Here is a 57,671-nt window from a genome sequence, read left to right on the forward strand (position 1 = left end):
AACAGGTATAAGCTATTAATTATAGATGAACTAGGTTATTTGCCAATCGACAAAGAAGATTCAAATCTATTTTTTCAACTGATAGATATGAGGTATGAAAAGAAAAGCACTATTTTGACAACAAATATAAATTTTAATGACTGGGATAACATTTTTTATGATGCTGTTGTAGCAAACGCGATATTAGACAGAATACTGCATCATTCTAAAGTAATTACAATAAATGGTAGATCATATAGAGTCAAAGATTATATTAAACCATCAGAGTAATTGTACATAATAATATAAAACTTTTTGTACATAAATACTTGACACTTTATACAAGCTTCAGGGCGAATTACGTATGGCTTTTCCCCAGTATCTTGGCATTTTTTCCAAGGTTACAATCAATACATCTCTTGCATTATTGGAAACCTATACGTCTCCATCCGCTTTTCTTGAGGCAGACAAACAAGAGATTATTGACACCATTAAATCAACTGCACGTTTTGGACTTACATATGCTCAGAATAAGTATAATGCCATTATTCAGGCTGCGCATGAAGCAAATGAATTCGGTTACATCATAGACAGCAACATCAAACGTATTCGCCTTTATATCAGTTTTATCCATAAATACGATGAAGAAATCAATAGTATTCTTGATGCCATGCATGAGCTTGTTGATGCCAATGAAGATACCGACTTTGTAAAACAGATTCACTTAATTGAAACATTCAAAGGGGCCGGTTTCTTATCAGCTGTATCTCTCATGGGAGAGATTGGTGACTTTTCTGCATTTTCAAAGCCAAAGCAACTTTTTGCTTACTTCGGTCTTGATCCTGCGGTAAAGCAATCCGGTAAATTTGACGGCACCAAAATTCAAATGTCTAAGCGTGGCTCTGCTATAGCCAGACGTGTGATTCACACATTAACCTTACAAAGTATCAGTACCTCCAGTAAAGGTGAAGCCAAAAATCCGGTTCTTCGTGATTATTATCTCAAGAAATGTGAATCAAAACCAAAACTCGTGGCAATGGGTGCAGTTTCACACAAGGTATGCAATATGATATTTGCAATACTCAGAGATAAAGAACCTTTTAAAATCATTACTCCACAAGAGCATATCAAACAATATAACGCTACTAAATGCGACATAGCCGCGTAAAATACTGTAGTTCCAACAAATCAATAGCTTATGAAAAAAAATATTTTCACCAAGGGGTAAGTGCGCCCTTTTTTAGGAGAAAAATATTTTTTATTTAGTTATTGACATTTATTAGCTGGACTCTCTCAATAATGAAAGTTTATTACAACAGTTACAAAGCTGTCAACAAAAAACTTTCCGGTTCCGTAAAAAATTCTAATCCCCACTCCTTTGCTACATCCATATACAAAATTTGGTCAGCTATCTCAAAATCCTATCTATAGCACCCACGATACATTTAGCTATAATTCAATGTTTTTTAACCAATCCATCCCGACTAATTTTTCACGCATGAATGAAATACAATCCTCTAAATCAAGTTTAGAATTTCCTATGCCATTCACGATAGTGTAAATGAAAAGGATTATCAAAGAGGATATAAAATCAAATGATTTCAAATAGGGGATTAACAATTGCATAATTGCAATTTATAATAATGTTGTGAGTTTGCAAACATCACATGTTCAGAAAGGAAGGAGCAAGCATGAATTGGAATAAAATGGTGTCTAATCTTATGAATCAGGTTTACTCATTTCAGAATGACGCATGAGAAAGGAACGGTGTGATATGGGAGATTTTTTTCAGGGAAAAGACGAACGTATTGTAGATGGCACTCGATATACAAGATATCTCGATTTGGACAAATGGTATGGCATTGTGGTTCCTAAGGATGAAAACGCATATAATGAGATGTGTGACTATAAAGTATGGGATGACAATGAATGGGATATAAGAGATATTTACTGGTTTATGAAATTTCACGAAGACAAGTTTTATCTTATGGAGAAATACTTATTTAATTTCATAGACGCAGAATGTAATCTGTTGATCAATATGTATGAAGAGGAGTGGATAGAAGGAGATAATTTGAAAAAAACTCTTGAGATAACTGATCGCATGATTAACAATTCAGATAATGAGGAATTTCTTGAACTGGCAAAGGAGTTTCGCAACCTTGTTCTGAAGGCAATTGAAGTCAATACATGTGTGGGGTGCTTTTTCTAAATGAGTGAAGAAAAGATATTCTTTCAGGACTTCCTGTTCAAAAATATGCCAGTTGATGAGCAGGACTATCCAACTATAGAACTCCAGTGTCTTCCAGAAGGTACAGATATTAGCAATTATATGGTCGTATCATTTGATGCTATGCTTAAAATGAATAAGCCGGTGGAATGGGAAATGCTATTTAAGCAAACTGGGAATAAGGATGTATGTATCAAGGATGATGTGGTGATAAATAATTCCGAAATGGAACCATACAAATTGTTTTATTTCAAGACATATTATTACAATATCTTGAAGCATAGCCGGAATCTATATGTTTTCTAACGGAATACTCAACCGTGTAATTCAAATCCGGGCTTGCAATCGAAATCGAAACATAAAAAGGCTCTCTTACTACCGATAATGGCAGTATGGGAGCCTCTGTTATTTGCAATTTTTTCAACATCTATTTAATATGTTCTTTATTATCTCTGATAGCGACTTTATAGAGATGATGCCATATCTTTTATTCTGCTCATCACGTTCTTGTCATGATTTGTAAAGATGCCCATTCCCTCCAAGCCCAGATAGCCGAGGAAATCGCCATCGTATGAGAACTTTGCTCCATCGTACATATTGTCATCTCCGGAGCTGAGGAACATAGCAACCTTCTTCAATGTGGCAGGTGCGGCCTGATGAAATGTCTTTACCATTCTAGCTGTATTACCGTTCGGTCTGGGACTGCCATTCAACACAAGAATTTTCATAATGTCATCAACAATCCTCCTCTTTTAAACATTATATTCCGAACCTCGTATCAAGTTGATTGGATTCTGTTTTACCATTAAAATACAAAATGTACTGATTATCATTTTGCTCTTCACCGCTAATTACTGCTTCCACTTGAGTAGCTTTCCATGTAACTTGACACAAATCAGAACTGGCATTTGCCCCATCAGCTGCTATATCAAAAGAATACTTTGCAATCGTTCCTGCTTTATCTTGAAGAACTAATCTGGCATGTGTATGTCCAAATGGCCAATCCGGATCTCCTACCTGTTGGAATAATAATTCATATTTTCCATCCGGTGATGTATATGAAGCTACATCATGTATTTTGTACTTTGTTGTATATATAAAACTTCCAGCTAAAATCATAATTAGAATATTGAAGAATGCCACCATCCCCAGAATAACTCTAACCGCTGGTTTCTTTATGGCTTTACAGCATAACATAGAAATAAATGTTGCTATGAATGCTATAACAAAAATCATTTTATTCGCCTCTATCTTTGTCTTTTTCACTCTAAGAAATTCTCTCTGTAAGTAGCCTTGGCCTCAGCGCTGGTCAGATCCAACTCGTCCATATCCACTTTAACCTAGATATGATGCTTCGCTTCAGATAGTTTGGACAAAAGACATACCGTCTTCACATATGAAATGTAGGCTATTTTATAAAAAGAGGTATATTATGTCCAACAAAAACATTACCACAATCCCCGTAAAAAAGAAATACGAAGGAGCAAAAATGGTAGGTATTTATTGCCGTGTTAGTTCAACAAAGAAGGATCAAATCAAAAGCTTAGCTGCTCAGATTTCAGCATTAACTAATTATGTTGCTCTTCTATCAGGACATGTTTTATATGATACATATTTTGATATTGCATCAGGCTCGACACTTGAAGGTCGCCCTGGTTTCAAACGCTTATTAGCAGACTGCGAATCTGGCCAAATTCTATTTGTTCTCACCAAAAGTGCTAGTCGTTTCAGCAGAGATATCGTTATCGCTTTACAAGCAATTCAAAAACTTGCCACCACAGGTGTTACAGTTCATTTCGAAGCAGAAGGAATAGATTCTAATACTCCTGATTTATATACTCATCTTACTGCACATCTAGCTGTTGCCGAAATGGAACATCAAAGTAGAAGCGAAAACATTACTTGGGGAATTCGCTCTTCTGCCGAACAAGGTACTTCTAAAATTTATAACCAAAAATGCTTAGTAATGTAAAATATATTGGTGACTCATATGTAAACACAACTGAAGGCGAATATCATTATTCAAACCATCATCCTGCTATTATTTTACCTAAAATATTTGACACCGTTCAATCCATAAAAGTATCTCGAAGCAATATCATCGAAAATCCAGATGGTACTACTTCGAAAAAGCATACTAAATACAGCGGGAAACGTGTTGTTCACGAAACTGTTGACATTGAACAGTTGAAATATGATTTAGGATTTGAAGAAATAATACCGCCTCAAGATTAATCTGTAATATCTTTCGTAATATAGTCTTCAATCACAAAATCATTATTATTAATTGACTGCAATTTCTGAACTATTTGCTTAATTATGCCATTCATCTCTTCATACGCTGCCTTATATCCATCCTCATCAAAAACACATGCGCTATCGTCTTCATTAAATGAATAAAAAGAATCATATAGATTTCTTGCTTGTTCATTCAGTTTTTTTAAATCTTCATTGCTATCGATTAATGGATATTTCCTTCTTATAAATCCCTCTTCATCGTATACCCATATAGGGCCATGAAGATACTCATTCATCAATTTGATTGTATACATTATAACTTATCCTTATTTTCCGTATTTTTCTTTTAATCTAATTTCTTCAAACTCAATCATTTCTTAGTTGCTCTTTTTCTCTTCTTCACTTCTTTTTCCAGACCTTTGACACTTTTAAGATACTCTTCTTCCACCGGAGATAATGTAATCTCCTGATACTTTCGATATTCCGCCTTTGCCTTCTTTATTGCCTCATCATGACTTACTTTACCAGAATCTTCAAGGAGCTTTCTGTTCCCAGATGTAAGAATAGAATCCAATTGTTCAACATAATCAATCATATACATCGGCTTATGCTCAATAGCATTAATCTCAGCCAAATCAAAATAACCGGATACAAGGTTATTCAGGATCTTTAACTCATCCTCTTTCAGATAATTCTTCGCCACCCCAATATCCTTCAATGCGGGCAGTTCTCCTGAAAATGAAGTTAATCCCATAAAAGGCTTATTAGCATCTGCTCTTTCATAAATTACTTCTGCCGCAGTATGACCGTGTGCCGCGTAATGAAGCTTATTCTGAACAATCTTAAAAAACTGTATAGACTCATCACTCTTTGGATTGTAATCAACACTGGTTGCATACAAATCCAGAACCTGACGATAAAGAACTTTTTCTGATGAACGGATATCTCGAATCCTATCAAGAAGTTCTTTCCAGTAATTACCACCGCCATTTCCCTTTAGGCGCTCGTCATCAATTGTGAATCCCTTGATTATATATTCTTTCAAACGTTGAGTAGCCCACTTGCGAAAATGCGTCGCTGTTGAAGATTTAACTCGATAACCCAAAGAAATTATCATATCAAGGTTATAAAATGGTAGTTCTCTTGTGACCTGTCTATTTCCTTCCATCCGAACCTGTCGGAATTTCCGACAGGTTGAACTTTCATCTAATTCATCTTCTTTGTAAATATTCTTAATATGATCAACTACGTTTGTTCTTGATGTTTGAAACAACTCTGCCATCTGTTGCTGTGTCAGCCATACAGTTTCATCCTCCATTTTAACATCCAGCTTAGTCAATCCGTCCTCTGTCTGATAAATAATGATTTCTCCATAATTATCCATATTTTTCTGCTCCTTAGTTTTCATTCAAAAAATTCTACATTTCTTCAAGGCTCTCTATCTTCTTCAGTGCCTCCATATAATCCATAAGACGCTTCTGCTGTTCTTCCTTAAGGTTATGATAATCTTCAATCATCTTAACATCCCCAGGAGTAAATTTGCTTTCAGGACTTGCAGCTGCAATTTCCTCTTCATCCTCAATTCCTTTACCCGTAAGCAATTGTTCTGGTGTAATCTGTAATACGTTGCAAATGTCCATTATCTTTTCTACAGTAGGATTGGTCTTTCTCTTTTTCCATTCACTTATGGTACTAGTAGAAATTCCCACCTGTTTTGCAAACTCCGCTTGAGTCATATTGCGTTCTTTCAAAACCTTTATAATTCTTTCACTGATAATCATGAGTGATACCTCGCTTGTCATTCACTTATATAACATTCATATTAGTGAATTCATTATATCACACCTCATGCTATCCTTCAATGCTCTGGCTTCATTTTCTTATCACGAACTTTCCAGGTGCCTGAACGCAATCTTTTTTCCGCATAGCAAAAGCGCACTTATGCCTACTATTAAGTAAAGCACAAGCGCGCCCTTAGTTTCTAACGATTATTATACATTCATAACAAGTTCAATTTCATCTTCATCCTCAACTCCCGTAACCGAAAAACCAATGTTTTCATATAGCGCTTTGGCTACATAATTATTTTTATTACAGGTTAGTGCAATTCTGCTAGAATCACCGAATGGTTTTGCTTTTATATATTCAATAACTTGGTTAAGCGCAGCTCTACCATAACCTTTACCTTGCAAAGATTCATCAATCATCATATGCCAAATATCATACTCAGGTACATCATAATCATATATCACCATAACATACCCAACCATCTTTTCATCAACATATATCCCAAAGGGCTGGCATTGATTCCTATATACATAAGCCTGCGCTAGACTTCGTACCGGATGAGAAACATACTCCTCTTGTCCTTTAGCTAACTTAAGATTAAATGCATCTACAAAATTGTCCTCGTTAATTCCCTTCAAACTAATCATAGTTTTCCTCCATAAATATTCTAGTTAACTGATTCCTTTGATCTTGTATGAATATCTACGAAAGCCATGACTCTTTTTCAATAAAAAAAGCCGTGGCAAAAGTCCACGGCATCTAATCATAATAAATTAAACAAAAATCACCGCGGTCTTCATGAGATATTCAGGTATAGTATTTATTCCACTTGTTATCATAATGAAGCACCTCCTCTCTTAATAATAATAGCTTATCACAATAGTTACAAAGCTGTCAACAAAATACTTTCAAATTATACTCCATTTGAATATATCGTAAAAAATTCAAACAATCTTTCCTTACATAACGGAATAAATTTTTTCTATAACAGACGCCTTGTGTTCAATATATTTGTCAATATCCTCCGGATAAAGTTTTGCAGCCTCCACCTTAATTTTACTGTATTCATCTACAGCCTCTGGATGCACTCTGAGATAATCCCTAAATGCCAGATGCCTTTTCAATTCCAAAGAATCCTCGGGGCACACATATAAATGATGTTGCTGTAAATATTCCTTGCCTTCATATGCGAAAGCTTCTCTCCCAGGTATTCCAAGATTCCCTTCATGAATGTAGCCAATACTTTTCAAAGCTAAAATCACATTATTAATTCTTTCTTTTTTCACAACAACATCAATGTCTATAATTGGCTTTGCTGCCAATCCTTTAACTGACGTACTGCCGACATGCTCAATAGAAATAGCAAGCCCTCCGAGAGCCTGACTAAGCTCTTTTTTTATGTCAATAAAGTCCTGCTTCCACTTTTCATCATATGGAAGTACAACCACATGTTTTGTTCTCATTAAGCTATTTCTCCATCATTTCAATTGCTTCATTCAAAGAAATGCAGTCGGCAAATCTCTTTGGCCACATCATTTCATTGTAATATTTATTTGGTGGTAAGGATCCGCAAGTACAATGTGCTGGTATGATCACATTCAAAAATGGTAAAATATATTCATATGATAATAGTAGCGGTCATTTTAGGCCTAACTCAAAATCATTACCTAAGGTAAAAGCAGCACTTGATAAGTTATATAAAGAAAATCCGAATCTTTTTGATAAAGGTTCCGAATGGAGGAAGAAGTAATGGATAACAAAGAACATATTCAGGCAGAAACCAATTATATCTTCAACTATAATTTTAGCAATAATGATATTCCAGAAAAAGTTGAAGAAGAATACTACGATAGAGCTTCTGCTTTATTAGATGAGTATTCATGGAATGATATATTTAACTGCTGGTTCGATTATTTAAAAGCAAACTGCAACACCCCTGAAGAAGTCATTAACTGGGCCAACCTCTTCTATTGGTATGGCGGCTTCGAAAAACCAATCCCTGACCCATATGAATTCTTGGGATATTTATACTTCAAAGTGGATGTTGCTAAATATGTCGATGCGGCACAAACAGTATTTGATGGTATTGCAATAGGTATACTTGAAAAAATTGGAAAAGTAAGTCTCATTGATAACCCCAATTACGCACCTGAAAATGACCCTGAAATGATAGCAGCAGTTGAACGATGGAAAAACCGTTAATGTTAACTTAAGCGCCAGAATGATTACATATCATACTGGCGCTTTCTTTTACTCTGTCTCACACTCAAACTCCATTCCATCAAAAAACCTAATTCTAAGATTTCCAAAAGCGTTGTATGAAAATCGACCGAAATATATAAATAACAAGTGGGCATTGGATATTCTCCTTTGCCCATTTTTCATTATTGCTTTATTAAATACTTAACTGGAACTTCCTTAGTAAGCCATACACCATTCTTAGATAAGAAAAACTTATATCCTTCTCTATGCATCTCTCCTGCCTTAACAATATACAATACCGGCTTGCCATGGCGTTGACCTACTTTTACAGCAGTGTCAGCATCTTTTGACAAGTGTACATATAATCTGCTTTTAGGAATTAGTCCTTGCGCATCAATAGAATTAACATACTTCTCACCAGTACCATGCCATAATTCTTCCGGCGGTTCAGTTTCTTCAAGCTCTACATCAACAGGGATTGAATGTCCCTGGTTAGCTCTTATTAGTGTCTTATCATCATTGAATGAATATCTCTGTTTATTATCAGTCCTGACAATCTCTTCCAAGATATCCATACTAAATTCATGAGTCTTTGCTATTCCTACAATTAATTCATCGACATTGGCCCAGCCATGTTCATCTAAGCTGATGCCTATTGTCTCTGGTTTATGCCTAAGAATAAGACTCATGAATTTGCTTGTATCATTTAAACTCATATATTATCACTTCCTTATTTTCCGTATTTTTCTTTTAACCTAATTTCTTCAAGCTCAATCAAAAGCTCCACATATGCCTCACGAAGTTCCCTCTGCGACATTCACTTTGCATATGACATGTATTTGTAGTATTTCTTGGCTCTACGCTCCTCTTCCTCGAATGCATAGATGCTCTTCTCTGAGGTTATGATAATCTTCAATCATCTGAACATCTCCTGGAATAAACTTACTCTCAGGACTTGCAGGTTTTCCCACAAATGCTTGTGCAATTAAAAAATTTTATGCTATACTATTACATAATATGATGAAAAGGATGTGATTATTATGAAAAAATTGAAATTACTTTCTAATCTACTTTGGTTAATTGGAATCACCATTATCGCAATGGTAATTCTAGGAAAATATTATTTCATCAGTTTTCTCCCCACATCCATAGACCCTTATGCATATAATTCTCAAGAGCAAATACAATTAGCTAGTAATTATACTATTGCATTTAATTTTACAGGGTATGCTTTTTTTATTATTTCTATTGTCCTTAAAATTTACATCATGGAACATAAAGAAAATAATAGTTCCAAAACGTATTCTTTACGAATTACAAAGAATAAGCCAAATTATCTTTTAATACTGTGTAAAATACTGTGTAAAATTGTAATCATAATTTTTTCACTAATTTGCCTACTTATATCTTCTCTAATTACACTTTTCTCCTTTATAAATTTTGATGATATTCCCTTATGAAAAGAGGAATTATTTTATAATGCTACCCTTTTTTATATACTAACAATTTTCCATAAAATCTGCGTAAACAGATGCTAAAGTTTTTGCTTCTTCTTTTGTTGGTAGTGTATCTGAGTTTGCTGCCTTTAATAACATTTCTTTATCTATATTCTCCTTAGTACCAATATCAATACCATCAGCTAATTTCTGAAAAGATGAAATAACATTATTCTTTGAAGAATTAAATCTTTCTTTATAAAACATTTTAATACGTTTATTTTTTTCCAATGCATAAATTTTTGACACAGACTCAGAAAATCTTGTTTCACTTTTCCTACTATTCATTTCTTTCACTAACAAAAATCCTTCAGCATCCGCAAGTACATCTGTATAACCAAAACCTTTTCCATCTACATTATTGCCTAGGTTGTTTTTTAACCAACTTCCTAAATCTTGATTTTTCGCTTCCCTTGTATAAGAACCGAAAATCTGTAAAAGATCTAGTGTCCAACCACCTAAATCACCTAAGCTATAATCGCCTTTATTATCGGATATCCCCCAATGAATATATCCTAAAGCTGTTGCAGACATATGCTCAATTTCAAAACTTTTTACACTTTCCTTGATTTGTGGTTGTTTCTCACATGTAGTTTGACAAATTCCTCTTGCTGCTACTTCTTTCTCATCAATTCCTGTTTCGGGTGTATAAATTTTCCATAATCCGATATAGCTATCTTCCCAATAAGTAGGTTTTCTTAAATATTCTAAAATAGCACGCCCTGTGACAAAACTATATCCGTACCAAGGTTGCATAACATTATTAAAATTCTTTAAACAGTCTTTTTCTGTCACTTTCACCCAATTAATAAACGTAGCTTCTTCTGCACGATATTCTTCTTTTGGAAGAACCTTATTACATGGTTCGACTCTACCGCTATAGGCAACCTTATCTAAATCCCATGAGCCACCATATCCTTGAATTTCATGGAATTGATCATAATTCCAATTTTTAGGGATTGGAAAACCTAAATTACCACTAAAACCTGTAGACATATCAGATACAAAACTTGAAACAGAATATCCGATTTCGGCAATTCGTGTACAAACATTTCTAGATGAATAAATCCCAACGCTATATCGAGGATCAATAGTTTCGTTAATACCTTTAAAATAAGGAATAATATGAGTATCTACTTGATAATCATACACATCCATGTCTACAGCAAAATAAATCACTGTTGTTGGAACACCTTTTGCCAATGCTGCCTCACTCGCTTTTTTACCATGCTCCAATCCATTTAAGTAAGTATACTCACTGATGTCTCTTCCATTTTCTTGAAATATAGGAAAATATTTTAATCCACCACTAACGATTCTATTTAATTCTCCTTCTCTAATTTCTTTAAAAGAACCTCCAGTTAAATATCTGCCTACAATTTCATATCCGTCTGTTTTCAACTTATTTAATAATTGTGCTGTAACTTCAAATCTTGTATCACATGCTTGAGCTTTTCTATTAGGATTACCTTTACTAGTTAACAACTCCATCCATGTGTCAGTATCTAGGATTTTGGTATTCGAAATCTTATATTCTTTTTGAAAACTTGATAATTGTGTTTCAAATTTTTCATCCCATAAATAGTTTTGAACACAGTTATATCCTATACAATTTAAAGCTGCTTTCGCTAACCATACCCACTCCTCGTATGATGTAACATTTGAGCTATTGATTTTTTTCAGACGACTTTTAGTACCATTTCCAAAATATCCTGTAGCTTCTTCAACGGAAAAACCTTCTAAAGACTGTAAGATTTTAATCAATGCAGTATTCATTTCTCTACCATATAATCCATCACACGGAATGATTCCTGTGTAATTTCTATGCTTTTGATTTATTGTTTGCTGAATACTTCTTACAATTTCTTTTCCGCCATAATTTTTTAACAAAACAAACTGCTGCATGGAAAGTAAAGCTTTCATAACATCTACTGTTACAGTAGAATCTCCACCAATACCCATATCTTTTTTTATTCCTTTTATAGCTTTACCTGTTCCATCATAAAAATTTTGAGTAATATGATTGCCAGTAGAATACCCTTTACACCATAGCGACCCTTGAATGATGGAGTAAACATTGCTTGTTTTTTTATCTCCATCTGACTGTTGTTTAACACCATTAGGATATCGTTCATTAAATTTTCTTGTTGTACCTGCTCCAAAATTAGGTGCTGTTTCCTGAATTCCTAATTCAATCTGTAATGCAATAATTAGTCCGTTAATGGTATTCCTACCAGTGTGTCCGTTTTCTTCAACTCTAGTATAACGACTATCTTTACCATACGTATTATTGAGCCATTTTTGAGTTTCTAGTACCATTTTATCCATATAATATTCCCTCCCTTTGGGCATAAGAAAAGTCATTGCAGGTTTTCTCTATAAAGACTTGTGCTTAATCTATTTTTACTATTATAACTATATCACACTTAAGCAGTGAATTACAGCAATCAGTATCTCGCCATTATTTCAATCCCTGATATCCTTTGAAGTCTTGATTTCACGAACCTTGAATCTTTCCCTGATTCGCTCCAGATCGTGGTTATACCAGTAAGCCACAAAGAGCAGCTGCATTTGCAGCATCAATCTCTTCATCTTCCAAAAACACCACCACTTCCTGTCTTAATTCGTCATATACAGACCATTTCTTTGGAATAAAACAAAAAGACGCCTAACCCACAGGAAATGCTGTAAGTTAAGCGTCTTCCGACGATTCTTATTTTGTTTATATCAGACATATTCAAGTAGTGCACTACTGTCACGACGTAGGCTCTATTTTTGCACCTACTGTCACGAGTTCAACAGCTACAACTACCCTAATATACTTTTTCATGTGCTTTCCACGCTCAGAATAATCTGTCTTATCAAACGTGCAATGCTCGAAAAAGTGCGTAAATTCAAGGATTTCTAATAGTTCACTCTTTGTAGTCCCACAACAGTCTCCACATGCACTGTCTGGGCAAATTGATCAACCGGGCAAACCTTCTTTAACTGGTACCCACCATCACATAAGTAACGCAAATCACGGGCCAATGTTGCCGAATCACAACTTACATATACTATCTTTGATGGCGACATTTTAAGCATTGTATCCAAACATAGATTATCGCATCCTTTTCTAGGAGGATCTACGACTATAACATCTGGTGTCATCATTTGTGAATCAACTAAATTATCAGTTTCGCCAGCCTTGATAGTGTTTGATTTTTCTTTACTATTAGACTGATAAAACTCACTAATTATTTCTTCTGCTTTTCCCACAAAAAAATTAGCATTTTCAATATGGTTTAATTTAGCGTTTCTTTTGGCATCATCTATCGCCTGTTCAACTATTTCCACACCATATACATTTTGTGCTTTATTAGCCAAAAACAATGAAATCGTACCTATTCCGCAATACAAATCCCAAACACTCTCTTTACCATGTAAGTCTGCATAATCTAATGCTAAACTATATAATTTTTCTGTTTGTTGTGGATTGACCTGGAAAAATGATTGAGCTGAAATCTGATATCCAACTTTCGTATCTGTTTTTTCAAAGGAAATCTTTCCCTGCTCATCTCTTTTTACATCATTTAATGTAATATAATCCTTTATATAAGGTTCTCCCCAAAGGATTACAGTTTCTTTTCCAAGAATAACATTTGTGTTTTCTTTATTTTTATTAAGTGAAATTGAAGTCATACCTTCAACTTTTTTTAGCTTTTCAATTAATTTTTCTTCTTTTGGCAACTTATCGCCATTAATTATTAAGCAAACCATTATCTGGTTCGTTTCAAAACCTTTTCTGATTAACACATGTCTGACAAGACCTTTCTTCTTAGACTCATCATATGGTTTTACAGAATTTTCCTGCATATATTCTTTTATCAAATCAAGAATCTGCGCATTTTCCTTGGTTCCTAACTTGCAATCATTATTATTAATCGGAATGATGCTATGAGTTCTTTGTGCATAAAAACCAATTACAATATTTCCGTCTTTCTCTGTACCAACCGGATACTGGGCTTTATTTCTATATCTAAATGGATTTTCCATCCCAACAATTGGTTCAAAAACTTTATCAATTTCTTCCTCGCTAAAATTTCCGATTCTTAGCAGGTTGTTGCGAACTTTATCCTCTTTAAATTTAAGCTGTCTTTCGTATGAAATTTGTTGAATTTGGCATCCTCCACATTGTTTTGCGATATCACATTTTAACTCAACACGATCTTTTGATGGCTTAATTACCTTCTCAACTCTAGCATACCCATAATTCTTTTTTAGTTTAACAACTTTAGCTTCTATAAAATCACCTACAACAGCGTCTTTTATAAAAAAAGTCATTTCTTCATACTTGCCAATGCCTTCTCCATTTACGCCTATATCCTTTATTTCTACTTGGAAAATATCGTTTTTTTGCATAAAACTCTCCTACTTGCTTGTTCTTCTAAAATTGCTATCTAATAATCGGTTATATCCTTGCCACTCAAGGTCATCCTCTTGAGTTTTCTCAAGAATTTCTTTTACAGTTTCCATTTTAGCATCAATATTATCGGCAAATGATAACGCAACTGCTTCGATTAATGCTGGTTTTTTAGGCGAACCAAATTCTAATTCCCCATGATGAGCCAAAATACAGTGTTTTAATTCATTTTCAAGAATAACAGGGAAACCTTCTATCTGTCGAATGTGCTCACCAACCCACTCAGCTCCTATCATTATATGACCTAATAATTGTCCTACATCTGTATAGTCATTTTCAGGAAATCTAGAAATTTCTTTTAATTTACCAATATCGTGAAAAATAGCCGCTGTAATTAATAAATCTCTATTTAATATTGGATAATGTTGTGCAAAAAATTCGCAATTCTTAGCAACTCCTAATGTGTGTTCTAATAAACCACCTACAAAGCCATGATGCACACTTTTAGCTGCCGAATGAAATTTGAATTTTTTTACAAATTCCTTGTCATCAAAAAAACTATGTAACAACATATTTAAGTATTGATTGCGAATTGAATTCATTAATTCAGAAAGCTCACTATACATTTCATCCACATTTCTTTGAGAAACTGGTAAATAATCACTTGGATCATATTCACCTTCATCAACTTTTCTTGTTGAACGAATTGATAATTGAATTTTTCCCATAAAAAGAGTAACATTGCCTGTTACCTCAACATAATCTAAATTATCAAATTCTCTGATTCCACTATCATTTGGATTCCAGATTTTTGCATCAAGGATTCCTGTTTTATCTTGTAAAACAACATTTTCATAAGGTTTTCCACCTTTTGTTAATGCCGTTTGTCTACTCTTGCATAAATATATCTCCTGAATTTGCTCTCCATCACGGAGTGTGTCTATATATCTCATTTTTTCCTCCACTATAATCAACTTATTGTACTAATTAATTATATTAGCAACCATATTTTCATGCAACCTTTTTAGAAAAATATAATTTTTTTCACATATATAAATCTTTTCGATTCCAGCATAATAATATATAATAATAATGTAGCTTTTAATTTAATAACAAATTTAAAAATTTTTTATATATAAAAATAAATATTTATACAGCAAAAAGGAAAATTATATGAATAAAAAAGTTTATAAAACACTCGAATATAATAAAATATTAGATACTCTTGCAAATCATGCTGCAAGTTCTGAGGCTAAAAAGAGATGTCTTTCTATTAAACCTCTTACAGATATTGATAAAATTAATTATCTTTTGGAAACAACGAACGATGCTCTAAATCGCATTTTTAGGGATTCTAGAATCTCTTTTGTTGGTGTATCTAACATTCACGGTTCTCTTAAAAGAATCGAAATCGGCGGTTCTTTAAATACTACTGAGCTTTTAAAAATAAGCTCTTTACTTGAAGTCGCCAAAAGAGCTAAATCGTATTCAAGAAACGAGGCTAATTCAGACGAAGATTCTTTAACACCTTTGTTTGACAGCCTAGAGCCTCTTACTAATTTATCTGATGAAATAAAACGATGCATTATCGGTGAAAACGAAATAGCTGATGAAGCAAGTTCCACCTTATCTTCTATCAGAAAAAAAATACGTGGAATGAATGATAAAATTCATGCCCAGCTTATGACAATCATGAATAATTCCACTACACGTTCTTATTTGCAGGATGCAGTTGTTACTATGCGTGATGGCAGATATTGCCTCCCTGTCAAAGCAGAACACAAGGCACATGTTCCTGGAATGGTTCACGATCAGTCTTCTACAGGTTCTACTTTATTTATCGAACCAATGGCTGTTGTAAACCTTAATAATGATTTAAAAAAACTATTTATCGCTGAGGAAGATGAAATTAACGTAATTTTACAAAAGCTTAGTGAAGAAGTCCTTTCTTATTCTGTTGCAATTTCCACAGATTATAAAGTTTTAGTAGAACTGGATTTTATTTTTGCAAAAGCTCATCTTGCAAAGGATTACAATGGTACTAAGCCAATTCTAAATACAAATGGATACATAAATATTTTAAAAGGTCGACATCCTCTTTTAGATCAAAAGAAGGTTGTTCCAATCAATATACATATTGGTTCCGATTACAAGCAGTTAATTGTCACTGGTCCTAATACAGGTGGTAAAACCGTTTCCTTAAAAACAGTTGGTCTTTTAACTTTAATGGGACAAGCTGGTTTATTAATCCCTGCTTCTGATCGTTCAGAACTAGCTATCTTTAAAGAGATTTATGCAGATATCGGCGACGAACAAAGTATTGAACAAAGCTTAAGTACTTTTTCATCTCATATGACAAATATTGTTGAGATTTTAAAACACGCTGATAGTGAAAGTCTCGTTTTATTTGATGAGTTATGTGCTGGAACTGATCCTACTGAAGGTGCTGCTTTAGCTATCGCTATTTTGCACAAACTTCTCCAATACGGTTCAACAGCCATGGCGACAACTCACTATAGCGAATTAAAAGTATATGCTTTAACATCAGATAACGTTGAAAATGCTTGTTGTGAGTTTGATGTAGAAACGCTAAGTCCAACTTACAGATTACTTATCGGTATTCCTGGAAAAAGTAATGCTTTTGCGATTTCTTCAAAACTTGGCCTAAGCAATAATATTATCGATGACGCTCGCTCAAGAATTGGACAACAAGATGAAGCATTTGAAGATTTACTCGCTGATTTAGAAAACAGTCGTAAAACAATTGAAAAAGAACGTATTGAAATTGCCAACTACAAGCGCGAAATTAAAACGCTTAAAGATCAGCTTGAAACCAAAAAAGAAAGCATCGATGCTAAAAAACAAAAAATAATTCGCGATGCAAATGAAGAAGCACTTAGAATCCTTCAGGAAGCTAAGAGTCTTGCAGACACAACCATACGAAACTTCCACAAATATGGAAAAGGTGTTGCACCTATGTCTCAAATGGAACGTGAACGAACAGCTCTACGCCAAAAAATGAATGATAGTGAAAAGAAACTTTCAAACGTTAAGAAGAAAAAAGCTGTCAACAATAATATTCCTAAAAATCTTCATATTGGTGACAAGGTTAAAGTTCTTAGCATGAATATTATTGGTACCGTTCATACTCTGCCTAATTCTCGAGGAGATTTACAGGTACAAATGGGAATTTTGCGTTCTAATGTCAACGTTAGTGATTTAGTTTTGGTAAAAGAAGACAGCACTACTTTTGCTTCTAAACCCATCTCTAACAGCAAAAAACATTCAAGCGGTGCTGGCAAAATTAAAATGTCAAAATCAGCTAATGTTTCATCAGAAATCAATCTAATTGGAATGACAACAGATGAAGCTATCGCTATACTTGATAAATATTTAGATGATGCTTATATTGCACATCTTTCTTCTGTAAGAATTGTACATGGAAAAGGTACAGGTGCACTCAGAAAAGCTGTACAGGCTTACTTAAAGCGCCAAAAATATATCAAATCATATCACCTTGGAGAATTCGGCGAAGGTGATGCTGGTGTTACAATTGCCGAATTCGATTAAAATGCATTAAAAAAAGTAACTCTATAACACAAAAGTCTTACAAATCAGCTCTAGGCTTTAAGACAACACAAAACAGTACCAAACTATCAAACACAGTAAAGGAGAATTGTGATATGGTTTCAAAACAAAAAATACTAATTGTTGACGATGACAATAATATCGCTCAACTTATTTCTCTATATTTAACAAAAGAATGTTATGACACAAAAATTGTAAATGACGGCGAATCAGCTTTATCTGAATTTGCATCATATAAACCAAATTTAATACTTCTCGATATAATGTTACCTGGTGTCGATGGATATCAGGTATGTCGTGAAATCCGTTCAAAACATGACACACCTATTATTATGTTATCTGCTAAAGGCGATATTTTTGATAAAGTTCTTGGATTAGAACTAGGAGCAGATGATTACATTATGAAACCGTTTGATTCTAAGGAATTGCTTGCACGAGTAAAGGCTGTACTACGCCGTTATACTCCTACTCCATCAACTCCACAACCTGATAATTCCAAAGTTGTTGAATATCCACTTTTAAGTATCAATCTTTCGAATTATTCTGTTGTTTATGATGGACATTCTCTCGAAATGCCCCCTAAAGAATTGGAGCTTTTATATTTTCTTGCATCAGCTCCTAATCAGGTTTTTACGAGAGAACAGTTACTTGACAACATATGGGGGTATGACTACGTTGGAGATACACGAACTGTCGATGTTCATGTCAAACGTCTACGTGAAAAAATAGGCGATACATCATATTGGAAAATATCAACTGTTTGGGGAATTGGATACAAATTTGAATTACTAGACAATAACTAATTTGTTTACGAATATATTTATACTATACTTGCAACTACATTTATATTTTTTCAGGAGCTAAGAAATGAAATTTACTATTTATAAAAAAATCACATTGATTAACATTGTTTTTACACTTATAGCTGTCATTTTTTTATGCACATTTACACAAATGCACACAACTATAATCGGCAAAAACCAGGCAACCAGTCGACTTGCAGATCTCTCAAATTTAATATATAAGGATTATGCAAAGGATTTTTTTGAAAATAAAATTTCCAAAAAAGAGGCTGAATTACACACTAAAAATTACAGTCAATCTTTGAATGTTGAAATATGGCTACTTGATAAAAATGGGAAAAAAATAACACATTTACCTACTGACACCACAAAAGATTGCAAATTAAACACAAATATTTTTTATGATGAAAAAAATAAAATAAATTCTGAATATCCTGCAATCTATGGTGACTGTGATGGAAAAATGCCAGACAACACTTTAAGTTTCTGCAAAATGGTTACGAAATCCAAAAAGACTCAGGGATATATAATTATTAGTTTGAATGAATCATTTATAGCCGATAGCGTAGACAGCTACATGCTTACAATTTTTCAGTCAACTCTTATTTTAATTATTATTCTTTGGATGATTTTACTTTTTGTGAAACTCACATTGTACCGTCGTTTCTGCGAAATAATGAAAACGGTTTACTCATATTCACAAGGTGATTTTTCCAAAAAAATCAACCACCAATACAACGATGAGCTAGGATATTTATCTAACACTCTTGATTATATGGCCAATGAATTAGATACTCTTGAAGATGAGGAAAGAATTTTTGTATCGAATGTATCACATGATTTTAGATCGCCTCTAACCTCTATCAAGGGCTATGTTGAAGCAATTATGGATGGTACTATTCCTGTAGAAATCCAGGATCAATACCTACAGATAATACTAGATGAAACTAATCGTCTTTCTAAATTAACGGAATCATTACTTGATTTAAATCAATTTGGAAAAAATGGAGCTAAACTTAATATTTCAACTTTTGATATAAACGAAGTTATACTAGCCACAACGCGAGTTTTTGGTGTATCTCTAAAAAAGAAAAACCTATCTATAAAAACAAAACTCGAGCCTGGAGCACTATTCGTTGAAGCAGACATCGATAAAATCCAACAAGTTATTTACAACCTTGTAGATAATGCGATTAAGTTTAGTTTCGAAAACAATTCTATTGATTTTGAAACTTATGTAAAACACGGTAAAGTGTTTGTCAGCATAAAAGATCATGGGATTGGAATTTCATCAGAAAATCAGAAAAAAATATGGGATCGCTTCTATAAAATTGATGCCTCTCGTGGAAAAAACAAAATGGGGGCTGGTCTTGGGCTATCAATTGTCAAGGCAATTATTAGCGCACATTCAGAAAACATCAATGTTATAAGCACTCCCGGTGCAGGAACTGAATTCATATTTACTCTAACCAAAAGTGAATAGTATGAACATAATACAAAAACGATGACCGTACGTTTTTTCTAGTACGTGTCATCGTTTTTATAATTTATATATAAGATTCTATCTTAAATGCATTTATCAAAATTAATATTCACTCTATACTACTATACTAAATACTACTTTAATCTCAGTGGATAACCATTTAAATCTCTTACTTCATAATTCACTCTATATGGAGCAATTCCTGCTCTCCATCCATCCTCAGATGTATTATCCACAACTCCATTAAATAAATCGTATGTAAAAGTATACCCTTCAGATGTTACAGCTTTAAGATATATTCTAACTCTATTTCCATTCTCAACTGGTAAACTATCTTTAATGTATTTCGATAAGTCAACTTTACCTGAAATATTCGTAATGCTCGTCTTAGATAAATCCTTAGAACCAACTTCAGGATTATCCGTTTTATTTTCAACACCATTTTCATTTCCTGTACTATTGTTTGAATTATCTTCTATTGCGTCTGACAATTTATTTGAATTAGATTTCTTTTCAGAGTTTTCCACTTTTTTCTTCTCATCTTCATGAGTTTTCAACATGTTAATGTTGAATTTATTGACATTATCCACATCAACAAGCAATTCAAATGTGGAAAAAGTGTATTTTTTCTGTCCATCTAGTGCATAACTGCACTCACTATCAAAATTTAGTGTTCCATTTGAATACTTTGGACTCTTTTTAAGCTTGCCACTTAATGCACTTTTAAAAATATTCAAAAAACATGAGTACTCGTTTAAAACTTCAGTACTTTTTTTCGATCCGCTCTGAAATAAAAACGTTACCTGACCATCATAATATTCATTCAATGGCAAAGTTATATTTTTTTCATAGCTATTCTTTGTATATTCAAGCTTGTATTCCTGTGTTCCGAAAAAAATCATTGCATCAGTATATTCTGTATACTCCTTTGGAGTCACCTTTACTTGAAGTGTATATACACCTTTTTCAAAATCCATAGAAACAGGCTCTATGCTATATTTAGCAATCAAACTAGCCTCTCCCTCTAACGTTTTCTTAACATTTCTATGCATATTTTCAATTTGGGCTTGCATCGTATTATCAGTATCTTGCATATAACTCAACTGATTATTAAGCAATCTAAGTTGATAATTATTTGAAATTATTTGCATAACTAATGCAATAATAATTATAAAATTAGACAACATCAATAAATAAGATACATTTATTCTAACCTTCTTTATTTTGATAATTTTAAATTTCTTACCCGTCTTTTTCATCAAAGACTTAACTTCTTTTAATTTGTCTTTTAATTTATCTTTCAATCTCCTCACCCTTTTTGAAAATATACTTTTAAAATGCTTCTAAAATACTTCTGCAAGCAATGAAAACACTGCTTGCAGATAAAATGTATATTATGAGCAGAGAATGATAATTCTATCATCTTTCTGCCATATTTTCAAGTATTTTTTTATTAAACATTATAATATAAACACTCACAAATATACGCCGTGCTTATATATTATTCTATTTATTGTTCTTCTTTTTCTTCTGGAAGATCAACTTTAATATGTAATTCTTCTAACTGGTGCTCTGATACTTCACTTGGCGCTCCAGTCATGATATCCTGTGCATTCTTATTCATTGGGAATGGAATAATCTCACGGATTGAATCTTCACCTGCAAGAAGCATTACCATTCTATCTACACCAGGAGCGATACCTGCATGTGGTGGTGCTCCATAACAAAATGCATTATACATAGCTGGGAATTTTGCTTTAACATCATCTTCGCATAATCTTACTAATTCAAAAGCTTTAACCATGATTTCAGGATCGTGGTTACGAACTGCACCTGATGATAATTCAACACCATTACATACTAAATCGTATTGATCTGCTGTAATTGTAAGTGGATCGATTTCTCCTCTCTCTGCTTTCAATAATGTTTCTAAACCACCTGAAGGCATTGAGAATGGGTTGTGACAGAACTCAAGCTCGCCTGATTCTTCACCTATTTCATACATTGGGAAATCAACAATCCAACAGAATGAATACTGTTCTTTATCCATATGTCCAGGAACTTTTGCACCGAATGTTTTAATTATAACCCCCGATGTTTTTTGTGCTAATGTCTTTTTACCAGCACAAACTAATACTAAGTCACCAGCTTTTAATCCTAATTTTTCAATAACTTCATCTTTTTTAGGTTTAACAAATTTAGAAATGCCACCAACGATTTCTAAATTGTCATCAACTCTAAACCAATAAACCTTGTTTCCTGCTTGAACTTCAACTTCTTCACAAGTTTTATCGATGAATTTTCTACTTTCTTTAAAATCAGATACAACAACGGCTTTAATTACGTTGTCATTAAATGGTTCAAATCCAACGTCGCTTAATAACTCTGTTGCATCATCAGCTGTTAAATCAATTCTTAAATCTGGCTTATCTGAACCATATTTTTCCATTGATTCTAAGTATGGAATTCTTTTGAATGGAGCTTCTGAAGCTCTGTTATATGTACCATATTTTGCAAATACAGGTGGTAAAACATCCTCAAGAATAGCAAATACATCTTCTTGTGATGCGAATGCCATTTCCATATCTAACTGATAGAATTCTCCTGGACTTCTGTCTCCTCTTGCATCTTCATCTCTAAAACAAGGAGCAATCTGGAAATATCTATCAATACCAGATACCATTAACAACTGTTTAAACTGCTGTGGTGCCTGTGGTAAAGCATAGAATTTACCAGGATGTTTTCTAGCTGGTACCAAATAATCACGAGCACCTTCTGGAGAAGAAGCTGTAAGAATTGGTGTTGTGATTTCCATAAAACCATGTTCTGTCATTGCCTTACGTAAAGCAGCAATTACGTTTGAACGTAAAACAATATTCTTTTTAACTTCTGGATTTCTAAGATCAAGATAACGATATCTTAATCTAGCTGTTTCATCAGCATTACGGCTGTGATTAATTTCAAATGGTAACTCATTGTATCTACATTTTCCTAATACTTTAATTTCGCTAGGAACAACTTCGATATCACCTGTATCTTGTTTTGGATTCTTTGAACTACGTTCTCTTACTACACCAACTACTGAAATTGTTGATTCTTTTGTAATTGGTTTAACAACTTTCATCATTTCTTCTGTTTCAACTACAATTTGTGTAGTACCATAGAAATCTCTAAGAACTATAAATCCTAAATTAGATCCTACTTCTCTGAAATTTTCTAGCCATCCAACTAATTTTACTTCTTTATTAACATCTGAAGCTCTTAGTTGTCCACATGTATGTGTACGCGACTGCATCATAATAATTCTCCTTTAACATATTAACATTTATAATTTTGTTAATGTTTATATTAACTTATTAACTATTGATTTTAATTTATTTTACGTGTTTTATTAATTATCTTGCAAAAAATTCTACGAATTCTTCATAACCTTGCTGCATTAATTGCTCTTTTTGGAATTTTTTATTTTTATTCATACGAACAACTAACACCTGCTGGCCTTCTTCTCTAGCTTCTTTAGCTTGTTTCATTACTTCAACAACTTTTTCTGCTGAACATTTCTTTTCAACTAAATAAGCAACCTTTTTACCTGTTGTAGGTACTTTAAATCCTTGCTCCATTAACAAAAGAACAATTCTTTCAAATCCGATTGAAAAACCACAAGCTGGAACATCATGTCCTGTGAATTTACCAATCATCTTGTCGTAACGTCCACCGCCACCACAAGCTGCACCTAATGAAGGCATAGCAATTTCAAAAATAGTTCCTGTATAATAACTCATACCTCTAACTAATGTTGGATCAAATACAAGTTTAAATTTAGCTGTTTTAGCTGCTTCAACTGCTGTTGCAATTTCTGTCATGCTTGTAGCTACTTCATCTTCTAAGTAATCAGCTAATTTTTCTTTAAGTAATTTAACACCTTCAACTACATCTTTTTTATCTTCTAAAAGTGTAAATAACTGTAGATATTTTTCTACTGATTCTTGATTATAACCGCATTCGATTAATTCTTTTTGAACTCCATCTAATCCGATTTTATCCATTTTATCTAATATAATGAATATTTCATCATAATCTTTTTCTTCAAAACCAGAATATGCTGCCATAGCTTTTAAAATTCTTCTTTCATTAATTCTGATTTCGAAATCTTCAAAACCTAATCTTCCAATTGTTGTTGTTGTTGCTGTAATTAATTCAATTTCAGCTAAGTTAGATGGTTCTCCTAAAATATCAATATCACATTGTGTGAACTGACGATATCTACCTCTTTGAGGTCTATCAGCTCTCCAAACACTTCCGATTTGAAGTGCTTTAAAAGGTGTTGGAAGCTCATTGGCATGATTGCTATAATAACGTGAAAGAGGTACTGTTAAATCATAACGCATTCCAAAATCAACAACATCTGATTCTTCTTTTGCTTCAGCTACGTTTAATTTTTCTCCTCTTTTTAAAACTTTAAAAATAAGTTTTTCATTTTCTCCACCTTGTTTGCTACTTAAATTAGAAATATTCTCCATGCAAGGTGTTTCAATTGGTGTAAAACCAAATTTACGATATGTATCTTTGATTACACTTGTCACATAATCTCTAATTTCCATTTCGTCTGGTAAAATATCTTTCATACCAGTAACCGGTTTTTTACTTAATGCCATTTTACTTCCTCCATTTTGGTTCTTTTTCTTTCTATCATTTCATCAATTCTTTCAAGATAATTCTTGACATCTTTGACATTTTCAACTCTAGCAATCTTACGATTTCCATCCTGATTATATTCGTTTAAAACTAGCTTTGTCGATGCACCTGCACCAAGTGCCATTATAGTCTGTTTTTCTTCCATAATCAAGATATTATACACTCCAGACTTGCCCTTTTGACAATATCCAACATTTTCCATATTGCCAGCCATTCCTTTTTGGCGATACAGATAATATGGAACAAGTCCCATTTCTCTGCAATACTTTTCACACATTTTCATATGTTCTGAAGTATTTATCATTTTCATTTTTTCATAATGTTCTTTAAAAACAGTAAGTCTTGCAGCTCTTTTTATTGCAAGAGAATGAACTGTAACATTATCTGGTTTTAATTCTTTTATAACTTCCATTGTATGTCTAACATCATCTATCGTTTCTCCTGGAAGTCCTACAATTAAATCCATATTTATATGTGAAAAACCAAGTTCTCGCGCTAATTTAAAGCTTTCTATAGTTTGTTCTACTGTATGATGACGACCTATCAGCTTTAAAGTTTCCTGATTCATAGTCTGTGGATTAATTGAAATCCTATCAATTCCATTTTTTCTTAAAACTTCAAGCTTTTCTCTTGTAATTGAATCGGGTCTACCTGCCTCTACAGTAAATTCAACACAATGTGACATATCAAAACTTGATTTAACTTTCTTAATCAATCTTTCCATTTGGTGTGGTAACAACGTAGTAGGTGTGCCTCCACCAAAATATACTGAATTAAGCTTTTTGTGTTTGCATTTTTCTGCTGTAAAATCAATTTCTTTTTCTAATGCATCTAAATATTCATCTACTCTGTTTTTCCAAATTCCTAGCGGATAGGAAGTAAACGAACAATACAAACATGTGCTTGGGCAAAAAGGAATACCAATATACAAACTATATCCGTTTTCATAATCAACATCTTTTAAAATATCAATCTCTTCCTTTGCGACTTCAATACTAAGATTAATTTTTTCATCCGAGCATAAATATTTAGACTTCATCTCATCAAAAACCTCTTTGTCGCTTTTGCCTGCTTGAAGGAGCTTCATTGGAATCTTAGTTGGTCTGATTCCTGTAAGTGTTCCCCAAGGTAATTCCTTTTTAGAAGCTTCAGACATCAATTTATAAACATTCTTCTTTAAATTATCTTTTGTTTTTTTTCTATCATCAGAAAAAGTTTCAAATTCACATTTATTTATTTCTTTTTTGGCTCCATCGGAAAGCACTTCAAAAAATTTCATTCTGATTTTGTTTTCTTCATCTAAGAATTTAACATCTAACCAGAATTTTGCATTTTTATCTGCTTTATCTATCGAATGATCTGTACTTGCAACGTTTTTTGAAGTCATATCTACATCATTTGTATAATAACATTCTACTTCTTCCTTTGAATAAAACGCCTTTACAATTCCATAAATGTCATATTCAAATTCTGCTTTATTTAAAATTACATTTATCATATATATGGGTTATACATCCTCTCAGTTTCGATAGTAGTTTCCTCATTATGACCTGGATAAACTCTAGTATCATCTGGCAATGGCATAAGTTTCTCTCTTATTCCTCTAACGAGATCACTTTGACTTCCTTTAGGAAAATCTGTTCTACCTACTGAACCGCAAAACAGAGTATCTCCAACAAAAACTACTGATTCATAAGGGAAATAATAACAACATCCTCCTATCGTATGTCCTGGTGTAAAAAGCACCCTGATTTTAAATCCTGCTATATCTAATTCTTGTTCATCTTTTACAAAAATATCCGCAGAATATTTTTTTGCTTCTCCTAACCATGTTGAAAGATTCATGGATGGATCATTTAAAGTTTCCTTTTCTTTCTCGTAAATATAAACAGGCACATCAAATTCTTCTTTTACTTGTGCACAGCCATTAACATGATCAAAATGACCATGCGTCAAAAGAATAGCCTTAACTATGTATTTGTTCTCTATTATTTTTGAAATAAGTTGCTTGGCATTATCTCCTGGATCTACAACTATCGCCTCATTAGTCTCTGTATTAATAACAAAATAGCAATTAGTCATAACGGGTCCTACAACATAATGTTCAATTTTTAATTTGCTCATACAGTCCCTTTCTTATTTCTATCGTGGAAAAACCACCGTTCTAGCCGGTGGTTCTTCTAATGTCAATAATACTATCTACTTGCTTTAATCTTTCGATCAAGCTATTCATCTCTCGTTTTCCTTTTGTATAGAAGGAAACATTTATTGTAGCAATACCTTGTTTATTTGTCTTAGAAAATAAACCTGTTATGTTTATATTTCTTTCTGTAAAAATCTTAGATATATCTACCAAAAGACCTGATCTATCCTGACAATAGAGATTAATTTCTGTAAAGTATTCACAATCCTGTTCATTAATGTCTGCTTGCCATTCAGCTTCAATAAGACGCTCTCTTTCAATTTCTGAAAGATTAAAAATATTAATGCAATCAGTTCTATGAATTGAGACACCACGTCCTCTAGTTACAAAACCAACAATTTCATCGCCTGGTACTGGTGAACAACATTTTGAAAAATGAACAGCAACATCATATAAGCCTTTAACAACAATACCACTCTTTGAACGTCTATGCTCAGTTTGTGTTTTATTTTCTGCAATATTTTCTGCAACTTCTTCATCTGTGATTCGTACCAAATGATCTTTTTGGTATTCTTCAAACATCTTATTTATAACCTGGCTCTCTTTTAAGCCACCATGACCAACAGTTGCAAGACATGATTTCCAATCATGGAAACCATATTTTCTTAATATCTTCTCTTGATATTCTGGTTTATTGATATCGCTAAAATCAATTCCTTTTCCTTTAGCGCAGCTTAACAATAATTCTTTACCTTTAGCGATATTTTCTTCTTTAAGCTCACTTCTAAACCATTGATTTATTTTATTTTTAGCTTGCGTACTTCTTACAATAGAAAGCCAATCTCTACTTGGTCCTCTAGAATTACCTGATGTAATAATCTCAATTCTATCACCATTTTTAATGGTGTAATCAATTGGAACAAGCTTTCCATTAACTCGTGCACCAACCATTTTATTACCAACAGCTGAATGAATGCTGTATGCAAAATCTATTGGCGTTGAACCATTTGGTAAATTCTTAACATCTCCTGATGGTGTAAAACAAAATACTGTATCAGAAAACAAATCCAAGTCACTCTTTAACAGCTTAAGGAATTCTTTATTGTCTGCCATATCCTGCTGCCATTCAAGAATCTGCCTCAACCAACTAAGTTTCTCTTCTTCAGAAACTGTTGTTTTAGTTTCCATTCCATTATTGGCTTCTTTGTATTTCCAATGAGCTGCAATACCATATTCCGCAGTTCTGTGCATCTCATAAGTTCTAATCTGAATCTCAAATGGCTGTCCACTAGGCCCTATAAGTGTCGTATGTAATGATTGATACATATTTGGCTTAGGCATAGCAATATAATCTTTAAAACGTCCCGGAATAGGCTTGTACATCTCATGCATAATACCAAGAACTGCATAACAATCTTTAATAGAATCTACCAATATTCTTATTGCAAATAAATCATAAATCTGATCTATTGTTTTATTTTGATTTAACATTTTCTTATAAATACTAAAGAAATGTTTTGCTCTACCTGATACATCAGCAACAAAACCTGCTTTTTTGACTTGTTCGTCTACTTTCTCTACTAAGCTCTTGATATAATCGTCTCGTACACTTTTTCTAAGTGCAACTTTTTCTACCAAATCATAATATGCTTCTGGTTCTAAATATTTAAGAGATAAATCTTCTAATTCTATTTTAATTTTGCTGATACCAAGTCTTTGTGCGATTGGACAATATATTTCTTGCGTTTCTCTAGCAATTCTAGTCTGAGCTTCTTTAGATTGATATCTTAAAGTTCTCATGTTATGCAAACGATCCGCTAATTTAATAATAATAACACGGATATCTTTTGCCATTGCAAGAAACATCTTTCGTAAATTCTCCGCCTGCATTTCTAATCTATCAGTTGCCGTTTTGTTTTTCCCGGTCTTTTTTTCTTTTTGCGACAAATGTAAATGCTTTAATTTAGTAACACCATCTACTAAAAGCAAAACTTCCGCACCAAATTCTTCTTCTAACTCTTCTTTAGTAGCGGCTGTATCTTCTAAAACATCATGTAATAAACCTGCTGCTATCGTCTCTTTATCCATTTCTAACTCTGCAAGTATAATTGCAACACAAAGAGGATGCGCTATATAAGGTTCTCCTGATTTTCTAACCTGACCTTGATGCGAATCAAACGCCCATTTATACGCCTTTTCTACTAAGGATGTATCAGCTGATGGATGATATTTCTTAATGCTTTCAATTAATTCCTCATATAAATCATCAGGACTTACAAATTCCTTAATTGCCTTAATACTATCAGCATGTGAATGGAACTCTTTTTCAATTTTCTCTAATTCTTCTTTTGAAATATCTGCCATACTGATCACCTACCTTCATAACTTGCTAATACTACTAAAATCACACTAAAATATTATATTTTATTTTAACACAAAAATCAATATTTTGCTCTCTTTAGATTTTATAATTTTTTTACATACTTTTGTAAAAATACATGATTATCTTTTATCTCTTTTTCAAAAACAAATCCCAAAGACTTTGCAAACTCAATGGAAGCATAATTTGTTTCATGTATAAAACATGCAAGTTTTGTAATTGCAAATTCAGTTTTTACCACTTCAAATAATTTGCGACAGATTTCAGTTGCAATACCTTTTCTTTGATATGCTCCGAGAAGAGCATATCCTAACTCAATATTAAACTCTTTTCCTCTGTTTTTTGGCTCAATTCCTACTCTTCCTATCATTTTATCTGTTTTTTTATCTATAACATTCCACATTCCATATCCGTAAAAAGGATAAACTGATCTTATATATGTTTCCTGATACTTATATTCATCTTTTTTTCTAAATAATGGTTCGATGTATCTTGAAAACTCTGGATCTTTGTACATCTCGCAAAATTCATCAAATCTGCTTAAATCCATTTCTTTAACTATACAACGTTCTGTTTCGAAAACTTCTATTGGAATACTATGAAAACGTTTAAAAACATCTTCTATATCTTCAAAACATAATCCCTTAAAACTGCTATAATATATTTCAGCATTAAATAAATCATTTATCTCTCTTTCTACCGGACCGCACGCAATACATGGGATATCAAAACTATGGCACATTATTAATGTATCTATCTTTTCAATAAAAGCCAATATATTTTTTTCCTTTCCATAACGATATAACTCTTTGGCTATTTCATTTGAATGATAATCTCTTATATTAATTTCTACAATCTCTATATTATGTTTTTTAAACTCTACATCACGTATTCTAACAAAATCTTCATCTTCTTCTGGTTGTTCTCTCACAAAAAGCAGTACTTTTTCTAATTTTTTTTCCATCTTATGTTTTTCTCAACCTTTCTTTTACTTTTTATATATTATTAATTATTTATTACTTATTTTTTCTTTACGTTTGTCTTCTTTTCCGTTACAATTATGCATGTACTTTACAAAAAAGTGTATTTTTATTCTATTATATACTTTTTTTAATATTAATCGAAAGAAGGAATTTATAATGACTCAAAATCCAATAGTTACATTCGTTATGCAAAACGGCGATATTATGAAAGCTGAATTATATCCAGAAGTTGCACCAAATACTGTAAACAACTTCATCAGCTTAGCCAACCATGGTTTTTATGATGGTTTAATTTTCCACCGTGTCATCAAAAACTTTATGATTCAAGGTGGCGATCCAGATGGTACTGGAATGGGCGGCCCAGCTTATAGTATTCGTGGTGAATTTACACAAAATGGTTTCCCTAATTCTTTAGCTCATACAGCTGGTGTTTTATCAATGGCTCGTTCTATGATGCCTGACTCAGCAGGAAGCCAATTCTTTATCATGCACAAAGATGCTCCACATCTTGATGGTGCTTATGCCGCTTTTGGTAAAATAATTGAAGGTTTAGATATCGTTGACAAAATTGCCTCAACACAAACTGATTACTCTGATCGTCCACTTGAAGATCAGGTTATGAAATCTGTTTCTGTTGAATGCTTTGGTGTAGAATATCCAGAACCAGAAACTCTCTAATAAATTTATTTAGTAAAACTTAATAAGTTTATATAATATATCGCCCCCCAGATGACAAATAATAAATTTTTATTGCAATTATATATTTTTTAGCATAAAAATTTATATTCTCTGGAGGGCTTTTATTTTAGTAGTATTCTAATTTGATAACTGCATCTATAGCATCATCACCAAAATCTGTTTCTGCATCAACCTCAACTACCCTAGCTGATGATGTTTGTTCTCTTAGTTTTTTTATAAAATCTACTAGACTAGCTCTATCTGCATTAACACTAATATTAACTTCTTTATACAATTTGCTTATCTCTTTTGAATCATTATAATAAATCACCCTTGGACAATTTATTTTAATTTCATCTATTGTAACACCTACTTCATTTTCTATCAAAATAAGTTCTGCTACAATTCTAACATCTGAAAGTATGTCTTGAGAGCTTTTTGTCTCTAATATTTCCTTTCGTCCGCTAGAAATCTCTTTTATTTCTTTTGAATTAGTTTTTTGCTTGCTTAACTCTAATTCGCTTGTGTCTGATTCATAACTGTTTAATAAATCTTTCCCGTTAAATAAATATACTTGTTTTCCTTGTAGTACATCTACTTTGCTTTTTACTGCAGATTTACTATCTAATCCCCCTTGTAAATAGTCTAGTCTACATTTCATCTGTATTATATTGTAATCCAACTTCCTTCTCTCTCCCCCATAAAAATTATTACTCACCAATGATGCAACTATTAAAATAGTAACACCAACTATATAATACCAAACTTTACTAGATTTTAGTATATATTTTTTGCTTTTTAAATAATCTTTTTTGTGAAACTTTCCCATAGCCTAGAGCTTCCCTTCTATATTTAAAAACCATTTTTCTCTAGTATCATCTTTTTTTAAACTTTTAACTGTTAATTGGCTAATATTTTCTTTTGATACCTTTTCTTTTTTGACCTTTCCTCCTTCTATTTTTTTTGCTAAATCTAACGCATCCTCCTTTGAATCTGTTTGAATTACTGCCTCGAAATTATATGTTGTAACATTAAATTTTGCTATTTTATCAGTGCTTTTTAATTTTGCATCAATTGTGTCATAGAGTTCTTTCCACTGAGCATTTTTCACTTCATCTGCAAAAATAACATTCTGACATTCTTTTTTTAGATTTTCTAATTTATTCCTATATCTTGCCATCTCTACTGAAGGAGTAACAAGGATTACGATTGCTATCGCAAAACATGCTGTCAGAAACAATTTTGCAAATCGATTTGAATTATGGATAAATCCTACTTTATTATCTTTTTGTGCCTCTATCTTCTGGTACTGCTCAATTAGTTTATCTTCTTCAACGTAGATTAATCCTTCGTTGATTATTTTTACATCCGTTTCTATGTACCTCTGCAAATACTTATCCAAACCACACATGTGACTTGCGATTCCCGTTATACAAACAAACTTTTTTCTTCGTGACATTATATCTGTTTTTAAGACATTTTCTTTTATTTCTTCAAATAAAAAGTGTAGTTTTCTAACAACTGAATCCTTATATTCTTCTTCGTAATCGCCATCAGTTCCATGGTTAAAACAATCTCTTTTTTCCATTTTTGCGATTACTTTGCTTATACTTTCTTCATCATACACTTTGTTTTTTATAAGCGAGTAAACAGCGTCTTTGGCACCATACATTATAACTTTTTTGTTAATTATTCTACCTTTTTTTACATCCAAAAAAACAGTCTTTGTCATTCCAATATCAACAATTGTGATATTCTTGTATTTCTTTGCAAAAGAATCATCATATACATTTTCAACAACATTTAAACCTGTAAAATCCATACCTAACGAATCTGCCGTCGCCTTTGCTCCATTCATAATCTTTTTAGGAACTGCCGTTAAAATGTATGCTCTTTCATTATTTCGTTTTTCTTTAAATGTTAGTTTTTCTTTTTGTTCTTCTATGAAAACCAAAAACAGGTTTTTATTAATCGGGAATTCTGACAAAATCTGATCTTTTACTTTTTTATTTTTTATCTTCTTTGGGCTTTTAATTCTTTCTCTTTTGGCTATTATTTTCGTTGAATGAACGAGCATTCCAACTGTTGTATATCCTAATTCCTTAATATCGCCTACACTTAATTCTTTTTTTTTCGCTAATTTCTCTTTAATTTCCTTGTCAAATACTTTTGCAGTATTATCTTTTCTAATCTCTTTTAATCTTTCTTCAAAAACTTCAACAAATTTCTGAACATCACAAATATTTCCATCATAGACGACATCTTCTGGTGTATCAAACATCATAAACGCATCTATTCTGGATTTTCTTCTCATTATTGTAACAAAATAAATTTTTGCAATCTGATTCCCAATTTCAAAGCACAACATTTTCTTTTTCATATAACACCGCACTCCCTAAAATTGCTCCAATAAATATATTTACTCTAAAATAATTGTACACGTTCTCCCATCATTGATTTATCATTAGCATAACTTATAGCACTCTCGCCATTTATTATACCTTTCATATATAAATCATATATAGAATCGTCCATCAAACGCATTCCGTCTTTTTTTCTTTCCTGCATAATACTTGGAATTTGATACGTCTTTCCTGTTTTTATCAATTTCGATATTTCAATATTATTTAACATCACCTCAAATGCTACCGCTCGTCCTTTTGAATCTTTTATAGGCAATAATTGCTGCGCAACTACGCCTTTTAAAACACTTGATAACATTACTCGAATTTGCTGTTGCTGATGTAGTGGATATACCTCTATAAGCCTGTCTATTGCATCCACCACGCTATTATTGTGCAAAGTGGAAAAAACTAATCGTCCATTTTCTGCTGCCGAAATTGCAGATGAAATAGAATCTAAATCTCTCATTTCTCCCACAAAAATAACATCCGGATCTTGCCTAAGCGCGGCCTTTATTGCATTTGCATAGCACTTAGTATCAACACCTATCTCTCTTTGCAACACAATAGACTTGCCATGCTGATGCAGATATTCAATGGGATCTTCAATCGTAATTATATTTTTTACATGATTTTGCGCTATTTCACTTAATAATGCCGCTATTGTTGTTGATTTTCCACTACCTGCGGGACCAGTAACCAAAATTAAACCTTTTTTTAAGTCACATAATTTGATGACTGATTCTGGGATATTTATATCTTTTGCTTTAGGAATATTAAAAGGCAGAATACGCATTGACATCGCAAATGTACCCCTTTGTCTAAAGACATTCACTCTAACACGTCCTAGACCGGATACAGAATATGCATAATCAAGTTCACCATATTCTTCTAGTTCCTCCATCTGTTTTTCTTCTAACATTCCTTTTAAAATATTTTCAATATCATATGGTTTTAAAAAATATTTTTTTAATGGAATCATCTCACCATCCACTCTAATCATAACATTACTTGATGGTGCCAGATGAATATCAGAAGCGGCATTATTTTGAGCTTCGTTTAAAATTTGTAATAGTAAATCTATGCTACTTTCTCCCATTTTTCTCCCCCATCAGTTAAAAATTTAGAGGATAAAATAATAAAAATCCCCTAAAATAATTATAAATGTTCTGCATAAATCTTTCAACTATTTTGATTATTTTTTGTGTATTTTACACAACTCAACAAATTTATATTCAACTATAAACATATACTGTATTATTTTTCTTCTTCCCAACTTATCATCGTCAAACCTTTAGCCGGTGCTGTTGGACCTGCAAAGCCCCTGTCTTTCTTTTCAATTATATCTTTTAACTCTTCTGGACGAATATCACCTGAACCGACTTTTATTAATGTTCCAGCAATTATTCTGACCATATTATATAAAAATCCGTTACCCGTAACTCGAATTATAATTACATCATCTTTCTTGAAAACTTCACACGCATATACCGTTCTAACTGTTGTTTTAACCTGAGCATTTGCAGCACAAAAACTTTTAAAATCATGTTCGCCTTCAATAAATTTTGCAGCTTGTTCCATTTTTTTTACATCTAAATCATAATAATAAAAATGTGTATCTAATCGTCTTGTTGGATCTGGAAATTTTCTATTTAGGATACGATATTCATACACTTTTTTACTTTTTACAAATCTAGGATGAAAATCGTCTGCAACCTTACATGAGTCTATTACAACGATATCTTCTGGTAGTCTTTGATTAAGGGCAAAACATATTTTTTCAGCCGGCATCCTGGTATCAACGTCAAAAATACAAACATTTCCAAGCGAATGAACACCTGAATCTGTTCTACTTGCACCTATAACATTAATTGGAGTTTTAAACAAATTTGTTAATGCGTCATTTAATTTTTCTTCTATAGTTACACCATTTGGCTGAACCTGCCAACCTTTATAATTGGTACCATCGTATGCTACTACTAATTTTACTCTCATATCTTATTCCTTAACTCTATTTTATACATTATGTATTTATGAACTCTGTAAGTGTAAAACTAACTATTGTGGAAAAGGGATTACTATACTTGTTACAATAACTATTACGACAAAGCTAATAATAATACTATATGCAATTTTATCTCTTTTTTCATAATGCAATGGTTTCATTTTTGTTCTTATATCACTTGTAGTATAACATCTTGCTTCCATCGCCATGGCCAATTCGTCTGCTCTTCTAAAAGCTGATACCATAAGTGGCACGAGTAAAGGAATCATATTTTTTGCTTTTTTTATAATGTTTCCACTTTCGAAATCTGCACCTCTTGCCATCTGCGCTTTCATGATTTTATCCGTCTCTTCCACAAGAATTGGAATAAATCTAAGAGCTATCGACATCATCATTGCTATTGCATGAACCGGTACATGTATCTTACTTAATGGCCCTAACGATTTTTCAAGCCCATCTGTTAGTTGGTTAGGAGTCGTAGTTAAACTCATAAGTGATGTGCCTATTATAAGAAAAATTAATCTTATTGTCATAACAATTGCATTTGTTATACCAACATTTGTCACTTGAAGAATACCAAAATGCCAAAAAGTTTTATCACCGGGTGTTAGGAAAAGGTTAAATATTGTCGTAATCAACAAAAGCATTACAATCCCCTTCAATCCTTTTGTAATGTATGCAAAAGGAATTTTAGATAGCTTAATTGTTGTCACTAAAAAAACAGTTATAACTGCAAAACCTACTATACCTTTACCACAAAACAAAGCTATAATATACATTAATGTTGCAAACAATTTTACCCTTGGATCTAATTTATGTATTATAGAATCTGAAGGATAATATTGTCCTATCGTAATATCTCTAATCATTTCCTATCTCCCTAAAGCCTTTAATATACTTTTTTTTGCCTCTTCAACAGTAGTTACATCTACATCTACATCCAAATTTCTTGCCTTTAATTCATGCATCAAATATGTCACCTGTGGAGCAGCTAGGCCAATTCTTTCGAGCTCTTTATAGTATTTAAAGACTTCTCTCGGATTACCATTAAGCATTATATGGCCTTTATCCATCACAATTATTCGTTTCACATAATTGGCTACATCCTCCATACTATGTGATACTAAGACTATTGTCATTTCCAATTCTTCTTGCATCTTTTTTAACAGATCAAAGATTTCATCTCGACCAGCTGGGTCTAATCCGGCTGTCGGCTCATCTAAAATCAAAACTTTTGGTTTCATAGCTAATACACCAGCAATTGCAACTCTTCTTTTTTGTCCTCCTGACAATTCAAATGGAGAAGAATAATACAAATCATCTGGCAAACCAACATTATAAAGTGCTTCAAAAGCTCTAAGTTCTACTGTTTTTTTATCCAAACCCTGGTTCTTAGGTCCAAAACAAACATCTTCAAAAACTGTTGTTTCAAATAGTTGATGCTCAGGATACTGAAAAACCAAGCCAACTTTTCCTCTTAATTTTTTCATGTCATAATCATCATCATAAATATCTTCACCATCAACATAAATATGTCCTGATGTCGCTTTAAGCAGACCATTTAGATGTTGAGTCAATGTGGATTTCCCCGATCCTGTATGACCTATAATTCCTATAAATTCATTATCATCTATTTTTAAATTTATATCATTTAATGCCATAATCTCATATGAAGTATCTTTTCCATATAAATAGCTAACCTTATCTAAAATTATTGACATAATATCCTCTTTCTTTTTTCACTCTGTACCATTATCCCTGTGATGCTTTTAATAACGCATCTATCAATTCTTCTCTTGTCAAAATGCCATCTGGTATATTTAGCCCACTTTGCTTTAACTCATGTGCTAAAAGAGTAATCTGTGGTACATCTAATCTGTGTTTTTTTAATGTTTCAACCTGAGAGAAAATTTCTCTTGGTACACCCTTCATTATTACCTTACCTTTTTCCATTACGTAGACATAATCGGCATTTACTACCTCTTCCATATAATGTGTAATTAAAATTACTGTAATATTTTTCTTTTTATTAAGTTCTGTAATTGCCTCAATTACTTCTTTTCTTCCATTTGGGTCTAACATAGCGGTAGGTTCATCTAAAATAATACATTTAGGTTCCATAGCAACAACACCTGCTATTGCAACTCTTTGTTTTTGTCCACCTGACAATTTGTTAGGAGAATGCTTTCTGTATTCAGTCATTCCAACTGTTTTTAAACTTCTATCAACTCTTTCCCAAATTTCATCTGTTGGAATACCTAAGTTTTCAGGCCCAAATCCAACGTCTTCTTCAACAATGCTCGCAATAATCTGATTGTCTGGATTCTGAAAAACCATACCGGCTTTCTTTCTGATGTCTAATCTATTTGACGCTTGTAAAACATCTTTTCCATCTACAATAAGTGTTCCTGATGTTGGACTAAGTAAAGCATTAATGTGCTTTGCAAATGTTGATTTACCTGAACCATTATGTCCTAAAACAGCCACAAAATCTCCTTCTTTAATCTCAATATCAACATTATCGAGAGCTTTTGTTATACCTACTACATTATTCTCTTCATCACGTTTAATAAATTCGTGAACTAAGTTTATCGCTTTAATTATGTTCATTTTATTCATCCCATTTTAATCTATGAAGTTCACCTTCTAATTTCATGTGGTCAAACTTATTTTGGCGTAACGCTTCATATAAAACAATTGCCACAGAATTAGATAAGTTAAGTGATCTTGTTTCTCCAATCATAGGAATTCTGACAGAAGTTTCCCTATTCATCTTTAATATTTCTTCTGGTATTCCTGCGCTTTCCTTTCCAAACATTATAAAACAATCTGATTCATAATTTACATCAACATAAGTTTTTTTTGCTTTTGTAGTTGCATAATAAATCTTTGCGTTTGGATTTTTTTTGCAAAAATCTTCCCAATTTACATATGTTTTAACATCTAAATCTTTCCAATAATCCATTCCGGCTCTTTTTAAATGTTTTTCGTCTAAAGAAAAGCCAAGTGGCTCTATCAAATGTAATTTAGTTCCTGTTGCAACACATGTTCTTCCGATATTTCCTGTATTTGCTGGTATTTCTGGTTCATACAATACAATATTTAATTCTGCCATTATATTACTTCCTATCTAAAATTATTATTTCTTTTTTATTGTTCTTTTGCATACTCTCATGTCACTTATATGCATTTCAAAATTTAATATTATTTCTTTATACACCAAAACCCATTGTATAATCAATGGGCTTTAGGTCTATAATTTTAAATACTTATTTATTCTTTTTTTCTCTTAACTCTGTTACAAATTCTTCTAATCTATCTAACGCAACTTTTAAGTCATCTAATGAATATGCATATGATACTCTTAAATAACCTTCCCCAGAATCGCCGAATGCTGTTCCTGGAACGATAGCTACTTTTTTATTTTTCAAGAATTCTGTAGCAAATTCTTCTGAAGTCATGTTAAATTCTTTAATGCATGGGAAAGCATAAAAAGCTCCTAATGGTTCAAAGCACTCTAATTTCATCTCTTTAAAACGATGTAATAAATAACGTCTTCGTCCATTATATTCTTCACGCATCATTTCGATATCCTTATCCCCATTTTTCATTGCCTCTACAGCAGCATACTGACTTGTTGTAGGCGCACACATAATTGCGAACTGATGAATTTTTAACATCTGATCTAAAATAACTTTTGGACCACACGCATAACCTAATCTCCATCCAGTCATTGCAAATGCTTTAGAGAAACCATTAATCACAATAGTTCTTTCTTTCATGCCTGGTAAAGAAGCAATTGAAACATGAGATTTACCTTCTGTATAAGTTAGTTCAGAATAAATTTCATCACTCAAAACATATAAATCATGCTCAATAACTATTTTAGCAATTGCTTCTAAATCTTCCTTATCCATAATAGCTCCAGTTGGGTTGTTAGGGAAAGGTAAAACTAACAATTTTGTTTTATCTGTTATTGCATCTTCAAGCTGTTTTGCTGTTAATCTAAACTGATCTTTTGCCTGTAATTCAATTGGCACTGGTGTACCATTTGCAAGAATACAGCATGGTACATATGATACATAACTTGGCTGTGGAATTAATACTTCATCACCTGGATCAAGCATAGCTCTCATTGCAATATCAATAGCCTCACTACCACCAACTGTAATCATTATTTCATTCATGTAATCATATGAAAGACCATATTTTCTCTCTAAGAATTTTATGATTTCTATTTTTAATTCTTTTAAGCCTGAATTAGAAGTGTAAAATGTTTTTCCTTTTTCAAGGGAATAAATACCCTCATCTCTAATATGCCATGGTGTATCAAAATCTGGTTCACCTACACCAAGGGAAATAGCATCATCCATTTCACTAACAATATCAAAAAATTTTCTGATGCCTGAAGGTTGAATTGTTGTTATTGTTTTTGATAATGGGTTTCTCATTAGAACATCATAATCCTTTCGTCTTTTGTTGGAGCAGTCATTACAGTTCCATGATCTTTATATTTTTTCAAAATAAAGTTTGTTTTTGTACTTAATACAGTATCAAGTGCTGATAATTTTTCTGATACAAATTTTGAAACTTCTCTTAATGTTTTTCCTTCAAGAGTTACCATTAAATCAAATCCACCAGAAATTAGATATACTGAATTTACTTCTGGATAATTGTAAATTCTTTCTGCTACTTTATCAAAGCCCATTCCTCTTTGTGGTGTTACTCGAACTTCAATCAAAGCTGAAACTTTTTCGATACCTGCTTTATCCCAATCGATAAGAGTATGATATCCACAAATTATATGTTCTTTTTCCATTGCCTCAAGCTCATTTACTACAGTTGAGACATCAACGCCTAATACTATAGCAAGCTCATTTAAATCTATTCTACTGTTTTTTTCAATAAAAGTTAAAATTTTCTCACGCATAATTCCACTTTTCTCCCTTTCTTTTTTACTAGGTACTTTTTATTGGATATTAAATTAAAATACAAGTACTTTTCTAAGCTCATCTGTCTGTGGTGTTTCTAAGAATCTTCTTTCATCACCAATCATAAGCACCCTGTCTTTAGAATCTGTTGTCCTTCCAACAATTTCTGCACTTTTACCATTTTTTTTGATAGCATCAACTATTGGATTGCCATTTTCTGCAACAATTAAAGTGCTTCCCATAGATGATAACTTATATGGATTAATTTTAAAGTACTCACATATTTCTATTGTTTCTTGTTTAATTGGAATCTTTCTGCTATCAATTTCTAAACCTACTTTAGCACCTTCAGCTAATTCCCAAAGTGCACCTAAGATTCCCCCCTCAGAAATATCATGTATTGTTATAGCATTATTGTCATAGGCAACTTGTGCCTCTTTTTCTATAGACAAATAATCTTCAAATACATTAACTTTATCCAAGAATGGTTCTGTAAATCTAGTTAATAATTCTTCTCTTTTATTCGCAACAAGTGCCAATGTTCCATCCATTCCAATCCAATTAGTAACTATTATATCCATGTTCGCGGTTACTTTTCTATTACATGCAACATAATCCTTTTTTGCCAGGCCAACTCCCGTTACAGTCACTATAGGTACATTAACTGCTCTTGAGCATTCTGTATGACCACCTATAACTTGAGCTCCCAGCTTCGCCGCGGCAGCATCTAGCTGTTTAATTATAGTTCTAATACTTTGTTCATTAGAACTTGTGGGTACAAGTAAACTCACCAAAAGCGCAACTGGGGTCGCGCCTTTAGCTATTACATTATTAAAGGCCCTATATACCGCTCTTTCTCCAATTTTATCCTCCTCTAAGGGAATAGTTATAGGATTAACCGAAAAAACAATATCCTCTTCATCTCTGACGCTAATCCTTGAACAATCTTCCCCTACAGCTGAAGAAAGTATCACATTTTCATTTTTACTATTTAGTTGTTTTAAAATAGATCTCTTTAAAATAGCTTCTGATACTTTTCCTGCTTTCATAGAACCTTCCTTTTCTTTTATTTAAAAATCATATGATACCATTATACAAAAATTATATATTTTTTGCAAAACTTACTGCGCAGCTGGTGTTTGAGGTACTGCCGGTTGTGGTTGTTCTGGCTGTGGCTGTGCTGGTTGTGGCTGTACAGGCTGTGGCTGTGCTGGTTGAGCTGGCTGTGGTTGAGTATTTTGCGACTGAGCTTTTTGAGCTTGCTCTTGTGCTGCCTGTGCTGCTGCTGCCGCCTCTTGCTGTTGCTTCTGTGACTGTGCAATTTCAGCTTTAACTGCTGCAACTGCTGCTCTTACAGCACCTTCGTCTTTTGATGCTGCTGCTGCTTTAATTCTACCTACTTGTTCTCCTGATGCACCAGCTACACCTACAGTGATTATCTTAGGTGAAGCTTGATATGTACTCTTGTTGAAAACTTCTCTACTCTTTTCTTTTCCGTTTATTGTTACAATCTTCCATAATTGTGCGACATAGCCTTTATGTGGTGCCTGAGTTGATGCAAAGGAACCAAGTTGTGCTCCACCATCTATTTTGAACTCAGTTGGTGCTGGTGTTTCTTTTAACACCTGACTTTCAAACGATACTTGTCTATTTTTTTCTCTAGTCTCTTGACCATAAATACTAAATGTAATATTGCCACCATTACATACACCTTCAATGTATATTGGACTCTTTGTATTATTTACAAATCTCATATCTTTAGATGTTCCAGCAATTGCTGCATCTTCTGATGGTTTAACATAATTTACAATCAATGAATGATTATGTCTAGTTGTAACCTTTAATTCTGCTCTAATTACTGCGTTGTAAAGTGTAGTAGACACCTGACAAATACCACCACCGAATGTTTCAACTACAGTTCCATTTGAATATGAACCAGCTAATTCGTAGCCATTTTCATTTGTAAATGGACTAACTGTTTCATAAACTGAAAATTCATCACCTGGGTATAAAATAGTACCATTAATCTTTGAAGCACCATTTCTTACATTTTTCGCTCTTCCCGCACTTGATGATGCAAAGTTAGTCGTATAACTTCCTAGTAAATCCTTAACTTTTGATAATTCTTTTTTATTTCCTCTTGGCTCTACAACTTTTGAGACAAGCTTAATATCTTTTTCACTTGAATCCCATTTATCAGCCAAGAAATTGTTGATTTTATATACTGATTTTTCGTAGCTGATTTCTTTACCTTTTTGTCCACCAACTACTTTAAATTTATCTCCTTCTTTAACCAAAGACATATCTTTAGCTTTAATGCATAATTCATCTTTATGATTTTTTAAAAAATTAGCTGTTTTTTTTCTATTTGCAACTAATTTAAGAGAAACACTAATCTTACCATTTTTAATATCTTGATTCTCTTTGTATTGTTTAATCAAGTTACCACGTCTTCCTACTGCCTTTGCCTCGTTAACTGTAGCTTCTTCATCTGCTTTAATTCCGAGTTCTTCGGGTGTAACTTCGATTTTACCATTTGGACCCTCTAAAGTATATTTAGATTTGTTAAAAGTATCGACATATTCCTCTATAGCCTTTTTAGCTTGTTTGGAATTCATTTCACCAACATTGATTTTTCCGATATAAACTCCTTTTTTTATTATACCGCTATCCTTTGAAACATTAGCAAAAGCTATTCCTCCACAAGTAACTCCTAATAATGCAACAACTCCTACTGCAATAGTGCATCTTTTCTTTGCATTTGGCAATTGCATAACTTTCTTAATTTTTTCAAATTGCATAACTTCTTTAACCTTCTTAAATTGCATAATTTCTTTAACCTTCTTAATAAATATTATCTTTATTTTTAGTAAACTTTTAGCTGTCTCACTTGTGATATTGTATCATAATACCATGTTTTTTCAAGGTTTTTCTAATACTTTGCAAAACTTGCCAAAAAAGATGTTACCATCATTGCTAAAATTAAAACTGCTGATATAATTGCTAAAATTCTTTTCTTCTTGTCATTATTAATTTTTTTCATTCTATTTACCTCTTTTTCTTTTATTACGATATACTATAAGTAAGTTAAAAAATTTATATAGAAAGGGATAATTGCCATGTTTCCATGCCTAACTATTTTTATTATTTTTATTGCTATTTTAACTTATCATATACATAAATCCGATGCTAAACAAGCCGAAGTTGAAGCAGCTTTCTGGCAAAAAGAATATGAAGCTAATTCTACTAGAAAAGCTGATATTTCGACACTTGATTATATTAGCATACCTCTTGAAAGATTTCCACCTATTATTAATACTGACGCCGAAAACGATTTTAGAAATCTGGCCGACAAAAAAATAATTAATTTTTCAGGAATGACTAACACAGATTTAAAATTAAAATATGGTGTAGGAAATCTTGAGATATTATCTGAATACGAAAATAATTACAACAAATTGATTGCAACCATCATTAAATATTCCAATGATTTAATCGAGTCAAATCATGTTAATAACGCAATCGAATTACTTGAATTTGCTGTTTCAATACATGCCGATGTTGGCTGTATTTATACTAAACTTGCTGATATTTATAAAGACTCAGGAAAAGATGATAAAATTCCTGATTTAATTAGCAAAGCTTCAAGTCTGCAAATAATTACTAAAGAGTCTTTAGTTCACAAACTTGAAGCTATCTACCATACTTAACGTATAATTTGTCCATAATTCGGGAGGCTTCACTTCTAGTTAAAGTCTCCCAATTAATTTTATATTCAATATTTTTCATTTCTAAATATCGATTTAACTGCTCTTTTTGTTTTTTAGTTGCAAGCATTTGTTTTTTTAGTTTAACATTGAATTTTTGGGGTAAAAAACATAATTTTTCGATATTATTATTTTTAGCAATTTGTTTCAATTTTTCATATACCTGCATTGTTTCAAAAGAATCATCTAATGCTCTATGTGCGTTTTCCCTTTTAATATTAAAAAAACTACATAGATTTTCTAAGTCTTTTTTCTCATCCTTTGGCAAAAGCTCTCTTGCTATTTTTAATGTATCACAATAATATAAATCCAATTTTACATTTTTATTTACTGCCCACTGCTTTATAAAACTATAATCAAAGATAATATTTTGTCCAATGATGCAATCTTCACCAACAAAATCAATCAATTTATACATTGCTTCATCTTCTTCTGGTGCTGTGCTTAACATGCTATCATCAATTCCAGTCAAATCTATAATCTTCTTACTTAATTTAACGTGTGGATTAATAAAAGATTTATAAGTATCGACTATTTCATTATTTCTAACTTTTATTGCACCAATCTCTATTATTTTATCTTTTTTCACTGATAAACCTGTCATTTCTAAGTCTAAAACAGTGTAATCATCTATAAAATTCATCTATACCACCTTATCTTTAGAATTGCATAAATCATTTAAAAAACATTCCTTGCACATTGGCTTTTTTGCAAAACAAACAGTTCGCCCAAATGTTATAAGATGCAAATTCCATAATATCCATTGCTCTTTTGGTAATTTTTTCATCAAATCCATCTCTACTTTTAAAGGATCTGTCTCTTTAGTAAAACCTAATCTTTTTGAAATTCGTTTTACATGAGTATCCACCACTATACTTGGATCATTAAATAGATTTCCACGAATTACATTCGCTGTTTTACGCCCCACACCTGGTAAAGCCACTAATTCTTCTAAGCTTTTTGGCAAATCTCCATTATATTTTTCTAACAAAACCTTTGCACAAGCGACAAGATTTTTAGATTTTGCACGATAAAACCCGAGCGAATAAATGTCTTTTGCTAATTCGTCAACATCTGCTTTTGCAAAAGCCTCAAGACTATCATATTTCTTATAAAGATTTTTAGTAACCTGATTGACTCTTTCATCTGTGCACTGTGCACTCAAGATAGTTGAAAACAATAATTCATATGGTGTCGAATATTTTAAATAACAATATAATTTAGTTCCATATTGTTTATTGAATCTATTTATTATCTCATCATCTCTATTTAACACTACGCTCTCCTATCTGCGCATTATTGTGCATTATATGATCAACTTTTAGCTTAATATCTGTTGTATCAATTGGAAAATATGATGCCTCATCCGCACCATAAAGCATTGCCTTATCAACTGTTTTTTCATCCTTTGCTAAAACTAATACCGGAATCTTGTTGGTATAGATTCTTGTTTTCATAAAATGTAAAATATCATAACCATCGTAGTCCTCAAAGTCCATATTCAAAATCAATGCATTAATTCGTCTTGAATATAAACTAATCTGTTCAACAGTCTCTTTTCCATTTTTTGCCCACAAAACATCTGCTGAATCTCCAAATTTATCCCTGATTGCTTTAAATTCTTTCTCTTTATTATGTGCAACTATAATAAACTTTTTCTTGTTTATACTTTGTCCAATTTTTTTAGGATTTCTGATGATAAAGCGATTTCTTCCATGATTTTTAGCAATATATAATGCATCCATAGCTATACCTTTTAAATCATCAAATGAATAAAACTTATCAGATGTACACACTATTCCCATACTACAGGTTAGCTGCACATCTAATTCTACATTTGACATTTCTTCAAGACCTATTCGAATTTCTGAACATCTTAACGCAATATCTTCTTCATTTATAACATTTTTCATTAAAACGATAAACTCATCGCCCTTATTCCTTCCAATTATGGCATTATCTGAATATACTTTTTTTAAAAGTTTTCCAAATTTTTTTAATATATTATCACAAGCAGTCTTACCTAATATTTCGTTTGCTTTTTTAAAATAATCAAGGTTTATGCAAATAAGAGCGACATTATCCTTGTCATCTTTCAATCTAAGGTATTCTCTCATTTGATTTTCACAAACGATATTATTCAGCGTTCCTGTTAACTCGTCTCTCTGACTCACCTTAATATACTGCTCTTTTACTAAATGATAACTTAAATGAATTTTGGTAAATAAATTATACAAAACTATCGCTACAAAAAAGCCTACGAGTGATGCAAATATATCACCTCTAGCCACAAATTCATGTTTTTGAGAATATGTCAGGTATATAAATACTGCCTCTGACATCGTTAAAAACAGATATTCATATTCTTCTGGAAAAATAAATAATGTTGCTGAAACAGCTAACGCTAACGGTGTAAATGTACATTGGCTATCTGGATATGGGAAAATATCAATTACCATAATAAATCCCATAATTACTATTTCAAAGAGCATACACAATCCATTTATAAGTTTAGGACTTTTTACATCTTCAGATATCGCAACAATAGCAATAATGGCAAATATTGCTGCAACTGGTGCAAAAATAATATACTGAATTGTAATTCTCCATGTTTTTACCAATAATGGAGTAATTGTAATCAATAATAATATTAAAAAAGTAACTATAATACTTATTGTTCTTAATGTATGTAAATTTCGCTTAGCAATTTCTGTTTTTGCTTCTTTATAAAAAATCTGTTTTTTCTTTCTATGTTCTTTATATTTTTTCAAGAAAACTTTCATTATTTCACAATAAAACCTTTCGTTTTTTTATTATTGTAACATATTAGAGAAAAAAAAACTATAACGTAAAAAAGACTGCAAAAAACATTAACGTCTTTTACAGTCTCTTTTCATTTGACTTATATTACTCTTTTAGAGTGTAAGTTTCTAGATAGCCCATCTACGTATTTACTTCTCACTACTTTTATAGATTTCACTACATCCCTGTGTTCAATATCAAACGTATTATCATATCAATACCTGCAATTATTAATAATATTGCTCCTATAACATATGCACGTCTTTTTGATTCAAATCCGAATCTAAATCCGCAATACATTCCACCGACAACAAACAAAACAAGCGCTACAGCTAACATAATCAACAACTGCCAGATAGTAGTTCCAATGAAACCAAAGGCAAAACCAGCAACTAATGTATATATACCTGTTAAACCTGTCAATGGTATAAATCGTTTAATACCAAGATGTTGTTCTAAATGTTCATTTATCTGTTCATTGATAATAGCTTTTACTATTAATCTAATCCCTAGACCAAACAAAATAATGATTGCAAGAATATGTCCGATGAACACTTCTTCTGAAGTATCACCATTTTTCGATAGAAGCGTAGCTAGGAAATAGCCTAAATAAAGTGCTAACAAGTGGGCTACAACTATTATAATCGTAACTAATGACAAATGTTTTTTATCGACTTTTCTAACCAAGGATCCTTGACATTCCATTGCCGCAAAAACATCTAAGGATAAACCTATAATGATTAGTAAATTTTCAACCAATGTCATATTTTTCCTCCTACCACTATTATCTTTTACATATTATACACATTATATTATCACTTTTTCAAATATATATATACTTATTTTTTGATTTCATCTACTTTGTATATGAATTTAACATTGCCTTTTGTTCCATCAGAAATTCCAGCAAAACTGTTATAATCTTTACTTGCATCTAACATTGCTTGTAATTTATTTGCAAATGGTTTCAAATCTCCATTATAAGAATTTACAATTTTTGAAATTCCATCTTCGTTAAATTTGAGCATACCATCTGAAAGCTGTTTAGATCCATCACTTAATTTTGCTATACCAACTGATAATTGACCTGTAGCATCATTTAATTTTGCTGCGCCATCATTTAATTTTCCGTTATTTGCAACTAAAGCGCTTGATCCGTTTACTAATTGCTGTGATCCACCTTGTAATTTATCTACGCCTTGTTTTAATTCTGGAAGTTTAGAACGCATTGTTGATGTACCTGCTTCAATTTTTCCTAAACCATTTGATAATGCTACTGTTCCACCATACAATGAATTTGGATTGCTTGGACTACCAACGTACTGTGAAATACCATTAACAGCAGCCTTTAACTGTCCTATACCAGCATTTCCATTTAAACTTTGTTTTGTCTGCTCTAATGTATTAAGTGCACCTTCTGCCTGCTCTAATGATGCAATAGATGTAATAATCTGTTTTTGTCCTTGTGCTATCTGTTCTGGAGTTGCACCTCTTGCCTGTAATGCTGCCATTTTCTGTGTTAACGCATTAACTGCTGCATTGATAATCTGTGTATGATTTTCAGGTGTAACAGTAAGGTTAAAATCTTTTAATGCTGCATTTACTTGTGCAATAATCTGATTTCTTGATGCATCAATTGAATTATTAATAGTTGGTCCAAAATTATCTACACCTTGTTTCAACTGTTGTGTAACATTGTATAGTCCAGGATTTTGAGCTGTTCCATTACCTTTGTATGCAGCAACTAACTTATCACTACCTGCTTTTGCTTGAGAAACACCAGTAGATAGCTGATCTAATCCACTTGATAATGCAGGTAAGTTTGCTGATAAAACTTTTAATCCATTGTTTACTAAAACTGTTCCATCTGCGACTTTGCTTGCACCATTTGTGTATTCTCTAATACCATTTTGAAGCGTTCCAACTCCTGCTGCATATTCTTTAAATTTACTGTCTAATGTTCCTAATCCATCTGATAATTCTTTTGAACCATTCTGTAATTTATTTGTTGCATCAACTAATTCATTTACCATTGAGTCTAAATCAGAGTTGTTTTCTGATTTATTATCCATTAATGAAGCTGCATTAACAACTGCTGTCATAGAACCATCTAATGAGAAGTTTTTAACATCTGCAGTTACTTCAATGTAATCAGGAATATTAACCTTATCTGTAAAATCACTGTTTGTTACACCAAGAGAATCTTTTACTCCTGGAAGTGCATATCCAACTGCCATTGTTTTTTCGCCAACATTTACTAACTTACCATTTGTAATTTCAACATTTGAAAACTTAGAATCTAAAGTTAATCCTGTTACTGCTGCGAAAGGAACACAAACCTCAACTTCTTCACCGTTTACTGTTTCTTTAAATGTTGTATTATTCTTATAATCAAAACGAATTGTAACTTTTCCTGATTTTCCTGCCAAATCTTTTGGTGAAATTTCTTTTCCGTTTAATTTATATGTAATTTTCTGTGAAACTGGAGCATCTTTTTTAGTTGTTCCTTGATAGAAAATTTCTTTTCCATCTGCTTCCCATTTAAGGTTATCTCCGTCTCTTGTAAATTTTTCATCTCCATTTACATTTTTAATATTATCAAGATCTGATTTATCTTGTATTCTATCTTTTTTATCTCTGTTTAATAAATGTTCTGATACGATAGTTTTTTTAGTTTTACCACTTGCTGTTGAAAGAACATATACTGTTTCTTCTTTTTCAACGTCTTTTTCAGAAACATTATTTGTTTCTTTGTCTACTAATTCATCAACTGTCTTATCTTTTTCCTCTTGCTCTGCTTCTGTCTGAGTTTTTTCAGCATACACGCTGTATACTGAAGCTCCTGTTGCAATCATAGAAATTGATAAAACACCTGCAACAACTTTTACTGTGAATCTATTTTTTAATACTTTTTTTAATTCTTGTAATTTCATGATAATCCTCCTATTCCAAACCTGTTTTGAATCTATTATTCTCTATTAATTCCATTGTCTGTTACTTGAAAGTTTTCACCTTTAAAACCTGCACTTGTAGAGCAAATTATTCTGTCAAATACCATAAACATTGATGGTAAAACCAAAATAACTACAAACATACTTATAATGGCACCTCGTGAAAGTAATGAACAAAGTGAACCAATCATATCGATTTGTGAATACATACCTACACCAAACGTTGCTGCAAAGAAAGTCAACGCACTAACTATAATTGATTGAGTAGCACTCTCTAAAGCAACGTTTATAGAATCTCGTTTTGACATTCCTCTATATCTATTTTTCTTGTATTTATTTGTCATAAGGATAGCATAATCTACTGTTGCGCCTAATTGGATAGTACCAATTACAATTGACGCAATAAATGGTAAAGTTGTATGTGTATATGCTGGAATACCCATATTTATAAAAATTGCAAACTCAATAACTGCTACCAATATAAATGGTAAACTTATTGATTTAAATACCAATAAGATAATTATGAAAATTGCACCGATTGAAACAACACTAACTCGTTTAAAGTCATCGTTTGTTATGTTGATCAAATCCTTTGTACATGGTGCTTCACCAACTAGTTTTGCTGATTTATCATATCTTTTAATAATTTTCTCTATACTTTTACATTGAGCATTTACTTCATCTGATGCTGTTTTATACTCTGATGTAACAAGCATTAATTGATATTTACCTGATTTTAACTCTTTTTTAACTTCTGTTGGAATAACTTCTTCCGGTACAGTAGGTCCAGCAATTGAATCAAGTGATACTGCTAATTTAACACCCTTTAAGTCTTTGATTTCTTTTATCATCTGTCTACTTTCTTTTGGACTTAAAGAACTATCTGTTAAAATCATTGAAGTCGCACCCATGTCAAAATTCTTTGCTAACTCGTTATTACCTTTTTTACTCATTAAGCTATCAGGCATTGTTCCTGCTAAATCATAATATACATCAGTGTGTGTATAACCCCAAACTGATGGAATTAAAATGATTAATGATGCAAGTAGAATAGCTTTAAAATGTTTTACTACAAAATCTGAAATAATCCCCATATCAGGAAGTAATACTCTGTGTCTTGTTTTTTCTATTAATTTATCACAAACAAGAATCATTGATGGTAATACCGTTACACATCCTAATACACCAAATACAACACCTTTTGCCATAACTACACCTAAATCTAATCCAAGTGTAAAACTCATAAAACATAAAGCTACGAAACCAGCAACTGTTGTTATTGAACTACCTACAACTGAAGTAATTGTATTTGATACGGCATGTGCCATTGCTCTATTATGGTCATCTCCATATCTTTCTTGATTTTCTTGGTATGAATGCCACAAGAAAATTGAATAATCCATTGTAACCGCAAGCTGTAATACTGCTGCAAGTGCTTGTGTAATATATGAAATCTGACCCTGTACAAAATTCGTTCCCAAATTATAAATTACAGCCATGCCAATACTAAATAGGAATAAAATTGGTATAATAAACGAGTCCATTGTAATTGAAAGAACCACAAAACAAAGCACTGCTGAAATTACAACGTAAGCAAATACTTCTTTTTCTGAAAGTTGTTTTGTATCTCTTAATACAGCAGACATACCGCTTACAAAACAATCTTTCTTAAGAATACCTTGAATCTTATCTGTTGCCTCCATTGTAACGTCATCACCCATTGATTTGTCGTATAAAACTATCATCAACTGTGAATTTTTTTCTCTGTTTTTAAAGAAACTTTCAACTTCACTTGGAAGAACTTCTGTCGGAATACTTGCATCTGCTATTGAACCATACCAAACTACTCTTTTAACATGGTCTACTTTTTTAACATCTTCTGCAAGATCTTTAATATCTTTATCTTCCATTCCATCTAACACTACAAAAGAAAAAGCACCCGTTCCAAATTTATCTAATAATATGTCCTGACCTTTCATAGTATCAATTTGTGATGGTAGATATGATAAAATATCATAATTTACTTTTGTGTTAAAATAAGAGATTCCTGAAGGGATTAATAATAAAAGTGATATTATTAATATTGGAATTCTTAACTTAACAACTGCTTTACCAAACTTAATCATTTTGCCACCTTCTCTTTCACATTTTTTCTATACTACTATAATAAAAAAAAAGACCGAATATTGACATATTCAATCTTTTTTATATGTTTACTTCAAATATACATTTTTTCAGTTTTGTATAATTCAAACTACATTTGTTTAAAAATGTCGTCCAATGAAAGTGTTAAAATGTATTCGTACACTTCAGAAAGTTCCTTAGGCGAGGCTGACATTCCACTTTTTACCCATTCAATTGCAACAAAACACATAGACTGCGCATAATAACTTGCAACATGTTCTGGTGTAAGCCATCTATGTTTTTTCATATGTGCATTATCTGAATTCTCATTTATCATTTCTAACAGTACTTCCTCTGCGCACTTTTTAGCAATATCCATAAATGTTATTGTACCCTCAAGCTTTACAGCTTTCGTATAAAAGATTTTGTCTTTCTCCATGTGAGTAAGTAAAATTTCCATTCCCTCTCTAACCATACCATTTTGAATAAGCGGACGCATCGGTTCTATTAATTCTGTCATAATTATCCATTCTATTAATTCATACTTATCTTGAAAATGGTTATAAAAAGTTGGTCGAATAACTCCTGCTTTATCAGTAATTTCTTTAATAGTAATCTTTTCTAATGGTCTATTTTGGGCTAGTTGTTTCAAGCTCTCCGCTAAACTCGCATCAACAGCATTACTTTTTCTTTGTCCTACCATTTATCTAATCCTCGCAATTTTTATTCGTCAAACTCCATAATAACATAATACCCTTTCTCCGTTTCTTCTATCTCTACAACTTCTCCCTCTCTTGATTTTAGTCGCTCACTAACTTCATAATTTCCCGACATAGCAATTGCATGCTCAATAGTGTAATAATATGACGATGGTAATTTACCTTCTGTAATTTTCAAATGATCTCCCACCTTTGTCAATCCAGGTCTTTCCATTTTAAATTCCATTCTTCTCATACAATTCCTTCTTTCTTTATATCGGTTTATACTTAAGTATATTCTATTTTCAATATATACTCTAATCTCTGAATTTTCCATCTATAATATCTGAATTATTATCATAAAAATCAGATGTTTTATTTTTCATATTTTTATCATAAATAAGTCTTGAGATTCCTTTATAAATTATAGCCGCTCCTACAATTCTTATTGCTGTTTTGGCAACAAACCACGAAAAAAGAATACAGCACACTCCAACTACAACCGTTGAAAAAGCCATAAAACTGCTTAATTTCACATCATATCCCATACTCTTTACTTTAGAAACCCTTGATACTTCTCCTAATCCAACAAACAATACATATATTCCAAACATTGTAGGAATAAAATCAATGAAAAATCTTGGATTTGCAATTAACAATATTCCAAAGATCAAAGGAAATAAACCTAATCCTGTCGTAAACCCTGATGTTGCCTGATCCAAAAAATAATTTCCCATCAACGCACAACCTGCTAAAACTAATAATGTACCTATAATAAGGCTAAGCATTGCCACACTGCCTACTGGAAACACTAAAAGAAACGCCCCGAATATACATGATATAACAGCCATAGCAATAGCATTATTATAAATACTATATATCTTCTTTAAAACGTTAAACATAAAACATCTCCTATAGTTTTTATTTTTATTCAACATTATTATAACATTCAAAATATTACTCTTCAAGAAACTTTTCTACAAAAAGAACAACTCTTCCCTTTGTAATTATCCTATTATTTTGTTATAATCCAATTGTATTTTTATAGAATATATTAATCTTTTTTAGGAGGCAATTATGGCAAAAAAAGAATTAAAAACTAATGCAGTCCGTATTTTAGAGAGAAATAAAATTGATTATGAATTAATAAACTATGAATGTGATGAATTTATTGACGGAATTCATACAGCCGAAGCAACAGGTGCTCCAATTGAACAATCCTTCAAAACTCTTGTTATGAAAGGAAAAAGCAATGCTTATTACGTATTTGTTATTCCAATTGCTGATGAAGTTGATTTAAAAGCTGCAGCACGATCTGTTAAAGAAAAATCTGTTGAAATGATTCACGTTAAAGATTTAACATCAATAACAGGCTATGTTAGAGGTGGATGCTCTCCTCTTGGAATGAAGAAATCCTTTCCAACTGTGATTGATTCATCTGCAGAAAAATTTGATGAAATATATATCAGTGGTGGACGAATTGGAACTTCTATCAAACTTAATCCTCAAGATTTAGCTAAAGTTGTAAGAGCTACTTTCTACGACATCATTCGTTAATATAAGATTTTAAATTATAACAATAATAAAAAATCAAAAAAATATTAAAAATTAAAATTGTATTATAATAAAACATACAAAAGTCATACGCATCACTTACACATAAATAAGCAACCGTATGACTTTTTATTCTATATTGTTTTAACTTTTAAGTTATCCCATTGTTTTTTATCAACAACAGTATACTCATCTACACCATCTCGACAACTTACAAATGCTATAGTGCCATCCTTCTTTTTTAAATAACCTACCCACATTTGATCATATAGTCCTGTTTCATCTAACGTTTGTAACGCAGCAAGTAAAACCTTTGGGCCCTTTAGGGTATACACCTCTAACTCTGCAAAAATTGGTTTACCCTCTGGACGACCTTCGCAACCAAAATCCGGTTCTTTTACAAAATTAATATAAGCTTCTGGTTGGAAATGACCTGCAGACAATTCTATTCCTTTTTCCAAAATATAATTCATTCCTAACAAATCAAAGGTTCCATCATCTAAATACGCGTACATAAATCAACCTCCCTTTGTGAACTGCACAAGTCCACTAAAATATCTTAATAAAAGGTTATTGCAAAACTTTATTACGCAATCACTTCATCTTCTACGAGATCAATAATTGTTTGTAATTCATTGCCATCGTTTGGTGCCTCACCATGACTAACATGCGAAATTTCTGGAATAACCTCACCTAACAATCTTATACTATCGTTCATAGTTTTTTCTATTGTGTAATATTTTCCTTCATCTTTTTGTTTATCCCAAACAAGATAAACTCTATAACATGAAGGAACTTCCATATATCTTTCTGGAAAATCTACTCTAACAATTGATATATCTTCACTAATATTCATTGTCATAACAGAAAATTCTTCTTCTAAATAAGGATACATTCTCTTTTCCTGATAAAACTCTTCATAAAGTTTATCCATGTATTCTTCTTTACCATCTGATAATTCAGTAATAAACTTTTCGCCTTCTTCAAACAACTTCTTTGGTAAAAGTGTAAACTCAACCTGTTTTCTAGACCAAATATGATATTGCTCATCTGTAAGTTGATCTAATGGTATTACACCTTGAGTTTTATCTTTTTCAACATTGTAAATTTTTTGCAAAAGTGGAAGTTTAAAAATTAAACTATCTGTAAATGCATTAATAAAAACGCCCTCAACATTAAAATCTGGAGTAACTGCCATTTCTACAACAGCCATAAATGGCATATTAATAATTAAAGGACTCGCTGGCTCCTGTGGAATATGCTTAGCCGATGTATAAATTGGCATATATAGCTCACCATCATCATTTTGAATAAATGCTGGTGCTGGGCTCTTATCATCATTCATCATTGCCGGTACTAGAACTCTGCAATTAATTATATGGTTAACTAAAGCTGTAAGATTCTGTGCATCTTTATTCTCGTTATATTCAACAATTAATTCTCCTAATTCCTTATTTTCTATCTCAATTGTCATTTCGACATCAATTTCTTCATTTTCTTTATTCTTATTCTCCATTTTTTTACCCTTTCTTCCTTAATTTCTTTAACCCTCTTTTAAAAAGCACTATACCTCTTCTAATTCTAACATAATAAAATTAATTTGTAACTATCTATTAATAAACGAAAATTTTTTATTTTTTTGTGTATTATGTAAAAATAGAATTTAAAAGCATAAAAAAACTAGAAGAGTATGATTACTCCTCTAGTAATTTTTATACAGTAATATTATTTTTATCTAATGACTTTATTGTTTAAATATTATTTAGCCAATTTATAAAAGCCTCTAAAAACTAGATTTTTCTATAATTTTCATCTAATGTTGTCTGTATAAGTTCATCAAGCATGTTGCCTATCTTTCCGTACTGTTTAACTCTTTCTTTTAACTTAGATGAAATACTCTTTTTCTTTTTGTAAATAATTCTTTGATCCACTGATGCCCATGCATCCATAATTATTGTACGTAACTGAATTTCTACGCGCATATTCTTTTGACCTTTTTTAGTCTCAATTGGGACCTCTAAAATCATATGATAGCTTTGATATCCATTAGATTTCGGATGTTTGATATAATCCTTTTCTTTTATCACATTAAATCTACCATCTGATTTTACTTTGTTTACTAACCAATAAATGTCTTTTAAGCAAAAACAAATAACTCTTACTCCAGAAATATCATTTAGCCTTGTTAATGCAACATCGAAATCGACCTTACAACCTTTCCTTTGCAATTTCTCACATATACTCTCTGCAGTTTTCATTCTACTTTCAATGTGTCTTGCAAAACCCTCTCCTGTCTTTTTCTTATATATTTTGTTTAAAAATTCAACATAATCTACTACTTTGTTCCTTGCCACATAATGCTCATGTTGAAATTTTTCGTCTTTCCAACGCTTGATAATCTCTTGTTTTCGAATATCGTTATCACTAAAATCTATTCTTGTTCTAAACACCACTGGTGTATTCTTTAATGTATGTTCCATGATACAATCCCCCCAATTTTCAATACAACTGTCACATTACCAAATAACCCTTAACCGCACAAAACCCTTAACGTCTTATATTGAAGGAAAATACTCAATCATGGTTTATATTTATTTCACCAATATTCTAGATTCATTCTCAGTTTTTAAAGAAACAACATTATCAAATTGGTGATTTTGCAACATTTCTACGAACCTCGTATCTCGATATATCCATGGTAAATAATGAAAATATGAATTAGCATCTATGATTTCTTTTGGTGTTGCCCAACACAAATGATATCCTTTTTTTATCTCACTCATAGTCATATTGGTATCTACTGTTTCATCCTCTACTTCACAATAATAAAAATATGAATGACATATAAATTTTTCATCTTCATGATATAAATCTTTTCGAATTTCTTCTATCTCACCTAACTCGACTATAGAATCTTGTTTCACTAATAAGCCCGCTTCTTCTCGCACCTCTCTCATAATAGTGTCAATATAGGTTTCCCCGTTTTCTATACCTCCACCAACTATCTTATAATCTCCTGCTGCTCCATGCTGAGTTGCAATTCTACCGTTCTTAACAATAATCGTACGAACAGCATATTTTTCAAAAGCACGCATATCATCTGTATAATTTTTACTATCTAGAATCAACAATTTTTTCATAAGTTTTCCTCTCTCCATTAAAGGAATACTGGTTAAATATGTTAGTTATCTTGTCATCCCCTATAGTATAAATACTAGTTTAATATAAGTCCCCCCTTCGTCTTATTAATAGACTAGTAAATCGTAAAAAATATATCGTCTTATTATTTATCGACATTTTTTTAATAAAGTTTATATATATTTTATTATTACCACAAAAAGCTAAATAA

Annotated in this window: 57 protein-coding genes; 14 read left to right on the forward strand and 43 right to left on the reverse strand. The window is 32.1% G+C overall.

Features of this window, described 5'->3' with window-relative positions; translation table 11 throughout:
- The 4 genes from BLV79_RS08050 to BLV79_RS08065 all read left to right on the forward strand — a co-directional run.
- On the forward strand, positions 1–270 hold a 270-nt coding region (locus BLV79_RS08050), incomplete at its 5' end, for an ATP-binding protein (protein ID WP_159429342.1).
- 73 nt (positions 271–343) lie between these two features.
- Entirely contained in the window at positions 344–1,147 is an 804-nt protein-coding gene (locus BLV79_RS08055) for a transposase (RefSeq protein ID WP_242871454.1), read from the forward strand.
- A 606-nt stretch (positions 1,148–1,753) separates the two neighbouring features.
- The gene (locus tag BLV79_RS08060; RefSeq protein ID WP_074717931.1) at positions 1,754–2,191 is read left to right on the forward strand and encodes a hypothetical protein; all 438 of its coding nucleotides are present in this window, start codon (positions 1,754–1,756) and stop codon (positions 2,189–2,191) included.
- A 45-nt stretch (positions 2,192–2,236) separates the two neighbouring features.
- On the forward strand, positions 2,237–2,515 hold the full coding sequence (locus tag BLV79_RS08065; RefSeq protein ID WP_143470235.1) for a hypothetical protein: 279 nt from the start codon (positions 2,237–2,239) through the stop codon (positions 2,513–2,515).
- A gap of 158 nt (positions 2,516–2,673) precedes the next feature.
- Here the strand turns inward: BLV79_RS08065 and BLV79_RS08070 are convergent, their stop codons facing one another.
- Both BLV79_RS08070 and BLV79_RS08075 read right to left on the reverse strand, forming a co-directional pair.
- Complete coding sequence (locus tag BLV79_RS08070) at positions 2,674–2,937, reverse strand: NAD(P)H-dependent oxidoreductase (protein WP_022750590.1); 264 nt, start codon at positions 2,935–2,937, stop codon at positions 2,674–2,676.
- A gap of 31 nt (positions 2,938–2,968) precedes the next feature.
- A complete protein-coding gene (locus tag BLV79_RS08075; protein ID WP_081642885.1) occupies positions 2,969–3,475 on the reverse strand; it encodes a hypothetical protein in 507 nt (168 codons plus the stop codon).
- A 166-nt stretch (positions 3,476–3,641) separates the two neighbouring features.
- Here BLV79_RS08075 and BLV79_RS08080 point away from each other — a divergent pair, with 166 nt between their 5' ends.
- Both BLV79_RS08080 and BLV79_RS12580 read left to right on the forward strand, forming a co-directional pair.
- Positions 3,642–4,181, forward strand: coding sequence for a recombinase family protein (locus BLV79_RS08080; RefSeq protein WP_074717935.1), 540 nt, complete (start codon positions 3,642–3,644; stop codon positions 4,179–4,181).
- Entirely contained in the window at positions 4,166–4,444 is a 279-nt protein-coding gene (locus BLV79_RS12580) for a hypothetical protein (RefSeq protein WP_022750452.1), read from the forward strand. Before BLV79_RS08080 ends, BLV79_RS12580 begins: the two co-directional genes overlap by 16 nt.
- Here BLV79_RS12580 and BLV79_RS08085 read toward each other — a convergent pair.
- From BLV79_RS08085 to BLV79_RS08105, 5 genes are all read right to left on the reverse strand, one after another.
- Positions 4,441–4,761: a hypothetical protein gene (locus tag BLV79_RS08085; protein ID WP_022750451.1), complete on the reverse strand. Its 321-nt coding sequence runs from the start codon at positions 4,759–4,761 to the stop codon at positions 4,441–4,443. The two genes, BLV79_RS12580 and BLV79_RS08085, sit on opposite strands and share 4 nt — an antisense overlap.
- Positions 4,762–4,817: 56 nt before the next feature.
- Positions 4,818–5,831, reverse strand: coding sequence for a virulence RhuM family protein (locus BLV79_RS08090; protein WP_074717936.1), 1,014 nt, complete (start codon positions 5,829–5,831; stop codon positions 4,818–4,820).
- Between the two features lie 34 nt (positions 5,832–5,865).
- The gene (locus BLV79_RS08095; RefSeq protein ID WP_074717938.1) at positions 5,866–6,228 is read right to left on the reverse strand and encodes a helix-turn-helix domain-containing protein; all 363 of its coding nucleotides are present in this window, start codon (positions 6,226–6,228) and stop codon (positions 5,866–5,868) included.
- Between the two features lie 210 nt (positions 6,229–6,438).
- A complete protein-coding gene (locus tag BLV79_RS08100) occupies positions 6,439–6,882 on the reverse strand; it encodes a GNAT family N-acetyltransferase (RefSeq protein ID WP_074717940.1) in 444 nt (147 codons plus the stop codon).
- A 312-nt stretch (positions 6,883–7,194) separates the two neighbouring features.
- Positions 7,195–7,698, reverse strand: a complete 504-nt coding sequence (locus tag BLV79_RS08105) for a GrpB family protein (protein ID WP_074717942.1) — start codon at positions 7,696–7,698, stop codon at positions 7,195–7,197.
- A gap of 125 nt (positions 7,699–7,823) precedes the next feature.
- On the opposite strand from BLV79_RS08105, the gene BLV79_RS12775 reads away from it, so the two are divergent.
- Both BLV79_RS12775 and BLV79_RS08115 read left to right on the forward strand, forming a co-directional pair.
- Entirely contained in the window at positions 7,824–7,985 is a 162-nt protein-coding gene (locus BLV79_RS12775) for a hypothetical protein (RefSeq protein WP_159429343.1), read from the forward strand.
- A complete protein-coding gene (locus BLV79_RS08115) occupies positions 7,970–8,437 on the forward strand; it encodes a hypothetical protein (protein WP_143470236.1) in 468 nt (155 codons plus the stop codon). Before BLV79_RS12775 ends, BLV79_RS08115 begins: the two co-directional genes overlap by 16 nt.
- Positions 8,438–8,619: 182 nt before the next feature.
- On the opposite strand, the gene BLV79_RS08120 is transcribed toward BLV79_RS08115, so the two are convergent.
- The 4 genes from BLV79_RS08120 to BLV79_RS08140 all read right to left on the reverse strand — a co-directional run bounded on the left by BLV79_RS08120 (position 8,620) and on the right by BLV79_RS08140 (position 15,288).
- The gene (locus tag BLV79_RS08120) at positions 8,620–9,153 is read right to left on the reverse strand and encodes an RNA 2'-phosphotransferase (protein WP_074717944.1); all 534 of its coding nucleotides are present in this window, start codon (positions 9,151–9,153) and stop codon (positions 8,620–8,622) included.
- A 783-nt stretch (positions 9,154–9,936) separates the two neighbouring features.
- Entirely contained in the window at positions 9,937–12,261 is a 2,325-nt protein-coding gene (locus BLV79_RS08130) for a glycoside hydrolase domain-containing protein (RefSeq protein ID WP_074717948.1), read from the reverse strand.
- A 576-nt stretch (positions 12,262–12,837) separates the two neighbouring features.
- Positions 12,838–14,334: a 23S rRNA (uracil(1939)-C(5))-methyltransferase RlmD gene (gene rlmD, locus BLV79_RS08135; protein WP_074717950.1), complete on the reverse strand. Its 1,497-nt coding sequence runs from the start codon at positions 14,332–14,334 to the stop codon at positions 12,838–12,840.
- Between the two features lie 9 nt (positions 14,335–14,343).
- Positions 14,344–15,288, reverse strand: coding sequence for a 3'-5' exoribonuclease YhaM family protein (locus tag BLV79_RS08140; RefSeq protein WP_074717952.1), 945 nt, complete (start codon positions 15,286–15,288; stop codon positions 14,344–14,346).
- A 220-nt stretch (positions 15,289–15,508) separates the two neighbouring features.
- Here BLV79_RS08140 and BLV79_RS08145 point away from each other — a divergent pair, with 220 nt between their 5' ends.
- The 3 genes from BLV79_RS08145 to BLV79_RS08155 all read left to right on the forward strand — a co-directional run bounded on the left by BLV79_RS08145 (position 15,509) and on the right by BLV79_RS08155 (position 20,209).
- The gene (locus BLV79_RS08145; RefSeq protein ID WP_074717954.1) at positions 15,509–17,905 is read left to right on the forward strand and encodes an endonuclease MutS2; all 2,397 of its coding nucleotides are present in this window, start codon (positions 15,509–15,511) and stop codon (positions 17,903–17,905) included.
- Between the two features lie 113 nt (positions 17,906–18,018).
- Positions 18,019–18,726, forward strand: coding sequence for a response regulator transcription factor (locus tag BLV79_RS08150; RefSeq protein WP_074717956.1), 708 nt, complete (start codon positions 18,019–18,021; stop codon positions 18,724–18,726).
- A gap of 64 nt (positions 18,727–18,790) precedes the next feature.
- Entirely contained in the window at positions 18,791–20,209 is a 1,419-nt protein-coding gene (locus tag BLV79_RS08155) for a HAMP domain-containing sensor histidine kinase (RefSeq protein ID WP_074717958.1), read from the forward strand.
- A gap of 134 nt (positions 20,210–20,343) precedes the next feature.
- Here the strand turns inward: BLV79_RS08155 and BLV79_RS08160 are convergent, their stop codons facing one another.
- The 7 genes from BLV79_RS08160 to BLV79_RS08190 all read right to left on the reverse strand — a co-directional run bounded on the left by BLV79_RS08160 (position 20,344) and on the right by BLV79_RS08190 (position 30,391).
- Entirely contained in the window at positions 20,344–21,513 is a 1,170-nt protein-coding gene (locus tag BLV79_RS08160) for a hypothetical protein (protein WP_074717960.1), read from the reverse strand.
- Positions 21,514–21,719: 206 nt separating this feature from the next.
- Positions 21,720–23,507: an aspartate--tRNA ligase gene (gene aspS / locus BLV79_RS08165; protein WP_074717962.1), complete on the reverse strand. Its 1,788-nt coding sequence runs from the start codon at positions 23,505–23,507 to the stop codon at positions 21,720–21,722.
- 97 nt (positions 23,508–23,604) lie between these two features.
- Positions 23,605–24,864: a histidine--tRNA ligase gene (hisS, locus tag BLV79_RS08170; RefSeq protein WP_074717964.1), complete on the reverse strand. Its 1,260-nt coding sequence runs from the start codon at positions 24,862–24,864 to the stop codon at positions 23,605–23,607.
- Positions 24,855–26,402, reverse strand: coding sequence for a coproporphyrinogen dehydrogenase HemZ (hemZ, locus tag BLV79_RS08175; RefSeq protein WP_074717966.1), 1,548 nt, complete (start codon positions 26,400–26,402; stop codon positions 24,855–24,857). The genes hisS and hemZ overlap by 10 nt, the downstream gene beginning before the upstream one ends.
- On the reverse strand, positions 26,399–27,028 hold the full coding sequence (locus BLV79_RS08180; protein WP_074717968.1) for an MBL fold metallo-hydrolase: 630 nt from the start codon (positions 27,026–27,028) through the stop codon (positions 26,399–26,401). Before BLV79_RS08180 ends, hemZ begins: the two co-directional genes overlap by 4 nt.
- 40 nt (positions 27,029–27,068) lie before the next feature.
- Entirely contained in the window at positions 27,069–29,411 is a 2,343-nt protein-coding gene (locus BLV79_RS08185) for a RelA/SpoT family protein (RefSeq protein WP_074717970.1), read from the reverse strand.
- Between the two features lie 101 nt (positions 29,412–29,512).
- On the reverse strand, positions 29,513–30,391 hold the full coding sequence (locus BLV79_RS08190) for a GNAT family N-acetyltransferase (protein WP_074717972.1): 879 nt from the start codon (positions 30,389–30,391) through the stop codon (positions 29,513–29,515).
- Positions 30,392–30,566: 175 nt separating this feature from the next.
- Between BLV79_RS08190 and BLV79_RS08195 the strand changes: the two genes are divergently transcribed.
- Positions 30,567–31,088, forward strand: a complete 522-nt coding sequence (locus BLV79_RS08195; protein WP_074717973.1) for a peptidylprolyl isomerase — start codon at positions 30,567–30,569, stop codon at positions 31,086–31,088.
- 127 nt (positions 31,089–31,215) lie between these two features.
- Here BLV79_RS08195 and BLV79_RS08200 read toward each other — a convergent pair whose 3' ends face one another.
- The 12 genes from BLV79_RS08200 to BLV79_RS08255 all read right to left on the reverse strand — a co-directional run bounded on the left by BLV79_RS08200 (position 31,216) and on the right by BLV79_RS08255 (position 43,254).
- Positions 31,216–31,917 (reverse strand): hypothetical protein, encoded by a 702-nt coding sequence (locus BLV79_RS08200; protein ID WP_074717974.1) that lies wholly within the window; start codon positions 31,915–31,917, stop codon positions 31,216–31,218.
- 3 nt (positions 31,918–31,920) lie between these two features.
- Complete coding sequence (locus tag BLV79_RS08205; RefSeq protein WP_074717976.1) at positions 31,921–33,468, reverse strand: hypothetical protein; 1,548 nt, start codon at positions 33,466–33,468, stop codon at positions 31,921–31,923.
- A gap of 44 nt (positions 33,469–33,512) precedes the next feature.
- On the reverse strand, positions 33,513–34,589 hold the full coding sequence (locus tag BLV79_RS08210) for a type IV pilus twitching motility protein PilT (RefSeq protein WP_074717978.1): 1,077 nt from the start codon (positions 34,587–34,589) through the stop codon (positions 33,513–33,515).
- Positions 34,590–34,747: 158 nt separating this feature from the next.
- On the reverse strand, positions 34,748–35,485 hold the full coding sequence (truA, locus tag BLV79_RS08215; protein WP_074717980.1) for a tRNA pseudouridine(38-40) synthase TruA: 738 nt from the start codon (positions 35,483–35,485) through the stop codon (positions 34,748–34,750).
- A 63-nt stretch (positions 35,486–35,548) separates the two neighbouring features.
- Positions 35,549–36,364: an energy-coupling factor transporter transmembrane component T family protein gene (locus BLV79_RS08220; RefSeq protein ID WP_074717982.1), complete on the reverse strand. Its 816-nt coding sequence runs from the start codon at positions 36,362–36,364 to the stop codon at positions 35,549–35,551.
- A gap of 3 nt (positions 36,365–36,367) precedes the next feature.
- The gene (locus BLV79_RS08225; RefSeq protein WP_074717984.1) at positions 36,368–37,216 is read right to left on the reverse strand and encodes an energy-coupling factor transporter ATPase; all 849 of its coding nucleotides are present in this window, start codon (positions 37,214–37,216) and stop codon (positions 36,368–36,370) included.
- Positions 37,217–37,247: 31 nt separating this feature from the next.
- The gene (locus BLV79_RS08230; RefSeq protein WP_074718037.1) at positions 37,248–38,105 is read right to left on the reverse strand and encodes an energy-coupling factor transporter ATPase; all 858 of its coding nucleotides are present in this window, start codon (positions 38,103–38,105) and stop codon (positions 37,248–37,250) included.
- Between the two features lies 1 nt (position 38,106).
- The gene (locus BLV79_RS08235) at positions 38,107–38,610 is read right to left on the reverse strand and encodes a tRNA (cytidine(34)-2'-O)-methyltransferase (RefSeq protein WP_074717986.1); all 504 of its coding nucleotides are present in this window, start codon (positions 38,608–38,610) and stop codon (positions 38,107–38,109) included.
- 154 nt (positions 38,611–38,764) lie between these two features.
- On the reverse strand, positions 38,765–39,946 hold the full coding sequence (locus BLV79_RS08240; protein WP_074717988.1) for an aminotransferase class I/II-fold pyridoxal phosphate-dependent enzyme: 1,182 nt from the start codon (positions 39,944–39,946) through the stop codon (positions 38,765–38,767).
- Positions 39,946–40,425 (reverse strand): Lrp/AsnC family transcriptional regulator, encoded by a 480-nt coding sequence (locus tag BLV79_RS08245; RefSeq protein WP_074717990.1) that lies wholly within the window; start codon positions 40,423–40,425, stop codon positions 39,946–39,948. The genes BLV79_RS08240 and BLV79_RS08245 overlap by 1 nt, the downstream gene beginning before the upstream one ends.
- A gap of 54 nt (positions 40,426–40,479) precedes the next feature.
- A complete protein-coding gene (locus BLV79_RS08250) occupies positions 40,480–41,475 on the reverse strand; it encodes an AIR synthase related protein (RefSeq protein ID WP_074717992.1) in 996 nt (331 codons plus the stop codon).
- A 72-nt stretch (positions 41,476–41,547) separates the two neighbouring features.
- Complete coding sequence (locus BLV79_RS08255; RefSeq protein WP_143470237.1) at positions 41,548–43,254, reverse strand: VanW family protein; 1,707 nt, start codon at positions 43,252–43,254, stop codon at positions 41,548–41,550.
- Between the two features lie 291 nt (positions 43,255–43,545).
- Here BLV79_RS08255 and BLV79_RS08260 point away from each other — a divergent pair, with 291 nt between their 5' ends.
- Complete coding sequence (locus tag BLV79_RS08260; protein WP_074717994.1) at positions 43,546–44,136, forward strand: hypothetical protein; 591 nt, start codon at positions 43,546–43,548, stop codon at positions 44,134–44,136.
- Here the strand turns inward: BLV79_RS08260 and BLV79_RS08265 are convergent.
- The 9 genes from BLV79_RS08265 to BLV79_RS08305 all read right to left on the reverse strand — a co-directional run bounded on the left by BLV79_RS08265 (position 44,120) and on the right by BLV79_RS08305 (position 53,670).
- On the reverse strand, positions 44,120–44,836 hold the full coding sequence (locus BLV79_RS08265) for a 3'-5' exonuclease (RefSeq protein ID WP_083354509.1): 717 nt from the start codon (positions 44,834–44,836) through the stop codon (positions 44,120–44,122). The genes BLV79_RS08260 and BLV79_RS08265 overlap by 17 nt on opposite strands.
- Positions 44,837–45,469, reverse strand: coding sequence for an endonuclease III (nth, locus tag BLV79_RS08270; protein ID WP_074717996.1), 633 nt, complete (start codon positions 45,467–45,469; stop codon positions 44,837–44,839).
- Positions 45,459–46,964, reverse strand: coding sequence for a GGDEF domain-containing protein (locus tag BLV79_RS08275; protein WP_159429344.1), 1,506 nt, complete (start codon positions 46,962–46,964; stop codon positions 45,459–45,461). The genes nth and BLV79_RS08275 overlap by 11 nt, the downstream gene beginning before the upstream one ends.
- A 208-nt stretch (positions 46,965–47,172) precedes the next feature.
- Positions 47,173–47,760 (reverse strand): manganese efflux pump MntP, encoded by a 588-nt coding sequence (locus BLV79_RS08280; protein WP_074718000.1) that lies wholly within the window; start codon positions 47,758–47,760, stop codon positions 47,173–47,175.
- Positions 47,761–47,834: 74 nt separating this feature from the next.
- Complete coding sequence (locus BLV79_RS08285) at positions 47,835–49,928, reverse strand: hypothetical protein (RefSeq protein ID WP_074718002.1); 2,094 nt, start codon at positions 49,926–49,928, stop codon at positions 47,835–47,837.
- 35 nt (positions 49,929–49,963) lie between these two features.
- Positions 49,964–52,072, reverse strand: a complete 2,109-nt coding sequence (locus BLV79_RS08290; protein WP_074718004.1) for an efflux RND transporter permease subunit — start codon at positions 52,070–52,072, stop codon at positions 49,964–49,966.
- A 128-nt stretch (positions 52,073–52,200) separates the two neighbouring features.
- Positions 52,201–52,773: a TetR/AcrR family transcriptional regulator C-terminal domain-containing protein gene (locus BLV79_RS08295; RefSeq protein ID WP_074718006.1), complete on the reverse strand. Its 573-nt coding sequence runs from the start codon at positions 52,771–52,773 to the stop codon at positions 52,201–52,203.
- Between the two features lie 20 nt (positions 52,774–52,793).
- Positions 52,794–53,024 (reverse strand): hypothetical protein, encoded by a 231-nt coding sequence (locus tag BLV79_RS08300; protein WP_173334804.1) that lies wholly within the window; start codon positions 53,022–53,024, stop codon positions 52,794–52,796.
- A gap of 61 nt (positions 53,025–53,085) precedes the next feature.
- Positions 53,086–53,670, reverse strand: a complete 585-nt coding sequence (locus BLV79_RS08305) for an HdeD family acid-resistance protein (protein ID WP_074718008.1) — start codon at positions 53,668–53,670, stop codon at positions 53,086–53,088.
- A 175-nt stretch (positions 53,671–53,845) separates the two neighbouring features.
- Here BLV79_RS08305 and ybaK point away from each other — a divergent pair, with 175 nt between their 5' ends.
- A complete protein-coding gene (gene ybaK, locus BLV79_RS08310) occupies positions 53,846–54,325 on the forward strand; it encodes a Cys-tRNA(Pro) deacylase (protein WP_074718009.1) in 480 nt (159 codons plus the stop codon).
- Between the two features lie 131 nt (positions 54,326–54,456).
- Here the strand turns inward: ybaK and BLV79_RS08315 are convergent, their stop codons facing one another.
- The 4 genes from BLV79_RS08315 to BLV79_RS08330 form a co-directional block, all read right to left on the reverse strand.
- Positions 54,457–54,837, reverse strand: a complete 381-nt coding sequence (locus BLV79_RS08315) for a hypothetical protein (RefSeq protein ID WP_074718010.1) — start codon at positions 54,835–54,837, stop codon at positions 54,457–54,459.
- Between the two features lie 71 nt (positions 54,838–54,908).
- On the reverse strand, positions 54,909–55,838 hold the full coding sequence (locus BLV79_RS08320) for an SseB family protein (RefSeq protein WP_074718012.1): 930 nt from the start codon (positions 55,836–55,838) through the stop codon (positions 54,909–54,911).
- A 274-nt stretch (positions 55,839–56,112) separates the two neighbouring features.
- Complete coding sequence (locus tag BLV79_RS08325; protein ID WP_074718014.1) at positions 56,113–56,802, reverse strand: GTP pyrophosphokinase; 690 nt, start codon at positions 56,800–56,802, stop codon at positions 56,113–56,115.
- A gap of 111 nt (positions 56,803–56,913) precedes the next feature.
- Positions 56,914–57,462, reverse strand: coding sequence for an NUDIX hydrolase (locus tag BLV79_RS08330; protein WP_074718016.1), 549 nt, complete (start codon positions 57,460–57,462; stop codon positions 56,914–56,916).
- Positions 57,463–57,671 lie beyond the last annotated feature (209 nt).

Origin of the sequence: Lachnobacterium bovis DSM 14045 (assembly GCF_900107245.1) — a bacterium.
Classification (GTDB): domain Bacteria; phylum Bacillota; class Clostridia; order Lachnospirales; family Lachnospiraceae; genus Roseburia; species Roseburia bovis.

Coding starts and splice junctions, on each gene's coding strand:
- BLV79_RS08065 (WP_143470235.1), top strand. CDS start 2,237: ATGCCAGTTGATGAGCAGGACTATCCAACTATAGAACTCCAGTGTCTT.
- aspS (WP_074717962.1), bottom strand. CDS start 23,507: ATGATGCAGTCGCGTACACATACATGTGGACAACTAAGAGCTTCAGAT.
- hisS (WP_074717964.1), bottom strand. CDS start 24,864: ATGGCATTAAGTAAAAAACCGGTTACTGGTATGAAAGATATTTTACCA.
- BLV79_RS08140 (WP_074717952.1), bottom strand. CDS start 15,288: ATGAGATATATAGACACACTCCGTGATGGAGAGCAAATTCAGGAGATA.
- BLV79_RS08070 (WP_022750590.1), bottom strand. CDS start 2,937: ATGAAAATTCTTGTGTTGAATGGCAGTCCCAGACCGAACGGTAATACA.
- BLV79_RS08220 (WP_074717982.1), bottom strand. CDS start 36,364: ATGATTAGAGATATTACGATAGGACAATATTATCCTTCAGATTCTATA.
- BLV79_RS08100 (WP_074717940.1), bottom strand. CDS start 6,882: ATGATTAGTTTGAAGGGAATTAACGAGGACAATTTTGTAGATGCATTT.
- BLV79_RS08320 (WP_074718012.1), bottom strand. CDS start 55,838: ATGGAGAATAAGAATAAAGAAAATGAAGAAATTGATGTCGAAATGACA.
- BLV79_RS08145 (WP_074717954.1), top strand. CDS start 15,509: ATGAATAAAAAAGTTTATAAAACACTCGAATATAATAAAATATTAGAT.
- ybaK (WP_074718009.1), top strand. CDS start 53,846: ATGGCAAAAAAAGAATTAAAAACTAATGCAGTCCGTATTTTAGAGAGA.
- BLV79_RS08315 (WP_074718010.1), bottom strand. CDS start 54,837: ATGTACGCGTATTTAGATGATGGAACCTTTGATTTGTTAGGAATGAAT.
- BLV79_RS08060 (WP_074717931.1), top strand. CDS start 1,754: ATGGGAGATTTTTTTCAGGGAAAAGACGAACGTATTGTAGATGGCACT.
- BLV79_RS08240 (WP_074717988.1), bottom strand. CDS start 39,946: ATGAGAAACCCATTATCAAAAACAATAACAACAATTCAACCTTCAGGC.
- BLV79_RS08210 (WP_074717978.1), bottom strand. CDS start 34,589: ATGGGAGAAAGTAGCATAGATTTACTATTACAAATTTTAAACGAAGCT.
- BLV79_RS12580 (WP_022750452.1), top strand. CDS start 4,166: ATGCTTAGTAATGTAAAATATATTGGTGACTCATATGTAAACACAACT.
- BLV79_RS08085 (WP_022750451.1), bottom strand. CDS start 4,761: ATGTATACAATCAAATTGATGAATGAGTATCTTCATGGCCCTATATGG.
- truA (WP_074717980.1), bottom strand. CDS start 35,485: ATGAGAGTAAAATTAGTAGTAGCATACGATGGTACCAATTATAAAGGT.
- BLV79_RS08225 (WP_074717984.1), bottom strand. CDS start 37,216: ATGTCAATAATTTTAGATAAGGTTAGCTATTTATATGGAAAAGATACT.
- BLV79_RS08190 (WP_074717972.1), bottom strand. CDS start 30,391: ATGGAAAAAAAATTAGAAAAAGTACTGCTTTTTGTGAGAGAACAACCA.
- BLV79_RS08105 (WP_074717942.1), bottom strand. CDS start 7,698: ATGAGAACAAAACATGTGGTTGTACTTCCATATGATGAAAAGTGGAAG.
- BLV79_RS08195 (WP_074717973.1), top strand. CDS start 30,567: ATGACTCAAAATCCAATAGTTACATTCGTTATGCAAAACGGCGATATT.
- BLV79_RS08235 (WP_074717986.1), bottom strand. CDS start 38,610: ATGGCAGAATTAAATATTGTATTGTATGAACCAGAAATACCAGCAAAT.
- hemZ (WP_074717966.1), bottom strand. CDS start 26,402: ATGATAAATGTAATTTTAAATAAAGCAGAATTTGAATATGACATTTAT.
- BLV79_RS08300 (WP_173334804.1), bottom strand. CDS start 53,024: ATGAGAAGAATGGAATTTAAAATGGAAAGACCTGGATTGACAAAGGTG.
- BLV79_RS08255 (WP_143470237.1), bottom strand. CDS start 43,254: ATGCAATTTAAGAAGGTTAAAGAAGTTATGCAATTTGAAAAAATTAAG.
- BLV79_RS08265 (WP_083354509.1), bottom strand. CDS start 44,836: ATGAATTTTATAGATGATTACACTGTTTTAGACTTAGAAATGACAGGT.
- BLV79_RS08280 (WP_074718000.1), bottom strand. CDS start 47,760: ATGACATTGGTTGAAAATTTACTAATCATTATAGGTTTATCCTTAGAT.
- BLV79_RS08095 (WP_074717938.1), bottom strand. CDS start 6,228: ATGATTATCAGTGAAAGAATTATAAAGGTTTTGAAAGAACGCAATATG.
- BLV79_RS08305 (WP_074718008.1), bottom strand. CDS start 53,670: ATGTTTAACGTTTTAAAGAAGATATATAGTATTTATAATAATGCTATT.
- BLV79_RS08250 (WP_074717992.1), bottom strand. CDS start 41,475: ATGAAAGCAGGAAAAGTATCAGAAGCTATTTTAAAGAGATCTATTTTA.
- BLV79_RS08200 (WP_074717974.1), bottom strand. CDS start 31,917: ATGGGAAAGTTTCACAAAAAAGATTATTTAAAAAGCAAAAAATATATA.
- rlmD (WP_074717950.1), bottom strand. CDS start 14,334: ATGCAAAAAAACGATATTTTCCAAGTAGAAATAAAGGATATAGGCGTA.
- BLV79_RS08290 (WP_074718004.1), bottom strand. CDS start 52,072: ATGATTAAGTTTGGTAAAGCAGTTGTTAAGTTAAGAATTCCAATATTA.
- BLV79_RS08055 (WP_242871454.1), top strand. CDS start 344: ATGGCTTTTCCCCAGTATCTTGGCATTTTTTCCAAGGTTACAATCAAT.
- BLV79_RS08260 (WP_074717994.1), top strand. CDS start 43,546: ATGTTTCCATGCCTAACTATTTTTATTATTTTTATTGCTATTTTAACT.
- BLV79_RS08295 (WP_074718006.1), bottom strand. CDS start 52,773: ATGGTAGGACAAAGAAAAAGTAATGCTGTTGATGCGAGTTTAGCGGAG.
- BLV79_RS08185 (WP_074717970.1), bottom strand. CDS start 29,411: ATGGCAGATATTTCAAAAGAAGAATTAGAGAAAATTGAAAAAGAGTTC.
- BLV79_RS08115 (WP_143470236.1), top strand. CDS start 7,970: ATGGAGGAAGAAGTAATGGATAACAAAGAACATATTCAGGCAGAAACC.
- BLV79_RS08330 (WP_074718016.1), bottom strand. CDS start 57,462: ATGAAAAAATTGTTGATTCTAGATAGTAAAAATTATACAGATGATATG.
- BLV79_RS08230 (WP_074718037.1), bottom strand. CDS start 38,105: ATGAACATAATTAAAGCGATAAACTTAGTTCACGAATTTATTAAACGT.
- BLV79_RS08120 (WP_074717944.1), bottom strand. CDS start 9,153: ATGAGTTTAAATGATACAAGCAAATTCATGAGTCTTATTCTTAGGCAT.
- BLV79_RS08325 (WP_074718014.1), bottom strand. CDS start 56,802: ATGGAACATACATTAAAGAATACACCAGTGGTGTTTAGAACAAGAATA.
- BLV79_RS08155 (WP_074717958.1), top strand. CDS start 18,791: ATGAAATTTACTATTTATAAAAAAATCACATTGATTAACATTGTTTTT.
- BLV79_RS08205 (WP_074717976.1), bottom strand. CDS start 33,468: ATGAAAAAGAAAATGTTGTGCTTTGAAATTGGGAATCAGATTGCAAAA.
- BLV79_RS08080 (WP_074717935.1), top strand. CDS start 3,642: ATGTCCAACAAAAACATTACCACAATCCCCGTAAAAAAGAAATACGAA.
- BLV79_RS12775 (WP_159429343.1), top strand. CDS start 7,824: ATGATCACATTCAAAAATGGTAAAATATATTCATATGATAATAGTAGC.
- BLV79_RS08150 (WP_074717956.1), top strand. CDS start 18,019: ATGGTTTCAAAACAAAAAATACTAATTGTTGACGATGACAATAATATC.
- BLV79_RS08090 (WP_074717936.1), bottom strand. CDS start 5,831: ATGGATAATTATGGAGAAATCATTATTTATCAGACAGAGGACGGATTG.
- BLV79_RS08245 (WP_074717990.1), bottom strand. CDS start 40,425: ATGCGTGAGAAAATTTTAACTTTTATTGAAAAAAACAGTAGAATAGAT.
- BLV79_RS08130 (WP_074717948.1), bottom strand. CDS start 12,261: ATGGATAAAATGGTACTAGAAACTCAAAAATGGCTCAATAATACGTAT.
- BLV79_RS08180 (WP_074717968.1), bottom strand. CDS start 27,028: ATGAGCAAATTAAAAATTGAACATTATGTTGTAGGACCCGTTATGACT.
- BLV79_RS08285 (WP_074718002.1), bottom strand. CDS start 49,928: ATGAAATTACAAGAATTAAAAAAAGTATTAAAAAATAGATTCACAGTA.